This window comes from Hymenobacter profundi, from assembly GCF_019334315.1.
Lineage (GTDB): Bacteria > Bacteroidota > Bacteroidia > Cytophagales > Hymenobacteraceae > Hymenobacter > Hymenobacter profundi.
Window position 1 is genome coordinate 1 of sequence record NZ_JAHWGL010000017.1, and the last position, 56,780, is coordinate 56,780.

The following is a 56,780-nucleotide window of genomic DNA, read 5'->3' on the forward strand; positions in this document are numbered from 1 at the left end:
CTTCTCACGGTAGAACGACAGGCGTAACAACGACTCGTTCTAACCTGATAAGGTCCTTCGCAAGCGCAGGATGACAGACGGGTTACCATTCACAATCGCACCATTTCACCACTCCGTGAGTCGAATCAAATTAATCCGCTTTGCGGAAAATGCCAACCGTCCGGATATTGTAGAACCGGGTAAGGACACGTATCAGCAATTGGGCGGGCGTTGGCACGAGGCTTTTTTTCAGAATAATCATCCCATTACCCTAGAGGTAGGCTGCGGCAAGGGCGAGTACACGGTAGGGCTGGCCGAGCGCTACCCCGAACGCAATTTCCTGGGCCTCGACATCAAGGGTGACCGAATTTGGCGGGGGAGTACCCGTGCCGAGGCGTTAGGCCTCACGAATGTGGGCTTCGTGCGCACCCGCGCCCACGACCTGCTCACGCACTTTGCGCCCGGCGAGTTGGCCGAAATCTGGATTACCTTCCCCGACCCGCGCCCCCGCGACCGGGATATCAAGCGTCGTCTCACCTCACCGCGCTTCCTTGATTTGTACCAGCAAACCTTACAGCCCGGCGGCCTCATCCACCTCAAAACCGACAACGAAGGACTGTTCGAGTATACGCTGGAGGTACTGCAAGAACGCCCCGGCGCTACCATCCTGGCGCACACCAAAGACCTCTACGCCACGCCCGAGCTGCTACCCCACGCCGAGGACATCCAGACAACCTTCGAACGCAAATACCGCACGTTGGGCGTGCCGATTAAGTACGTACAGTTTACGCTGAGTTGAGAGAATAGGGATTATTGAGGTTGTGAATAGAAACAGTCTGTCATCCTGAGCGCAGCGAAGGACCTTATCATGGCAGAACGATTGACGTACCAACGACTCATGCTGACGTGAGAAGGTACTTCGCAAGCTCAGCATGACAAACGACTTTTTACTCTTTCCTCTCTCTACTCTTCTAACGCCTCAAACACTGCTTCCAACTCCGTAAAATCGCGCAGACCAGGTTTGATTTCGTCGCCGCCAGAGAGGAGGAAGCCGGCCGGCTGCACGGTATCGAGTAGGGAAAGCACGTTGTTGGGGGTAATAGCACCGCTGAGCCATAGCGGGAAACGGGCGGCGGCTTCTGCCAGCGCCTGCTGAGTGGTAATGTCTAGGTGAGTCGAATCGAGCGTGACGACTACCCCGAAACCAGCCGGGAAAACGGAGGTGTATTGCTGCGCCATTTCCTCGCGCTGGGCGCTGCTGATGGTATCGGCGAGATTCACGGTGAGCAAAGAGGCTACCGAAAGTGGCGTGGTAGGTAGCTGTCGTAGCAACACTTCCTGAAGGCCACATTCCTCCACCAGCCGATTAATCTCTGATACCGGCTGCGCGTCGAACTCGCCCAGCAGCTTCACGCCGGCCACCCAACCGGCCAGCTCACCCATGAGGGTAGGCGTCACGGCATCAGGCAGGGTAGGGTCGAGGGTGAAGATAAGGCCGTCGGCGCCCATGCCGGCGCAGTAGCGGGCGTCGGATAGGTTGTTGATGCCGCGAACGAGAACAGGAATACGGAGCATAGGGGGGTAGGGTCTTAGGGACTTGGGGAACTTGGGGCCGTGGTTTTATCAGACGCCCAGCCCGCAAGCACCGGCCGGTTGAAAGTGCAAAGATTGACAAAAGTATACTTGCCATTCCGCGCACGGCGAGGAATCTGTTGAATAATCGTTGTGTTGGTGTTTTTTAGATTTCTCGCTCTGCGCGGAATGACAACGACAATCAGCCTCAAAACGCAATTCCGTATCTTTGCCCAGCGGCCGGGAACTTTGGACTCCCGGGCGTTTTTCTACTCTCCATGAACACGACGAAAGGACGGGTGCTGGTCGCGATGAGCGGCGGCATCGACAGCTCGGTGGCGGCGGTACTGCTGCACGAGCAAGGCTACGAGGTGGTCGGTATGACCATGAAAACCTGGGACTACGCCTCGGCGGGTGGTTCCAAAAAGGAAACCGGCTGCTGCTCCCTCGACAGCATCAACGACGCCCGGCAGATTGCCGTGGAGCTGGGTTTTCCGCACTATATTATCGACATCCGCGACGAGTTCGGGGATTTTGTCATTAGTAACTTCACCGACGAGTACTTAGCGGGCCGCACGCCCAACCCTTGCGTGCTCTGCAACACCCACATCAAGTGGGATGCCTTGCTGCGCCGCGCCGATCAGCTTGGCTGCGAGTTTATCGCCACGGGTCACTACGCCCAGGTGCGCCACGAAGACGGCCGCTACGTGATTAGCAAAGGCGTGGACGAGAACAAGGACCAGTCGTACGCCCTGTGGGGTGTGTCGCAGGAAAGCCTGTCGCGCACGCTATTCCCCTTGGGCGCCATGCGCAAAACCGAGATTTACGACGAGGCACGCCGCCGTGGCTTCACAGAGCTGGTAAACAAGCCCGAGAGCTACGAAATCTGCTTCATTCCCGACAACGACTACCGCGGTTTTCTGCGTCGTCGGGTGCCGGGTCTGGAGGAACGCGTGGCCGGTGGCCAGTTTGTGCTGCGCGACGGTACGGTGGTGGGCACCCACGCGGGCTACCCGTTCTACACCATTGGGCAGCGCAAGGGCCTGGGCGTGGCGCTGGGTTTCCCGGTCTACGTCACGGCCATTCACCCCGAAACCAACCAGGTAGTGCTGGGCAATTACGACGACTTGGCCAGTACGGCCACCGTGGTTGGCAAGCTGAATATGGGCAAATTTGCCTCTCTGGAAGGCCGCGGTCTGGTTCCCAGTACCACCAAAGTGCGATACAACCACGATGGTGCCCCAGCGTTTCTGGAGCAGGTAGGCGATAAAGTTCGCGTGTACTTCGAGGAGCCCGTGCACGCCATCACGCCCGGTCAAGCCGCTGTGTTCTACGACGGCCAGGACGTGCTGGGCGGCGGTTGGATAGAACGGCACGTTATTGGCGAGCTACCGCTGCCGGCCGAGCTGGCTGCTCTTTAAGTGGCGGGTTGCCCGTAGCAAGTTGTATATGAAGACCGTCATTTCGAGCTTGTCGAGAAATCTTGCGTCCTCCTGGTAATTCCTAACGATTGGATTACTGTAGCACGCAAGATTTCTCGACAAGCTCAAAATGACGGTCTAACTAGCAACTGACAACTAGAAACTGAATTATGACGCAACGCTATACGCGGCCGCTAGGCCAGTTACTACTTATTGGCTCACTGGCGCTGGCCGCTGTGGCCTGCACAGAGAGCAATGAGGAAACGCCCGCACCCGAAAACGATTACTACCCTGTGACGGTAGGCACCTACCGTACCTACGCCGTGACTGACAGCCTCTGGCGCGACAACGTGCTGACGGTGCAGCAGTTTCAGTTCCGGGAGCGGGTGGCGGGTACCTTCACCGATGCCAGCGGGCAGACGGCTTACAACGTGATCCGCTCGCGCCGCGCTACCGCCACCGATGCCTGGCAGGACGACAGCACCCTGGTGCTGCTGCCCACTGACCGTACCCTACAACAGATTCGCAACAACCGCCGCACCGTGGAGCTGGTGTTTCCTACCCGCACCGGCTACAGCTGGAACCGCGACGCGTACAACGCCTTGGATACCGTGACGGCCCAGAACCGGCAGTACCAGCAAGTAGGGGAGTCCTATACGGTGAACGGCCGCACTTACGAACGCACCGTAACCACCACCGATACCGAACTCAATACTGCCACCGGCACAACCCTCGACGACGGCCTCTACAACGTGGCCAAGTACCGGCAGGTGTATGCCCAGGGCGTAGGTCCGGTAGCACGCGTGCGGAGGCGGTTTGTGTACTGCGGTACCGGCAATTGTGTTCCCTCCAAAACCAATATATATCGTGGGCAGGTGCGCCGGGAAACGCTGTTGGAAACCGGTAATCTATAAGCGGTAGGATAGTTCTTAGTTTGCTAAAAATATGAGAAACGGCCTGTGGAAACACGGGCCGTTTCTCCTTTGTATTGCAAAGGAATATTGGGATAGAGAGAGGGTATTAAAATACGTAGAAGCCGCAAAAAAGCTGTATCTTGGAAGCTAATAAGTAGCGCCATCCTCATGCGGATTCTCATTTTATTAGTAATGGCCTGTTGGTCATTTACAAACCGGGCGGCAGCCGCGCTGCGGCCCCCAGGCGTGCCCACTGTGCGCAAGCACCTGGTCTATCTGCGCGACAAAGCCAACACCCCGTACAGCCTCAGCGCCCCCCAACGCTTTCTAACCGCCCGCGCCCTGGAGCGCCGTACCCGCCAAGGCATCGCCCTACAACCCCGCGACCTACCTGTAGATCCTGTCTACGTAGAGCAGGTGCAGTCCGTAAGCGGTGCCAAGGTATGGTACACCTCGCGGTGGTTCAATGCGGTGGTAGTGGAGTGCGACTCTGCTACCCTGGCCGTGGTGCAGGCGCTGCCGTGCGTGCGAAGTGCGCGTACGCTCAATCGGAGTGGGGTAGGGGTTGTCGTTTCGCCGGTCGGCGAGGGTAGCGCGCCTACTGTCGCCCGCCCCGCCGGTACCCGCGCCGACTACGGCAGGGCCTACGCCCAAACCCACCAGATTGGGGCCGACGTGATGCACGATGCTGGTTTTCGGGGCGAAGGCATGCAGATTGCCGTATTTGATGGTGGCTTTCCGGGAGTGAATACGGGGGCAGTTTTCGCCTCGCTCTATCAGGAAAACCGCTTAGCTAGCGTGTACAACTTCGTTGGACGCGACCAGAATGTATATCAGTATGACAACCACGGTACGCTGGTGCTCTCCACGATGGCCGGTAACCAACCCGGCGTCTTTATCGGTACGGCTCCGCAGGCAACCTACCATCTGTTTGTTACGGAGGATGTCGCCTCGGAGCAACCGGTTGAGGAAGTCAACTGGTTGATTGCCGCCGAGCGCGCCGATTCGCTGGGCATCGACATCATCAACTCTTCGTTGGGCTATAACACCTTCGACGCACCTTCTGTCGACTACACCTACGCCGAGCTAGATGGCCGCACCGCACTCAGCACGCGGGCGGCTACCGTGGCGGCGCGGGTAGGAATGCTGGTAGTCAGCAGTGCCGGCAACGAGGGCAACAACCGCTGGCGCTACCTCACGGCCCCCGCCGACGCTGATTCCATCCTGACGGTAGGCGCTGTGGATTCGCTGGGCGCTCGGGCTAACTTCAGTTCTATTGGTCCTACGGCCGATAACCGCCTGAAGCCCAATGTGAGTGCTATGGGCCGGCAGGCGGCCTTTGTGTATCCCAGCGGAGCCATAGGGCGCGGCAATGGTACCTCCTTTTCCAGCCCTATCACGGCGGGACTGGCCGCCGGTTTTTGGCAGGCACACCCCACGCTCACGGCGCAGCAGGTAATTGAGTATCTGCAACGCTCGGCTTCGCAAGCCACCACGCCGGATACTCTCTTAGGCTACGGCATCCCCAACTTTGGGCGGGCGCAGCAAGCGGTGGCGGGTATCCCCCTACCCACGGCGCCCACCGTGGGGGTCGGGAATCGGGTACAATTGTATCCGAATCCTGTGCCGGCCGGCACGGCCGCGTGCACCCTGCAGCTCCCCGCCGAGCTACGCAGTCAGCCGCTGGAAGTGCGCCTCTACGATGTGCGGGGGGCGCTGGTAACAACGCTGCTGTTGCCCGCATCTAACGCCGCCATCGTGCAGCTGCCTACTACCGCGTTGCGGCCGGGTGTATATAGCTGCCGATTGGGTAGGAGCGGCGGCCCCCCCTACACGTTGCGCCTGATTCGATTGTAGCGCAGCCGCTGGCCCGGTTCACGGCTGGCTTTCTCTTGTTTTTTTAATTCCTTACTTTTTTTCGATGTTACAATTAATGGTGACCAAGCGCATTGGTCGACGACAGTTTCACTTCACCGTGCAAGGCCCCAACTTCCACGAGGTAGTAGCCGAATACGACCGGCTGAGCTTCCCCGACGTGCCCGCCTGCGGCCTGTGCGGCTCCGATAACCTGGACCTCACCTCCCGCGTGGCCCAGGACAAGTTCAAATATACCAGCGTGAAATGCCTCGATTGCCGGGGCGACGTGACGTTCGGTAAAACCCAGAAAGACGACCAAACCTACTTCCTGCGCAAGCGCGAAAACGGCGAAATCGACTGGCAAGCCTGGAAAAAGTAATGAAATGGTGAGTGGTGAGAGGGTGAGGTTGATGTTCTGCTGGCGCAGTTTGCGCACATGGCGCTATTAGAACATCAACCTCACCCTCTCACCACTCACCGTTTCACTACTATCTTCGCCCTATGAATGCTACCCGTCCGAAACCTCAGCTGGCGCCTTCGCTGCTGGCCAGTGATTTTGCCAACCTGCAAGCCGAAGTGGAGCGCTTGGCCGATAGCGCCGCCGACTGGCTGCATTGCGACGTGATGGACGGCCGTTTCGTGCCTAATATTTCCTTTGGTGTGCCCGTGCTGGAAGCCATTGCCCGCTACGCCAAGCAGCCCCTCGACGTGCACCTGATGATCGAAAGTCCGCAGGACTACCTGCAGGCCATTCGCGATGCGGGCGCTAGTAGCATCACGGTGCATTACGAGGCTTGTCCGCACCTGCATCGGGTGGTGCAGCAAATCAAGAAGCTGGGCTGCAAAGCCTGCGTGGCTCTGAATCCGGCTACCCCCGTGAGTTTGCTCGAAGATATTGCCCCCGATCTGGATATGGTATTGGTGATGTCCGTGAATCCCGGCTTCGGCGGCCAAACGTTCATCCCGAACACCCTGCGTAAAGTAGCTGCCCTGAAAGAATTGCTGGTAGACTGTGGCTCCGCGGCTCTTATTGAAATCGATGGGGGCGTGAGCAGCGACAATGCCGCCGCCCTGGTGCAGGCCGGCGCCGATGTGCTGGTGGCTGGTAGCTTTGTGTTCAGCGGCGGCGACCCGGTGGGCACGTTGTCCAAGTTGCGCCAACAGGTGGACGAGGTGGCGTATTGATTGCTAATGCGCTAATGCGCTGATGAGTTGATGGAGTTATATGATAGGTGTTATAGAATGGTTGTCAGTGAGGTCGTAGTGTTGCATTATATCATCAGCATATCAACCAATTAGCATATCAGATAATCAATATATGACGCACTCGGACCGTTCGGGTTGTTTTTTTTGGGGAATTGTAGCGGTGTTGCTGTTGGGCGGAATGCCCGCCGCCGTGGCGCAACAAGTAGCTTCGCAGTTGGTGAGTGGCACTGTCCGCGATGCGGCCGGCGAGCCATTGCCCCAGGTAGGGGTAGGCGTGGAAGGCCAGCCCGGCGGCACTACGACAAACGAGCAAGGCTATTTTCGGCTGCGGGTGTTATTTCCGGCGGGTGAACCCGCGCCGGTGCTGGTGGTGCGCAGCCTAGGATTTCAGGCTCTGCGTGTGCCTCTGGCGACCACTATACCTCAGCCATTGCAGCTCACCTTGCAGGCCGATTCCCGCGCCATCGGCAACGTAACCGTACGCGGCCGCCGCGACCAAGCCGATACCCGCGAGCAGGTCAGCCTCACGCCCCTCGACCCGCGGGCGGTGAAGGAATTGCCCTCCACCTTTGGCGATTTCAACAAGATCTTGACCACCCTACCTGGCGTGGTAGCCAACAACGAGCTAACCAGCACCTACTCGGTGCGGGGCGGTAACTACGAGGAAAACCTCGTGTATGTGAACGGCTTCGAGGTATACCGGCCGTTTCTGGTGACGGCCGCCCAACAGGAGGGCCTCAGCTTCATCAACCCCGATTTGGTGGAGAACGTGGAGTTTTCGACCGGTGGCTGGCAGCCGAAATACGGTGATAAGCTATCCTCGGTGCTGAGCGCGCAGTACAAAACGCCCCGCCGTTTTGCTGCTTCGGGCTCGGCTAGTCTGGTAGGTGGCACGGCCCACGTGGAAGCCACTTCACCCAATAAGCGCGTGAGCTACCTGGCCGGCGTGCGCTACAAAAACGCCCGCTACGTGTTGCAGTCGCTGCGCCAGCAGCAGGGCGGCTACAACCCTACCTTCTACGACGGCCAGTTCTACGTGAATGCTAACCTGGGCCGTGCGGGTGACGAAACCCGCACCTCGTTGGGAATACTAGCCACAACGGCCCACAACGATTTTCGTTTCACGCCGGAGAGCGGGCAGAGCACCTTCAACGCAGCGGGCAACCAACTCACGCGCCTCACCATCTTCTACGACGGCCGCGAGCGGATGCAGTACGACACCTACCAGGGCGGCCTGAACCTGCGCCACCGCTTCACCGACCGCCTGCAAGGCGAGCTGCTGGCCGGCGCGTTTATATCGCGGGAGCTGGAGTACCGCGACGTGGAGGCCAGCTACCGTTTCTCGGAGGTGAACCGCACCCCTGGCCCCGATTTCAACCGCGAGGTGCGCGTGCGCGACGTAGGCTCCCGCTTCGACCACTCCCGCAACACGCTGCTGGCCAAAGTCTTTACGCTGGAAGCCCGCGGCCAGTGGACACCTGCCGCCCGCCACCTAGTACGCTTCGGGGTGAAGACGGGTAGGGAGCAGATTGACGATCAGCTGGACGAATACAGTTTTGTAGACTCGGCCGATTACGTGCTCGAGTACCGTCGCACCCGCCTGGTGTCAGACCTGAATCTGGACAGCTACCGCACCCAGGGCTACGTGCAGAATACCGTTGACATAGATTCCTTGAAAACGCTCACGCTGGGCGTGCGGGCGCATTATTGGTCTGTCAATCAGCAGCTAATCGTGAGCCCGCGGGTGCAGTATGCGCAGGTGTCGCGCCGCCATCCTAATGTATCGTATAAGGCGGCCGTGGGCCTGTATGCTCAGCCGCCCTTTTACCGCGAGTTGCGCAACCAGACCGGCACGCAGGCTACTCCGCAAGATGCGCTGCTCATTCAAGCTCAACTCAATCCCGAGTTGCGGGCGCAGAAGTCGCTGCACGCCATTGCCGGCACCGAAATCCGTTTTCAGCAGTTCGACCGGCCCTTCCGTTTTTCGGGCGAGGTATATTATAAGTACCTGACCGACGTAGTGCCGTACGACGTGGACAACCTGCGCCTGCGCTACTTTGCCAAGAACAATGCCCGTGCCTACGCCGCCGGGGTGGATGCGCGCATAAGCGGCGAGTTTGTGCGCGGCGCCGAATCGTGGTTCAGCTTGGGCGTGCTCACCACGCGCGAGAACCTGGATGGCGACTCGATGAATGTCTACAACGCCCAGGGCCAGGTAACGGGTAGGGAAGCCAAAGGCTACATCCGCCGCCCCAGCGACCAGCGCCTGAACGCGGGCATTTTCTTCCAGGACCACCTTCCCGACAATCCTTCGGTGCGGGGCTACGTGAACCTAGTTTTCGGCACGGGCCTACCCTTCAGCCCCCCCAATGACCCCGACGCCCGCGGCACCAGCACGCTAGTGCGCTCCTACAAGCGCGTAGACCTGGGCTTCTCCAAAGTGCTAACGGTGCGCGCCGAGTCCGAGAATAGCCGCCACCCCGGCCAGTTGCAAAGCCTGTGGCTCGGATTAGAAATCCTCAACGTGCTGCAAGCCAATAACGTAGCCGGCTATAGCTACGTGCAGGACATCAATGGCCGGACGTACGCCGTGGCCAATTACCTCTCGCAACGGGTCGTAAACCTGCGCCTGATCGGGCGGTTTTAGAACTTAAGTCAATAACAGCAGCGCCTCCCTACCATCGGAGGGTAGGGAGGCGCTGCTGTTGTCAAGTACATTACGTGCGTTACTGACCAACTTCACCGGCAACGGGAGGCTGCTGACGACGCTGCTGCTCCTGTTCGTAAAAGGCTAGTTCCAGCTTGTAGGGTTGCACGTTCCAGGTAGGCTGCACCTTGTGAATATTCTGGATGAGCGTGCGGGCAAAATCCGGAGTCAGGCAAATGGTTTTCTCCTCCGGCCGGGCATAGGCTTGCTGGCAGGAAGTCAGAAACGATTCCAGCGTTTGGATATCCTCTTTGGCTTTGCCTTGTACCTGGTTAGGCGGCGTCCGCTTCTGCGGAATAGACTGCGAGCCAGCCTTAAAATGCGTGGTAGTAGCGGCGGCCTTGTCCGCTTTGTGCGCCGCCTTCGACTTGGTTCGCGTGGCCAACACAACACCGCTCCCAATCAAGCGTCCAATAGCCACGGCTGACTGCGCCTTTGTTACGAAAGGTAGGAATGCAAGGGTAAGAAAGAGTAAAGGTTTCTTCATATATGTGTAAAAAGAATAAACAAGAGAAAATCGATCTGCAAGTATAGTATAGCTGTTTTAAAGCTGCGTGGCTTAACTAAGTTTTTATAGGATAAATTATACATTATATAAGGCCTGTGCCAAGGTGACGGACGTCTTTTGAATACAGTTTCAGTAGTAAAACTAGAAGGGGTATGTAGCTCAGCTACATACCCCTTCTAGTTGAATTCTTGCTCTTGGAATACTACTTAGTAGGCCTTGGCCTGCCACTCCGTGAGGGCGACACGCATGGTGGCCTGCTGATTTTTAAAGTCGTCATCATCTTTAGAGCCTAGCTTTAGAGCCTTGCGGGTGTAGATGAGAGCTGTAGTATAGTCCTGCTGGGAGGCTAACAGTTGGGCCTTAATCCAGTTATTGGCGTACGCATCGTTGAGGCGCAGCGACTCATTGATGTAGCGTAGGGCCAGTTCCGGTTGCAGGTTGTTCTGCACCAGATAGTCGGCGGCTTGGGCCAGCAGCTGCCAGTTGCCGGGATGTTGCGTAAGCGTTTGGGCAATACCAGCCAGCACTTGCGTCTGCACGTCGGTTTCAATGAGCATACTTAGCGTGCGTCGTTCCCACGTAAGATTAAGACGGCCGCTGGCGGGCTTCACTTCCGAAAACCAATAGAGCAGGGTTTCCTGAAAATTAGCTTTTTCGGGCAATACGGGCACGTGCACCACATCGTCTTTGGGGTCGTAGTTCTCCGTGCCCCAGTGCGTAGTCACACGGTTCAGAATGAAGTCCCACTCCGAATCGGCCCGCGGATAGACGTACAGCGAGTACTGGCCCGCTGCCACGTCCTTGCCGTTCAGCTTCACGGGGCGTGAAAACGTAATCAGCGTGTTTTCGTTGGCACCCGCCCGCCACACTTGGTTATAGGGCACCAGCGCACCCCATACGGCCCGGCTCCGAACGGCGGGCGAGTGGTAGTCCACCGTCACGTCTGTCAGCCCCAAGGTTTGCGCAATCACAGCGTGCGGGCTGGCTTGGGGCAGGGGAAGCTGGGGTTGCCCGGTGGTGGCAGAGGCCAGGGCAGCCGGAGCCTGCGCTGGGGTTCCAATGGATTTTTGCCTGGTAGTGTCGGCAGCGGGTGCCTGTTGTGCGTAGGTAGCGGTGCTACTAAAAAGAGCAGAGCCGGCCCATAAACCAAAACAAGCCAGCAACAGGCGACGAGAGCGAAAATTCATGCAACAATAAAAAAGTAGGCGAAGCAGATCAGAAACAATTAAACTCGAAACAATTAAACTCGAAACAATTGTGCCAAAACGAGAGTTTTTTGCACAATTGAGGTGCAAAGATCTGGCGTTGCTGAATTTTTTCGGTAAAAAATTTTCATCCTACCGTCGGGCGTGTACTTTTGTGCCACTAGTTGCTTTTTCTATGTTCGTTGTTGCCTCCTCGCTAATCTGCCTTTGCCCCGCCGCCCCTGTGGCCGCCGGCCGGCTGCGCGTGGCGCATCATCATGCACACGAACATCATTCCTCTTTCTAGAGGAATCCACGAATCATATTGCCCCGTTGGGAGGCTGCATTACCAGCTCCCCGGCCGTTCCCGCAGGACGGCCCTACCCGTTGTGGGCGATTTTCGCCGGGGCGCCTTCCCAATTTGTCCTTCCCACCGGCGTAAAAATTAAGCGCTACCTACTCGGAGCTTCTTAATTTTTAATTCTTACTTTTTAATAACCAACATGATTCGTCTGGCCATTCAGAAGTCGGGCCGCCTGAGCGAAGATTCCCTGAATCTAATTCGTGAGTGCGGTATTTCCTTCCTCAGCAGTACCTATAAGCTCAAAACCGAAGCCACCAACTTCCCCCTCGAAATCCTGTTTCTGCGCGACGACGACATTCCCGGCTACGTGCAGGATGGCGTAGCCGACCTGGGTATTGTGGGGCAGAACGTGCTCATCGAAGCCGGGCTGCCGGCGCTGGAAGTGGAAACCTTGGGCTTCAGCAAGTGCCGCCTGAGCCTGGCCGTGCCCCGCGGTGCTGAGTACAACGGGGTAGGCGATTTGGCAGGGAAGAATATTGCCACATCCTACCCCGAAATCCTGGGCCGCTACCTGGCCGGGGAAGGCGTGAAAGCCCAACTGCACACCATCAGCGGCTCAGTGGAAATTGCTCCCAGCATTGGCCTGGCCGACGCTATTTGCGACATCGTGAGCAGCGGCTCTACCTTGCTGGGCAACGGCCTGCGCGAAGTGGAAACCGTGTTTCGCTCCGAGGCGGTGCTGATTGCCAACCAAAACCTGTCGGCCGAAAAGCAGGAGCTGCTCGACCAGCTGCGCTTCCGGATGCAGGCCGTGCGCCGCGCTCGCCGCAACAAATATATTATCCTGAACGCCCCTGTGGCGGCGCTCGACCAGGTGAAGGCCTTGTTGCCCGGCATCAAGTCGCCTACCGTAACCAAGCTGGCCGAGGAAGGCTGGGTGTCGGTACAGTCGGTGGTGAACGAGGACGACTTTTGGCACGTCACCGACCAGCTCAAAGCCGTTGGGGCCGAGGGCCTGCTCGTGCTGCCGATTGAAAAGATGATAGCCTAGTTTTTGAGCTGTTAGCTGTTGGCTGATGGCTGTTAGCTTCTCTTGAGTGGAAGAAAAACAGCTATCAGCCAACAGCTAATAGCTATCAGCTCCTAAAAAATGCAAACCTTTCAATACCCCGTGCCGGCCGAGTGGCCGGCGTTGCAACAGCGGGCCGCCGCCGCCGAGGCCGCTGAAGTAGAGGCGCGCGTGGCACAGATTTTTGCCGATGTGCGCCAGCGTGGCGACGAGGCCCTGCGCCATTACGCGGCTACCTTCGATGGCGTGCAGCTCACCGACCTGCGCGTGAGCGGGGCCGAACTGGAAGCCGCCGCTGCGCAAGTACCCGCCGAGTTGCAGCAGGCCATCCGGCAGGCTCGCGCCAACGTGGAGAAATTTCACACCACCCAATTCCACACGGAAGAACCGGTAGAAACCATGCCGGGCGTGACGTGCTGGCGCAAATCGGTGCCGGTGCAGCGGGTAGGACTCTACATTCCGGGCGGCACGGCGCCGCTGTTCAGCACCTTGCTGATGCTGGGAGTGCCGGCTCGGTTGGCCGGGTGCCCGGAGGTGGTGCTGTGCACGCCCCCGCAGAAAGACGGCTCCGTGCATCCGGTGATTCTGTTCACGGCCCAGCTGCTGGGCATCACTACCATTATTAAGGCGGGTGGTGCGCAGGCCGTGGCGGCCTTCACCGGCGGCACCGAGAGCGTACCGGCCGTTGATAAAATCTTCGGCCCCGGCAACCGCTACGTAACGGCCGCCAAGCAGCTGGCTACCCGCCACGGCGTGGCCATCGACATGCCCGCCGGGCCGTCGGAGGTGCTGGTTATTGCCGATAGCACCGCCAACCCCGCCTTCGTGGCGGCCGACTTGCTGAGCCAGGCCGAGCACGGCCCCGACTCGCAGGTGCTGTTGCTCACCGATTCGGTGGAGCTGCTACCCCAGGTAACGGCCGAAGTAGCGCGCCAACTGGCCGAGCTACCCCGTCGCGAGGTAGCGTCCCAGGCCTTAGAAGAGAGTCGCGCTATTCTGCTGCGCACGCCGGAAGAGATGCTGTTTTTCTCGAACCAGTACGCGCCCGAGCACTTGATTCTGTCGGTGGAAAATGCCGAGCAGCTGGCCGAAGGCGTCACCAGCGCCGGCTCGGTGTTCCTGGGGCACCTCACGCCCGAAGCCGCCGGCGACTACGCTTCGGGCACCAACCATACGCTGCCCACCAACGGCTACGCCCGCAACTATAGCGGCGTGTCGCTGGATTCGTTCCTGAAGAAAATTACCTTCCAGCGCATCACCGCTCAGGGGCTACAACAGGTAGGGCCCGTTGTGGAAACGATGGCTGAAGCCGAAGGCCTCCGCGCCCACGCCCGCGCCGTGACATTGCGGCTGGAATCGTTGGCGAAAAAGTAAAACAAAAGAACGTCAAGCTGAGCGCAGCGCAACGGAGTCGAAGCATCTCGCCCGCTTCGTTGCTACCGATAGAAGTACTCATAAAAATGCTTCGACTCCGCTGCGCTGCGCTCAACTTGACAAATACCCTCAACCATGTTTGACTTAGAAAATCTGGTTCGCCCGAATATCCGCGCGATGAAACCCTACTCCTCGGCCCGCGACGAGTTTCAGGGCGAGGCGCAGGTGATGCTCGACGCCAACGAAAACAGCCTGGGCTCGGCTGGCCCCGCCAGCTTCAACCGCTACCCCGACCCCTTGCAGCGCCAGGTGAAAGCCGAGCTTGCCAAGCTGAAAGGCGTGGAGCCCGCGCAAATCTTCCTCGGCAACGGCTCCGATGAGGCCATCGACCTACTGGTGCGCCTCACCTGCACGCCAGGCCAGGACCGCATCCTCATCCTGCCGCCTACCTATGGTATGTACGAGGTAGCCGCGAACCTGAACGATGTGGCCTTGGAGCGCCACCCCCTCACGCTCGACTTCCAACTCTCGCCGGAGCTAATCGAAGGTATTGTGGCCTCCGACGCCAAGCTGGTGTTTCTGTGCTCTCCCAACAATCCCACCGGCAACCTGCTCCGCGCCGAGGATATCGAACAAGTGCTGCGCGGCTTCCGCGGTCTAGTAGTGGTAGATGAGGCCTACGCCGACTTCGCCGCCGCACCCAGTTGGACCACGCGTCTAGCAGAATTTCCAAACCTGGTGGTGTTGCAAACCTTCTCCAAAGCCTGGGGCCTGGCGGGCTTGCGCCTAGGCATGGCCTTCGCTTCGCCGGACATCATTGGGTACCTCAACAAAATCAAACCTCCTTATAATATATCGGAAGCCACGCAGCAGCATGCGCTGGCTGCCTTGCAGGATGCACCGCGCTTCGAGGCCATGAAGCAGGAGTTGCTACAAGGCCGTGACTGGCTGGCCCAACAGCTGCCTACCCTGGAAATCGTGGAATCAGTATTCCCCTCCGACGCTAATTTCCTGCTGGCCCGCTTCCGCCCCGATGCGACAGCCGTGTATGACTATCTGCTCGGCAAAGGCATTGTGGTGCGTAACCGCACGACGCAACCCGGCTGCGCCGGCACGCTGCGCCTCACGGTGGGCACGCCCCAGGAAAACGAGGCGCTGTTAGCGGCGTTGCAGGAATATCCTAAATAGAAATTGCCCGGCCGCCTATACTCCTGTCAGATCTCCAAGCCCTGACAGGGGTAGCTGCTGCTGCAATCGACGGCTTATTTTGTTCTACCACACGCGAAGCGTTGGCTTTGCTTTCGCTTTCTCTATAGCTTCTTCTACTACGCGAACTTCTTGACTCGCGCTACCTCATGAAAAAAGTTCTCTTCATCGACCGCGACGGCACCATTCTCATCGAGCCGCAGCCGAGCCAGCAGATTGATGCTCTCACGCCGGATAAGTTTCAGTTTGTGCCCGGCGCTGTTTCGGGACTGTCCCGCATTGCCCGCGAGCTAGACTACGAGCTGGTGCTGGTAAGCAACCAGGATGGCCTGGGCACCGACAGCTTCCCGGAAGAAACCTTCTGGCCGGCGCATACGCTCATGCTCGACATTCTGCGCGGGGAAGGCGTGGAGTTTGTGCGCGAGCACATCGACCGCAGCTTCCCCCACCAGAACCTCGAGACCCGCAAGCCCGGTATCGGGATGTTGGCGCGCTACCTCGATGCCCAGCACGGTTACGACCTGCCGAACTCCTACGTCATCGGCGACCGGCCTACCGATGTGCAGCTGGCCGAGAACCTAGGGTGCCAAGCTATACTGATAGGGGAGGAGTCCGACGAGCGCGCCGCTCTGACGACTACCAGCTGGGAAGAAATTTATCAACGCCTGCGCCTACCTGCTCGCACGGCCGTGGTGCAGCGCGACACCAACGAAACCAAAATCCGGGTGGAGCTGAATCTCGACGGCGCCGGGCGGCCGCAGATGCACACCGGCCTCGGCTTTTTCGACCACATGCTCGACCAGCTCAGCAAGCACTCAGGTGTCGACATGAAAATAGAAGTACAAGGCGACCTGCATATCGACGAGCATCATACCATTGAGGACGCAGCCATTGCGTTGGGCGAAGCCTTCACGCAAGCTCTCGGCGACAAGCGCGGCTTGGCCCGCTACGGTTTTTTACTACCCATGGACGACGTGTTGGCCCAAGCCGCCATTGACTTTTCTGGTCGCCCTTGGCTAGTGTGGGAAGCGGAGTTCAAACGCGAAAAAATCGGCGATATGCCTACCGAAATGTTTTACCATTTCTTTAAAAGCTTCGCTGACGCAGCTCGCTGTAACCTTAATATTAAAGCCGAAGGGCAGAACGAACACCACAAAATCGAAGCCATCTTTAAGGCAGTTGCGAAGTCGATGAAGATGGCGTTGATGCGTGATGCTGGCAAGATGGAAATACCCAGCACGAAGGGTATTTTATAGTTTATTCATTTGTTTAAACAAATGAATAAAGGAACTTAATGGATTGGTGTACTGCGTATTATGTATAAGTAGGCGAAACCAGGTTAGCTAATAGTATGTGGAGTAAACGATTGGGTACACTCATATAGAAAGGTAGGGAAGACATAAGAAATTGATTTTTATTCAAATGGTAAAACAAATGAAAATAGAGTTGTATGGCTTTATTTTACTCAAATGAACATAGCAGTAATTGATTACAAAGGAGGCAACGTGCAGTCGGTGCTGTTTGCGCTGGAGCGGCTGGGCGTACACGCCACGTTGACGGCCGACCCCGAGCAGATTCGTAGCGCCGATAAGATCTTGTTTCCGGGCGAGGGCGAGGCGTCTACAGCCATGCAGGAACTGCGCAGCAAAGGCCTCGACCAAGTGCTGCCTACCTGCCGGCAACCCTTCCTGGGTATTTGCTTGGGCATGCAACTTCTGGGCACGCACAGCGAGGAAAACAACGCCGACATGCTAGGCATCCTACCCTTCGAGGTGAAGCGCTTTGTGGCCGACGCCCAGCATAAAGTGCCGCACATGGGATGGAATAATCTGCACCGTCTCCGCTCACCCTTGTTCGAGGGAGTGCGCGAGCAGGACTACGTGTACTTTGTGCATAGCTACCACGCGCCGGTAGGCAGCTACACCATTGCCGAGGGCGAGTACCCAACGCCATTCAGCGCCGCCGTGCAGCACGAGAATTTTTATGCTGTGCAGTTCCACACCGAAAAAAGCGGCCCGGTAGGCACGCGTATTCTGGAGAATTTTTTAAAGCTGTAACTGTCATTCCGAGTGCAGGGAGGAGTCTGAATAAGCATCTTCAATGGTTCAGATTCCTCCCTGCACTCGGATGACATGCATACCCCTAACCCATGGACATGATCCCCGCTATCGACCTCATCAACGGCCAGTGCGTACGCCTGACGGAGGGCGACTTTTCCCAACAAACCACCTACGATTCGGACCCGCTGGCCGTGGCCCAGCGCTTCGAGCAGGCCGGCGTACGCCGCCTCCACCTGGTCGATCTGGATGGAGCCCGCGCCAAGCAGCCCGTCAACCTGCCCGTGCTGGAGCGCATTGCCCGGCATACCAACTTGACTATCGACTTCGGTGGGGGCTTGCAGAGCGAGGCCGCCGTGCGGCAGGCTTTCGATGCAGGGGCGCGGCAGATTACGGCCGGCAGCATTGCCGTGCGTGAGCCGGCGCTGGTAGGGGAGTGGCTGCGCACCTTCGGGGCCGAGCGCATCATCATCGGGGCTGATTTCCGCGACAACCATATCTCCATCAATGCCTGGGCCGAGCAGAGCGAACGGACGCTCGCGGAGTTCATCGAAGACTACCTAGCGGCCGGCGCCACCACCTTTATCTGCACCGACGTGAGCAAGGACGGCAAGCTGCAAGGCCCCGCCCTGGCCACCTACCAGCAGTTGCGGCAGCAGCTCCCGCAGGCGCAGCTGGTCGCTTCGGGCGGCGTGACCACGCTGGCTGATGTAGAGGCACTGGCCGCTGTGGGGATGCACGGCGCCATTATCGGCAAGGCGATTTATGAAGGTACCATCACGCTGGATGAGCTACGGCCGATGTTATAAACCGTATGTCATTCTGAATGACGGGAGGAATTTGAGCAAACGATGACAACGGTTTCACTCAGATTCCTCCCGCTGTTCGAAATGACAAGAACTATGTAAACTCAATCCTCATGCTAACCAAACGCATCATTCCCTGCCTCGACGTGAAGGACGGCCGCACCGTGAAGGGTGTGCGCTTTGAGGGCTTGCGCGATGCCGGCGACCCAGTGGCGCTAGCCGAACAATACGCCAAGCAGGGCGCCGACGAACTGGTGTTTCTTGACATCACGGCCACCAACCAGAAGCGCCAGACGCTGGTGCAACTGGTGCGCGACGTGGCCGCTACCCTGGATATTCCCTTCACCGTAGGCGGCGGCATTGGCTCGGTGGCCGATGTGGAAATGCTCCTGCTCAACGGTACCGATAAAGCCAGCATCAATTCGGCCGCCCTGCACCGGCCAGAGCTGATAGACGAACTAGCCCGGCGCTTCGGCTCCCAGTGCATTGTGGTGGCCGTAGATGCCCGCTACACGCCTGAAAACGGCTGGCAGGTGTACACCCGCGCTGGCACCCATAATACCGGCCGCGACGCCGTGCAGTGGTGTCGCGAAGTCGCTGACCGTGGCTGCGGGGAAATCCTGCTGACCTCTATGAGCAACGACGGCACCAAGGACGGCTTCGCGCTGGACCTCACCGGCGACGTGAGCCGGGCCGTATCTGTGCCGGTGGTGGCCTCGGGCGGGGCTGGCAGCATCCAACACTTTACCGACGTATTCCAGCAGGCGCAAGCCGACGCGGGCCTGGCGGCGAGCATTTTTCACTTCGGTGAAATTGGTATTCAGGAATTGAAGCAAACCCTGCGCGCAGAAGGCATTCCGGTACGACTGTAGGATTAGTTTGTCGGTTATGTTTATAGTTACGGGTCATGCTGATCTTGTCGAAGCATCTCTACTGCTTCGTTGCGAACAAAGAATACGCATGGTAGAGATGCTTCGACAAGCTCAGCATGACAGATAAAATCAACAAAAATGAACTTAGATTTCGATAAAATGGGCGGCTTGCTTCCCGCCGTGGTGCAGGACGCCGATACCGGCCAGGTGCTGATGCTGGGCTACGTGAACGAGGAAGCCTGGCAGAAAACCCGGCAGGAGGGACGCGTGACGTTCTTTTCCCGTTCCAAAAACCGCCTCTGGACTAAGGGGGAAACCTCCGGCAACTACCTCACCGTGGTCAGCCTGCATGAGGATTGCGACGGCGACGCCCTGCTCATTCGCGCCCGCCCCGACGGCCCTACCTGCCACCGTGGCACCGTCAGCTGCTTCGAGCAGCCCGCGCAAACTTCCCTACCCACTGCCCCAGTGGGCTTCCTGGCCGAGCTGGAGCGCCTAGTGCAGCGCCGCCGCGACTTTCCCGACGAGGACCCCAAGTCGTACACCGCCTCGCTGTTCCGCAAAGGCATGCCCAAAATCGCCCAGAAAGTAGGCGAGGAAGCCGTCGAAACGGTGATTGATGCGGTAGGCGGCAACACGGAAGGGCTGAAAGGCGAAGCGGCCGATTTGCTCTACCACCTGCTGGTGCTGCTGGCGGGCTCGGGTCTCACGCTGGAAGACATCGTTTCCGTGCTGCGCCAGCGCCATAGCACCATTGCAGCAGGCGTGCGCCGGGAGTAGAGTAGGAAAAACGTATTCAGCTTATAGGGACCACTTGTTCTTTTTGTGAGAAATGGTATCGTCAAAACAGCATCTATTATTTTGTTAATAAAATAATAGATGCTGTTTATTTTTATGATACATACAAGGAGTTTGGCAATAAATATGAGAAGTGTGTAATCAGATGCTCGGTTGGTAGGGATTTTAATAAAAGCCGGTTTGAAAAGTTGATTGTGATTATATTGCCTTACCTGAACCGTAGCTACTAGCTCTTTTCTCTTCATTTCGCTTTTACACTCTTTATGATTCCTTCTCCTATTGCACACGCGACGCGGTTTTGGCAAGATATGCTGGGGCAGCAGCACGAAACTCCCCGGTCTTTCCTATGGCAGAATGTAGAGGACATGGAGCCGGACGAGGCCGGCCCGATTGCCTGGAAAAACGAGCAAGCCAAAACGCGCATCTACCTCAAGGGCGACAAAGTAATCTGCGTGCTGGGTGAGTACGCCTACTGGCGCCGGCAGTGGCAGACTTATGCCACTTGGTACTCTGTCTCCTTGAGTCAGCTTGGGATGAACTGATATATGCAGGCTACCTACCTTACTTCTTCCACAGGGTAGGTAGGCCCTGGGTGGAGCCTAGCAGCGGATCCGTCGTCGGGATGGGTAGGGCCGCAATGTTCTGATCGGCCTGGGGCCGCTCGCCGGGTAAGCCGCGGTTTACGTCCCAGTGGCGTCCCTCAGGGTAGGCGCCTACGATGCCCAACTGCTCGCTACCCAGGTTTTTGTGCCCTACGCCGGCTGGTAGCACCAGAATGTCGCCGGCCTGCACGCGCACCTGTTGGCCTTGCTCGCCGCCGAGTTGTAGAAGGGCCGTGCCCGCATACACGCCCAGTACCTCGTGTGAGGTGCTGTGGTAGTGATGGTAGGCATACACGCCATTGCGCCAGGAGTTGGTCCAGTTATTCGCGGCAAAGCGTTTTTCAAGCCACGCGGCACCTTCCATGTCGCGGGCCGGGAAGGCATTGCGGTAGAGCAGGACGGGAAAGCGGCTGTTGGGAATCTGGCCGTCGTCGTGAAAAAGGAACTGTTCAGGTTGCATCAGACGCAGATTGGGGGAGAGGACCGCCAGCGCCCGGCGCAGGGGGGTAGTCGCGGCGGTGCCCAGCAGGCTCAGGAAGGTGTAACGGTTCATTGGCTCTGCACATTTACAACACTACCATTTGGCCAGTGCGCACGGCCTCATCGGCGGCCAGCACAATGCGTAGGCTGGTGACGGCCGAGCGTAGGTGGTCGGTCAGGTCGTGGTTGTGGGTAATGGCATCGAGTAGAAACTGCTGTTCGAGTAGGCACAGCGCGTCGTGGTCGGGCTCGGTGGGGGTAGGCAGCACCTCGTCTGGGCGGGCAAACTGGCCATCGGCATCCAGGGCCGCGTGGTGAATGCGCAGGCCGCCGGTGTGGGTGTGGCCGGCAATGTCCTGCGACCCGTTTTTCACTTCGTCGATAATGGAAACGGCCCCCTTTGGCCCAATCACGTCTTTAATAAACACGGCTGTTTCACTCATCATCGGTCCCCAGCCGGCCTCGTACCAGCCCACGGAGCCATCTTGAAAGCGCACTTGCAACTGCCCGTAGGTGTACATAGCGGAGTCAACTTCCGCCGATAGATTCACCCCAATGGCGCTGATGCTGTGCGGGGCGGCCCCCGTCATGGCGCACATCACGTCCACGTAGTGCACCCCGCAATCGACCAGCGGGGAGGCCGAGCGCAGGAGCTGGCGGTGCGTGTACCAGTGGCGTCCGGCGCTCTGCTGATTCAGGTTCATGCGCATCACCAAGGGCTTTCCTAAGGTTTGCGCCAGGGCTACAAACTGGTTCCAGGTAGGATGCACGCGCAGAATATAGCCCACCACCAGCTTACGTTGCTGCTGTTGGGCCAACTCTACCAATGCCTCGGCCTCGGCTACGGTGGTGGCCAGGGGCTTCTCCACGAACACGTGGGCACCGGCGAGCAGACTTTGCCGCACCAAGGCAAAATGCGTGTCGGGGTAGGTATTAATGGACACCACATCGGGGGTAGTGGCGTGCAGGGCCTGTTCGGTGGTGGCGTAGGTGGGCACGCCGCCCAGTTCCCGCGACAGTTTTTCCCGGCTTTCCGGGCCGCGGCTGACTAGCCCCACCAGCTCGAAGGCGGACAGTTGGTGGTAAGCGCGGGCGTGAGAAGCACCCATGTTGCCACACCCAATGACCAGGACTTTATACGTTTTCATAGGCGTTACGATTCGATGGGTACGCGCCGCGCACCGGGGAAGTTGAACCGCTCCGGCGCGCGGCTACGTGTTCGATATACAAAAAAAGGTGGTATCTAGGAGTGTTTTCCTACCTGTCCCCGTCGTCTATGTCCACTTCCCGCCGCGAATTCTTGCAGAAAACGTCCGTCTTGGTTACCGCCGCGCTGGCTGCACCGCAACTACTGACTGCTAATAGGCCAGCCCCGACGTTCGGGGAAATTTCCCTGGCGCAGTGGTCGTTGCACAAAGCCCTTTTCAAGCAAGAGTTAACCAACCTGGATTTTCCCGGCGTGGCCCGGCAGAAATTTGGCATCACGACCGTGGAGTACGTGAACCAGTTTTTCAAGGACAAAGCGAAAGACCAAACCTATTTGCGGGCGTTGCAGCAACGCTGCCGCGACAACGGCATTACCAACCACCTGATTATGGTGGATGGGGAAGGCGACCTGGGCTCACCCGATGAGCGGCAGCGGCAGCAGGCCGTGGAAAACCACCGTCCCTGGTTGGAGGCGGCGGCCTACCTAGGGTGCCGGAGCGTGCGTGTGAATGCCTTTGGCAAGGGTACTGCCGAAGAGGTGCAGCGGGCGGCGATGGCGGGATTGGGGCAGTTGAGTGCCTACGCAAAGCCGTTGGGCCTGAACGTGCTGGTAGAAAACCATGGTAGCTACACCTCCAACGGACAGTGGCTGCTGCACACCATACAGGGGGTAGGCAAACCCAACGTGGGCGTTCTTCCGGACTTCGGCAATTTCTGCGTGCGCCGGGAGACGGGCGACTTGTACAAGGGCCAGTGCGTGGAGGAGTATGACCGGTACAAGGCCGTGGCCGAATGGCTGCCCGTTATCAAAACCGGCGTAAGCGCCAAAACGTTGGAATTTGATGCAACGGGCAACTGCGTGGAAACGGATTACTACAAGATGCTGGGACTGCTGAAAAAGGCGAAGTTTCAGGGCTATCTGGGCATCGAGTACGAGGGCGAAAAGCTGAGCGAGGAAGCCGGTATTCGCCGCACCAAAGAGCTGATCGAAAAAGTAGTGCGCTCAATTGGGTAGGGGTAGGCCGTGGGTAGCGTACACTGAGGATTGCTGGGTTTCTGCCTACCTTGCGTTTCTAATGCTATTTTAGCCAATGCCCGCCGATTCCAACGCCGCCTACCTGGCCACCCAAACCCTGACGGTGCTCGTGCCCGTTTACGATGAAGAAGAAAGCCTGCCGCAGTTTGTGGTAGAGATGAATAAGTTTCTGGAACAAACGCCGGTACAGACCACGGTGCTGTTCGTGAACGACGGCTCGCGCGACGGTTCGCTGGCTATTCTGCGCGACATCTGCGCGAAAGACAACTGCTACGAATTTATCAGCCTCAGCCAGAACCGCGGCCTGAGCACGGCCATCAAAGCCGGCGTGGACCACTGCCGCACCACGCTGGTGGGCTACATAGATTCCGACATTCAGACCACGCCGCTGGATTTTCTGGAGTTTTTCCGGTTTTTTCCGGAGTTCGATATGGTGAATGGCATCCGGGCCAAACGCCAGGATACGCTCACCAAGAAAATGTCCTCCAAGATTGCCAACACCGTGCGCCGCACGCTCATCAACGACGGCATTCAGGACACGGGCTGCCCGCTCAAGATCATGAAGATCGACTACGCCCGGCGTCTACCCCTGTTCCACGGCATGCACCGCTTCCTGGGGGCGTTGGTGCAGCTGCAAGGTGGTAAGGTGAAGCAAATTCCCGTGCGCCACTTCCCGCGCTTTGCCGGCACGGCCAAATATAACCTCTGGAACCGCGCCTGGAAGCCCCTGGTGGATACGTTCGGCTTTCGCTGGATTCGCTCGCGCTGGAAAAACTACGAGATTGGCGAGCAGCAGCGCGGCACCGTCTAACTAACGCGGCATTGAGGTGAGTATGAGTACAACCCTGCTGGCGACGCTCGAACGGTGGTTTTCGGTGCAGAACGTGGCCCTAGTGATTGGCCTGGTATCGCAGCTACTGTTTTCGAGCCGAATTGTCTTACAGTGGATTCAGAGCGAGCGGGCCCGGCGGGTGCTGGTGCCCGCGCTGTTCTGGCAGATCAGCCTGATATCGTCGTTTCTGATGATTATCTACGGCATCCTGCGCCACGACCCAGTGATTCTGGGTGCCCAGCTCATTAGCTACGTCATCTACATCCGCAACTTGCAACTGCTGGGACAGTGGCAGAAGCTGAACAGCTGGTTTCGGGTGGCGGCCTACGTGTTTCCGCTGGCCACGCTGGTGCGCTTTATCGTCGGCGAGGCGCACTTCAGCCTGCAAGCCATGCTCAGCAGCCGTATTCCGCGCGGGGTGCTGGTGCTGGGTGCGGTGGGCCAAACCATCTTCCTCCTACGTTTTGTGTACCAATGGCTGTACTCCGAGCGCAAGGGCGAGTCGGTGCTACCCTTGGGCTTTTGGGTGGTGAGCTTGCTGGGCTCCGTGCTGATTCTGGTATACGCCGTGCTGCGCTGGGACGTGGTACTGCTGCTGGGGAATCTGTCGGGCACGGTGGTGTACGCCCGCAACATCGTGCTGCTGCGCCGGGAAATCAAGGCGTTGAAAATTGTGGAAGTGAAAGTGCCGGTCGAAGAGTGAGTGGAAGTAGGTGGGGTACTACCGTTCAATCCGTGCTTCGTTTTCAGGAATTCTGACGACGAATTAGTAGCGAATCTCGATGCGCGCGGTGTCCGCTCCCGCCACGGTATAGGGGATGCGCGTTTCGGCATTCGAGACGGTTGGGCTCCCGTTTAGGCTCCACACTACTACGTTTTTACTACCAGACGGCACGGGCCGGTAGAAGATGGTGTCCAGTGGCGGACGAATAGTCACCGAGGTAAGAAAGCCACCTACCGTAATATTCAGTGCATCAGCGCGCGGTGGTACATCGCGTAAGTGCACCTGCATCCAGGCGATAGACGTCAGAGGGACGCGCACATCCTTGTTTTTGCGGCCGGCTTTGATTTTGGGCGCCGACAGGTACTGCGTGCTCCCTCGGGGGGCGTCGGCGCGTAGCACGTAGTCGGTCTCGCCATTGGCTTCGAAGGCAAACGAGAAGCGGCCTTGCGCGTCGGTGGGGTGCCAGTCGCCCACTTGCGAGAAGGCGGAGGAGGAGCTGCTGTGCTTGTTGGCCAGTACGGCCACGTCAGCCAACCCGATGGGCTGCCCGGTCACGTCGTCCACGACGACGCCCTCGACGGTGGTTTGTCCACCTTGCTCAAATAAGGAGCAACCCGCCAAGGCCAGCCCGATGCTCAGAAGGCCAGCGGATTTCAATAAACAAGAGCTTAACATATTGAAAAGGAATATAATAAAAAATGGATCGAGGCTGTAGCTTCCTAACCAGCGTCAACGAGCCAGAATAAGACAATAGGTAGCGCAATAGAAAATGAAATATACTTAGTTACAACCATATAAAATTAGGTGCAGAGAATAATGATGCCTACAAATACTTGCGGTAGCATTTGACGCTGGAAAGACTGATGCCGCTCGACTCCACCGCTTCGGGTACGGACAACCCCTTTACTCCACCTGTGCCTGCTGCCAGGCCACGAACTGCCGTAGGCCATCGGCCAAACTGGTTTTGGGCTGGTAGCCAAGCAGGTGTTGGGCCTTGGTGATATCGGCGTAGGTCACGTCCACGTCACCGGCCTGCATGGGATGGAACTCCAGGCGAGGCGTTACGCCCACAGCGTCCCCCACGGCCTCAATTAGCTCCAGTAGCGGCACCGGGCGGTTGTTGCCTAGGTTAATGGTTTCGTACACGCCGGCGTGGGCTAGCAGGTAGGCCACGCCCCGGGCTATGCCATCTACAGTGTCCAATACGAAAGTATAGTCGCGGGCCGTGCTGCCGTTGCCGAACACTGGAATGGCCTGACCGGCGTGCAGCAGGCGTACAAACTTATGAATGGCTAAATCGGGCCGCTGGCGGGGGCCATACACCGTAAAAAAGCGGGCGTTCAGTACGTCCAGCTCATACAAGTGATGGTAGGTGTAGGTAAGTTGCTCGCCGGCCAGTTTAGAGGCAGCGTAGGGCGATATGACCGCGCTGAGCAGGTTCATGTCCTCCCGAAAGGGACGTTCCGGTGTGTTGCCGTACACCGAGGAAGAAGAGGCGAAGAATAGTTTATGGATTTCTCGTCCGCGCATCCACTCCAGCAAGTGAGTGGTTGCCATCACGTTGTTGTCGAGGTAGGCGATAGGCTCGCGTACGGAAGGACCCACGCCGGCCTTGGCGGCCAGGTGTACCACTATGTCGATGGGGTCGGCGGGAAAAGCATCTGCCAGGGCCTCGCTTCCGCGGCGCAGTTCCACTTCGTGAAAGCTGAACTGGGGATGGGGGAGTAAGGCGGTCAGGTTGGCCTGCTTCAGCGACCGATCGTAAAACGGATCGAAGTTGTCGAGGCCCAGCACCCGGTATCCGTCGGCCAGCAGCCGCTCGCAGAGGTGGGAGCCAATAAAGCCGGCGCACCCGGTAACGAGAACAGAAGGCATACGATTGGGAAACGCAAACGGAGAAATTTCCCCGGGGGCGGGGAGGGGGGCAAAGGTAGCGCGATTTATGAAATAGGACCGCTGGCGGCATACTCATCCGGTTTTTTCGTTTTTTGCGAAATACCTTTAGCACGTGTTAAGCAGAAAAAAGAAATTAAGTTGGGGTCTGGGGCTGCTAGTAGTCCTCAGCCTGGTAGTCGCCTGGCAGTGGCTGTCAGCAGGAGAGAAAGTACCGCCGGTGGAGCGTCAGGTGTTGGTTGTTGGCCACGCCGGGTCGGGATTTTTTACGCCTATTAATCCTTTCAACCCGCTACCTCCCAGTAGTCTGCGCGGCATTGCGCACGCGTTGGATCAGGGCGTTGATGGGGTAGAAATTGACGTGCAGCTCAGTCAGGACAGTATACCGATCCTCTACCACGACCCGCGGTTCGACTCCATGACCGACGGGCACGGGTGCGTGAGTGAGCTGCCCGCGGCGGCCATTACGGGCCTACACTACCACGGGGGCTGGCCCTACGACTGGTTTCAGCAAGAGCAGCCCGCTACCTTCGAAACCTTGCTGAGCCAGTTGCAACGCCGGGCCCGACGTACGGGGCGCTACCCCTTGCTGCACCTGGATTTGCACGAGCACGATGACTGTGCGCCGGAGGGCCAGGCATACCGCCGCTCGCCGGCTTTGGCGCGGGCCTTAGGACGCGTGCTGCGCCGTTTCCGTGTACCTGCTGACCGCCTCCTGATTCTCACCGACCATCCCCAAACGCTACCCCTGTTACGCGCCGCCGTGCCCGGGGCGCCGCTGGCCGTAGAAATTGCCAAGGACGATGAGTTTGCGAAAGGCGTGCAGGCTGCCCGGGAGCAGGAGGTGGAAGCCATTGTGGTGCATAAGGACGTGATTACGCCGGCCCGCTCGGCTGCCGCCCGGGCCGCAGGCTTGGAGGTGGTGGTCTTCGGCGGGCGGTCCTCGGCTTCCATCCGCCGGATCTTGGCGTGCCGTCCGGATGCGATAGAAGTAGATAATGTTCCCCAACTCCTGACGTTGTTAGGCCGCTAGGCAATTATTGCCGCACCCTGTTGCATAGTTCCTTTATGTTGTTCTGCCAGCCTGCATTGCGCGTGGGTCGGCACTCTCACTACTTCAGTATGTTGCCTACCTCTATTCTGCGTGCTGGCTGGTTCCGTACACTAACGGTGCTGGTCGTTTGCTTCTTCAGCTTTTTTCCCTACCTGGGTACGCCCAACGTGAGTCTGATGGAAGCCCGCAACTTTGTAGCTGCCCGCGAAATGGTAAACGGTGGCTCCTGGCTAATTCCTACCATGAATCTGGAACTGCGGCTGGCAAAGCCCCCACTGCCTACCTGGGCCGTGGCAACGGCCATGAAGCTTGCCGGTACAACCTCCAATCTGTTTGTGCTGCGCCTGCCAGCGGCCCTGATGGCTACGCTGTTGATACTCTTTTTCTGGGGGCTGGCCCGCGAGCTAACCCGGCGTCTACCCACCGAGACCGACGAGCCTGGGCGCACTGCTTGGTTGGGGGCCTTGGTGCTGGCTAGCAGTCTGCTTATCATTACCAGTGGGCGGGAAGGGCAGTGGGACATCTTCTCGAATAGCTTTATGGTAGGCACGCTCTGGCTGCTTACGCGGGGGTGGAACAGTGCCGGGCGGGGGTATGGGTGGTTTGCTGCGGCTGGGGTTACCCTGGGTGCCAGTATGCTCAGCAAGGGACCCGTAGCTCCCTACGCAATGTTGTTGCCCTACGTAGCATGTTACCTGTCGCGCCTGAACCCGTGGCGGGCTACCGTGCGGGCACATTGGCAGGGAACTGCGCTAGCGGCTGTGCTGGGGCTGGGTATTGGGTTGTCATGGCCGTTGTATGTATACAGTCATGTGCCGGCGGCCGTGCTGGCCGTGGCGCAAGTCGAAACCACCTCCTGGGGCGAGCGGCACGTACAGCCCCCGTGGTACTACCTCAACTTTCCGGTGTTTTCGGGTATCTGGACCCTCGTGGCCTTGGTAGCGCTGTATGTGCCCTATGCCCGACATCGGGCTGGTGCCTACGTGCCGTATCTGCTGTTGCTGGGGTGGCTGGTGACCAGCCTGGTGCTGCTGAGCCTAGTACCTGAGAAAAAAGAACGCTACATGCTACCCCTGTTGCCGCCCATAGCATTATTGATAGCAGGAATGCTGCGCTATCTGGAAACTGCTTTTCAAAGGCCTACAACCGTATTGCCTACCGAGCGCCGGTTGGTGCGGGCGTGGACCGTGGTATTGGTGGTCGTGTGCGCACTAGCTCCGCTCGCCATGATGGTGGTACGCCTACCCGGCTTCGGTCCGAATACCCTACGTTTTGTGGCAGTAGTGGTCGTATTAGGTAGCGTTGCTCTTGTCGCTATCCGGCAGGGGTGGCAGCACCTGCGCCCGACAGCGCTCATGGCTACCTCCCTCACGGCCATGGCGGCACTGTTGGCCTTATTGCTGCCGGCGTATCCGCGATGGGAGGGGCGGCGGGATGAGCAGGGTCTACGCCATTTAGTTGACGTGCGGCGGCAGCCTACCCTTCGAAAGCTACCCTGGTATAGTATGGGGGAGGTGCCAGTCAAGCAAATATGGATGATTGGTGAGCCCATGCCCGATATCTCCGACGATACGTTGCATACCCTGTCCCGTCTGCCGGTAGTGGTTCTCTCCGACGAACCGTACGACGACGAAGATCTGCCCCAGGCCTGGCAGGCGTCCGTCGATGCGATGCCTTCCGATAGTTTCTACTTGGGTCGGGACCGGGGCGCCGGTATCTGGTATTACACAGTACTGCGCCGAAAATAAACCCAACGCGACTAGGTAGCACACTCCGCTACCTAGTCGCGTTGGGTAATGGGTTTACAATGTAGTTGAGCTAAGCAGAAAGTTGCTTGCGTATCTTCTCCAAAAGGATAGATACGATTGCTAGATCCTGCGCATCCTGAATAAGCAGTTGAGTTTCAATTCCCGGCCCGCTAATATGGATGGAGTAGCTCGTGCTGCTACTACTAACGGCCGGGGCCGGTGGAGGGGTAGTCGCCTTTGTAGCGGTGGGGGTGGCCACGGGTGGTGGCGTTACAGGAATAGGGGAAACACGCTGCGCAATCGGTGGGTTTTCTAAGGTCTCAGTTGCTGGAGTATCATCTTGCTCTGATTCGTCATGATCTAAATCATCGGTGTCTAAGCCAAAGAGGGCCGAGACAGCATCGCCGCCTCGTAAGGGGGGAGCCGGTGGCACAAAAGCAGGAGTGGGGGATATACCATTGGTATAAGTGGTAGGAGTAGAGGTAGACTCGGCCTCCGGTAGACTTGCAGTGTTGGTAGTAGGAGTAGCAAATAGATTAGTGGGCATCTCCGTGCTGGCTAGCTGCCGACGTGGAGTCTGTTGATTTGCTAATTGATCTACGTCGGCGATTACATTGCGCTCATCCAGGATGTCTACCATACGTGCTCCCTCCACAAAGGCTTTGGCCACGTTCTGCGCGTTGATCTCCTCTACGCCGAACTCCCGAATCAGCATAACGTCGAACATATGCACCGGTAATTCCCTGTTACGGAATTTGCGACATATCTGCATGAACAACGGTGGATGCAGAAATGCTTCCCTATGATAGATCTTCTCCTCGTATTTATCATAAGCATGCTTAATACGGCGGTATAGATTGGTTGTGGTGAGAATCTCCCGCTTACTAGTAAGCAAACCAAACTTTACGGCAGAGCCAATAATGGCTTTATAAGAACCACTGACTTTACGATCCAGCTTCTTTGCACTTGTTTCAATAGCGCACTTGCCACCAGTATCATCTACAACTTCAGCTACTTCCCAAGCACTAGCATAGGTAGTGCGAGGATAGTCTATGGTCTTTGGCATAAAAGGGGAAGATTATGGAGGTCGGTTTTCTGTAGCAAGTATATACAATAAAAGCATATAAAAGTAGTATAAAGCATAAAATAGCTATACCAAATTATATTATTTTATACTTTTTATTACTTTATAGTACATGTATTGGCATTATTAATACTCTTATTTAATCTACTACCTATTGTCATTGTCTCTCTTTTAATTACTATCTATATAACCCCGGGGCCGGGGGCTAGGGCAGGGAGCTGTTCTTATAAAGCTACTTTACCTTGTTCCAATCACTCAACAATCGTGAGACGATAGTATGAAGGCTAGATTAAAGCTTCGTCTAGAACGAAGGAAAAGCGTCTTTAAACCATCTTAAGAAATATCGCTTAACACAGAAGAGTAACACGTAATAGGAGAGAGGTTCAAATTCATTTTCCAATTGCGCTACCTACGCTTTTTTAATCGCGTAGCTTATCTGCTCCTTATCTAATAATCAACTTATAAAATCGAGTCCACGAATAAACCTTTTGCTCTTAAAGCGAATAACAAAACAAATACTGCTCTTTTATAAGGTTATGGGAACTGTAGACGGCGTGCCGAATACTGCAAATACCAACTAGAGTTTTACAGTTATTCTCGATTATACTTAATGCTTACGCTGCCTCAACCGTACTTCACGGTTACCCGCATCAGTGGCACGTCAAACAGTGTGAACTTCACAAACTCTTAAGGCAGCCGGCCTATCAGATCTACAAGGGCGTTGATCTCTAACCGCTTTACTCGTCTCCCAAAAAAAGCAACTATCTATTTGTCTTATAATTTATATTATGTTAAGTAGAGTTTTCAAAAAACTACCCGAAGCGTATAAATGGCTTCGGGTAGCATCCCCTATCCTTTTGGATAAGGAGATTATTCCTCATACTCTATTTGCCTTCCAGCTTGGCGTTCAAACGGTCAGCATCTGCGTTGCGTCCCAACCGAACGTATACTTTTTGCAAGGGTACAATTACAGCCTTCTCTTCTGGCTGTAGTTCTAGCGCTTTCTCAAAGTATGGCAACGACTGCTGGAAGTACTTCTTGCCGTTTGCTTCTAAAGCCTTACCTGACTTCTGGTACGCTGCCAAATCCATTTTGCTGGCTTTGGTATACAACTCGGCTGCTTTGTTGTAGTAGTACACTCCCAAGTTGTACTGCGCATCGAAGTTGTTTGCGTCTAGTTCAATGGCCTTCTTATAAGCCGCTTCCGCCTGCTCAGGCTGCTTTAGCTTGTCGTATACCGAGCCAAGCACACTTTGTAGGTTGGAATTTTTTGGATCCAGTTCAATAGCGTGCTGTAGTTTGCTGATGGCTTCTTTATCCTTGCCAGCGGTAATCAACTGGTTCAGATCTTCCAGCACAAAGGTTTTGTTGTTCGGATACGCCTGCAAGCCGCTTTGTAGAAGCTTGTTGTACTCATTGGTATTGTTTTCTTGCCGGGCAATCTGCATCAACTGGCTGTACATGGTAGGCGATTTGTAGTTCATCGCCATCAGCTTGCCATAATTTTCCTTAGCGCCAGCCGTGTTCTCGTTGGCCAACGATGCATAAGCGGCATACAGATACGCCGTCGTATCCTGGGGGTTCATCTGCTGCGCCATCTTATACGACTTGATCGCCTCGTCGTAATTTTTGGCATTGTAGCTTTCTACACCAGCATTCAACGCCAAGCCATACAGACCCTGCATCTTCGCAGCCGCTTGTTTGCCATACTCACCGTCTTTGCCATCTAGCTCAATAGCTTTCTGGTACGACTCGTAAGCTATGTTCATACCCTCTCCAGCCTTTAGCGCTTTGCCGTAGATCGGGTTGCTGGTCATGGCGTCGTAAATCTCGCCGCGGGTGAACCAGGTTTTGGCTTTGTCTTTGGTTTTATCGTGGGCAATAGCCTTGTCTATTTCGGTGCGGGCCTTATCCAGCGTGCCTTGCTTTTGGTAGAGCAACGCGTTATTGACAGCCGAATTTTGAGCCGACGCAGTAGTTAGCGCAGCCGCAGCCACGAGGGTTAACACAAGTTTCTTCATGGTGTTCTTTGCGAAGAATAGGTAGAGAATGGGTGAATTCAGAATGTAAACTAACGCAAAACGGCAGAACCCATTGCCAGGTTCCGCCGTTTTAGCTCAGCTTTTTAGTTTGCGCTAAGCGCATCCGGATCGGTTAGCGAGGTTAGATCCGTTGTCGTAGAGTCCTCCGTTAGGCCCTCCCCGCCCCCATTATCCGGGGTGCCATTCGGCTCGGGTAGGCCGTCAGCGGCCTCCTCATCTTTATCCTCGGCGGCCACTTTGGCTACAGACGAAATCTCGTCACGCTCGTTGATTTTCAACAGACGCACCCCCTGCGTAGCCCGACCAATGGTCCGCAAGTCGGCCATCCGCAGGCGGATAGTAATCCCCGATTTGTTGATAATCATCAGATCATCGGTATCCGTCACGGCCTTGATGGCTACCAGCGCCCCGGTTTTGTCGGTAATCTTCATGGCGCGTACACCTTTACCGCCACGGTTGGTCGTGCGGTATTCCTCCAGCTCCGAGCGTTTTCCGTAACCATTTTCGGAAACCACTAGCAGTTCCTGGGTCTGATCGGAGAGGCAAACCATGCCTACCACCTTGTCATTACCATCCTCAGCTAGCGAGATGCCGCGCACCCCAGCCGCGTTCCGGCCCATCGAGCGCACTTTCTCCTCGTCGAAACGCACGGCCCGGCCAGCGCTGGAGGCCAGAATCACCTGGCTGTTGCCGGTGGTGAGCTGCACATCCAGCAGTCGGTCGCCCTCATTGATGCTAATGGCGTTGATACCGGCGGTGCGAGGACGCGAGTAGGCTTCTAACGGCGTTTTCTTCACGGTGCCCTGCTCGGTGCAGAACATCAGGAAGGTATTTTCCAGGTAGTCGGGGTCGCGTAGGCCGCGCACGTTCAGCACAGAGCGCACGTTATCTTCACGCGGAATCTCAATTAGGTTTTGAATCGGACGGCCTTTGGCACCCTTCCCTCCTTCTGGTACTTCGTACACTTTTAGCCAGAACACGCGGCCGGCTTCGGTGAAGAACAGCAGGTATTCGTGAGTAGTCGCCACAAACAGGTGCTCCGTAAAGTCGTCCTGCTTGGTGGCAGCGCCGCGGGCGCCTACCCCTCCCCGCCCCTGCGAGCGGTATTCGTCCAGGGCAGTACGCTTGATGTAGCCTTCGCGGGAGATGGTAATTACCATGCTCTCATCGGCAATCATATCCTCCATCGAGAAGTCGCCGCCAGCGTATTCGATTTCCGTGCGGCGCTTGTCGCCGTACCGCTCCCGAATATCGGTCAGCTCATCTTTAATGATTTGCCGCTGCAAGGCAGGTGAAGCCAATACCGATTTCAGGTAGTCGATCTGCTGCATCAGCTCCTCATACTCCTGCACAATCTTGTCACGCTCCAGCCCCGTCAGGCGCTGCAAGCGCATATCCAGAATGGCACGAGCCTGCACCTCACTCAGCTTGAAACGTTCGATGAGTTGGCCACGGGCTACCTCACCGTCACGGGAGCTACGAATCAGGGCAATCACCTCGTCGAGGTGGTCTAAGGCAATCAGCAGGCCTTCCAGGATATGGGCACGCTTCTCGGCCTCCGCCAACTCATAGCGGGTGCGACGCACCACCACTTCCTCGCGGTGCTCGATGAAGTACACAATCAGATCCTTCAGGTTCAGCGTCATGGGCCGGCCTTTCACCAGCGCCACGTTGTTGACCCCAAACGAGCTTTGCAGTTGGGTGTACTTATAGAGCTGATTCAGTACCACGTTGGGCATAGCATCGCGCTTCACTTCGTACACCACCCGCATCCCCTCGCGGTTCGACTCGTCGCGAATGGCCGAAATGCCCTCGATTTTCTTGTCGTCAACCAGCGCCGCAGTTTTCTCCAGCATAGCGGCCTTATTCACCATGTAGGGAATCTCGGTCACCACAATCTGCTCGCGCCCCGAGGGTAGCGTTTCGATGTGCGCCTTGGCACGCATCACTACCCTACCCCGGCCAGTTTCGAAGGCCTGCTTGACGCCCTCGTAGCCGTAGATGATACCACCCGTTGGAAAGTCCGGGGCGATGATGTGCTCCATCAGCTCAGCAATGGTCACGTCCTCGTTGTCGAGGTAGGCTACAATGCCGTTCACTACCTCCGTGAGGTTGTGAGGAGCCATGTTAGTAGCCATACCCACGGCAATGCCCGAGGTGCCGTTCACCAACAGGTTCGGAAACTTGGCCGGCATCACCGACGGCTCCTCCAGGGAGTCGTCGAAGTTGGGCTGAAAGTCTACCGTGTCCTTGTCCAGGTCGCCCAGCAGCTCGTCGGAGAGGCGCTTGAGGCGGGCCTCGGTGTAACGCATAGCCGCTGCCGAGTCGCCGTCCACGGAACCGAAGTTCCCCTGGCCGTCTACCAGCGGGTAACGCAGGCTCCAATCCTGGGCCATGCGCACCATGGTATCGTACACGGAGGAGTCGCCGTGCGGGTGGTACTTACCCAGCACCTCGCCCACAATACGGGCGGATTTCTTGTAGGATTTGTTGTAGGAAACGCCCAGCTCCGACATGCCGTAGAGCACGCGGCGGTGCACGGGCTTCAGGCCGTCGCGCACGTCGGGCAGGGCCCGGGAGATGATAACCGACATCGAGTAATCGATGTAGGCACCACGCATCTCGTCTTCAATGTTAATCGGAATGATCTTTTCGCCTTCCGCCATAAGAGAACAAAGTCGGCCAGCGCAGGCCCTTACAGGGTCGCGCCGGCACCGGTGAATGTGTACTGCGTTAAGCTGGCAAGATACGAAAAAAAGGCCATTTTTTTCGGCTTGGCGGGCTTTCGGCAGCCTACTTCAACGGCTTGCTCTTATCGGCTTTGCGCTTGCCTGTCGTCTGCCGGTGCCACTTGATTTTCTCACCGATGGCAGGGTTCTGTTTCTTCCACAACGGCTGCCCGCGATACTTGGCGCCATCGTGCATGTGCACCTTGCGGGTGTGACAGGAAGCAATTGGGCAAGTACGGCAGCCAGCGGCCAGTAGCACCACAAGTAGAGGTAGGTAGAAGCGCGAGAAAAGATAGCGGAGCGTCATGCGGCAAAGGTAGGCAGGTTGTGCGGGGCGTGCGCAAAAGCCGGGCCGGGTCTTACTTTATATAGCGGCGATACAGAGGGTACTACTATCCTGCCACTTTTCAATTAGCATATCAATGAGCAACTTGGCTCGCGTCATAAACTTGGTATGGAGACCGTGAGCGGGTTGCCCCCTATTTTGCCCACTGGCCTTCTATACAGCAAGATATCCTGGCTGGCACTGTACTGTAACCTTTAAGAATTTGCCAGAGTGCATACGTCGTACGCGCTAAAGCCTAGCAAACCTACCCCACATCCTCCCCTTCCCACTCCCGTAGGAACTGCGTCAGGAACTCTTCCATAAACCGCTGCCTACCCTCAGCCACGCGCTTCGCGGCGGGTGTGTTCAACCGCTCCCGCAGGTGCAGCAGCTTCTCGTAGAAGTGGTTGATGGTAGGACTGTCATTTTTCTTGTAGCTCTCGAAGGACTCGTGCTGCACGGGCGGCACGGCAGGGTCGTGGAGTAGGCGACCTTTGTGTCCGCCGTAGGCAAAAGCCCGCGCCACGCCAATGGCCCCAATCGCGTCGAGGCGGTCGGCATCCTGCACCAAGGCTCCTTCCAGAGTGCTCATGGGGGTAGGCACACCCAACCCCTTGAAGCTGATTTCGCGGATGATGGTTTCTACAGGTTGGATAACCTCCTCGCCTACCCCCTGGTCAAGCAGCCACGTGCGGGCAGCACGGGGACCGGCCTCTTCATCGCCCCCATGAAATTTCCAGTCTGCTATGTCGTGTAGCAAGGCGCCTAGTTCGGCAATAGTGGTATCGGCACCGGGTGTTTGGCGGGCCAGTGCCTGCGTGGTGCGCCACACGCGCTCAATGTGTGCCCAATCGTGGCCCGACCCCTCATGCAGAAATTTTTCTCGAACAAATGCGGTAGTATGGGAAATCAGAGTAGGTGCGGATGGTATGGACATAGCGTACGAGTGGTACTGGATGATACAGGCGGCAAAAGTACAGGACTCCTTAATAGAGTGCGTATCAAAACGACAATCAAAGGGTATTTCAATTCATAGTATAGAGTATCGTGCAATAAACCATTGTGAAAATACAAAATATTTATTTTCACATATATTATCTCCATAATATCCCATTATACCGCTATTTATTCTCAAATATGGAAATATTCACCTCATAGCTTTGACCCATTATCTCATAACTAGTTGATAGATAGAGACTGGAAGACACAGCAGGTAGGTGGCACAACAGTTGGCTTAGTACAGCACACTAGCAGTGACTTTGTTGTGTATCGGGTTACTTTACCAGGAATAGCTATGATTTCTCCCACCCATGTTAAAGAGTTTTTAGTTAGTCATTTTCCGGAATTAGCGCCCGAATTGAACGTACCGGAAAACCAGCATTCACTTCCTCGTCAACTCCGAATCTTTGCTGTTTTCACCCAGCAGGCAGCAGAAGAAGGCAGCTTAACAACGTTGAAGGAATGCCTCGTAGTAGCGGATCTGCTGCGGGCGGAAGACGAGCAACTGGCTCATGCCATTCAGAACACATACCTGCGCGGACTGCATTTCAAGCAAAATGCGTATTCAGCTCAACTGGCGCGACTGCTGATGCCCACTCAACTCTACGCCGTTTTCGCCCGCAATTAAGCTCATTACCAACTTTGCCAATTGCTATTCGTTAGCTGCAGGAACTCCTACGTCTTCAGCGATGAAACCAAGCGAAATAGAACCACGCCAGAATCGGGTTTTGTATATTCTGATGAGTGCTGTAGCACTCGCAGCTTTAGTATATGCTATTTGGCACCATTTACAGTAGATAATACACTATAATTACCTTGATATAGTTATATAAATAACCATTTGCCATATATTGTATTTCAAATTTATGTTCTACGCCTGATTGAGCAGCAGATCGGCATACCATTTGACCATCGGAGTATTCTACTAACTGTTTACTCTATGGCTCACTCCTACTTTACTACCCTACCACCAGATTTACCGGTGGCTGAAATTACTGCCCGCCGCCGCCGCCAACGCCACGCCGAGTGGGGCGTTGCCGTTGCCCGTATGGGTGGTGCCCCCCTTGATGATACCATTATTGCCGGCTTACAAGCCTACATCAATGGCGTACTTTCTATCGAAGAGCTGGCCCGGATAGAATCTGAGCAGCAGCCTTCTCCTGCCTACCTGGCTACACTCACCCGCCACCGCCTGAGTGGGAGCTGAATGGATAGACAAGCTACCGGCATCGCATTTACCAGGGGGTCAACTTCATCGTGAAGTTGGCCCCCTGGCGTTTTTATGGATACTACAACCCGTCGTGCATCCTCACACTCTAGTATAGACCCACGACGGGAAAACATGTACTTTGTTGGGAAGAGCTTGTCTTATGCAAATAGTATTAGCAGCTTTAGTTCGATTCTCTTACAGATATGAATCTGCTTACTTCGCATCGTACGGTACGCTCAGATGAGTTTACACAATGCGCGCACACAAATATTTACCTCCTATGAATATTTTTTGTCGCCACCACGTCTGTTCTTATGGTGCTGGACCACGCCCGATTGTGTTTTCGCACGGGTTCGGAACTGATCAGCAGGTATGGCATTATGTAGCGCCTGCTTTCGCTGCACACTACCAGGTCGTACTGTTTGACCTAATGGGGGCTGGCGACTCCAATAAAGCAGCCTATGATTTCACTCGGTATCAGACCCTAGACGGCTACGTATCTGATCTACTGGAACTGATCCGTGCTTTGCAGATCCCTAAAGTGGTCTATGTAGGGCATTCCGTTAGTGGCATTATTGGGGTACTCGCGGCCATTCGGGAACCCGCTTTGTTTGAGCGACTGATCTTACTGGCTGCTTCCCCTTGTTATCTTAATGACGGCGAGTACGCAGGCGGCTACGACCCAGCGGACATGGAAGAGCTTCTCGGGTTTCTGGACCGAGATTATCACGCTTGGAGCAGTAATGTGGTCCCAAACCTGGTAGGCGGCGATTTACGCCCGGATTTGGTGGACGAAGTATTGCAAAGTTTTTCCCGCGTAGACCCAGCTATTGCCCGGCAGTTTGCCCGCGCCACGTTTCTGTCTGATTACCGAAATATATTATCTCAGTTGCAAGTACCGGCGCTCATTCTTCAGTGCGCAGAGGATATTATAGCTCCCCCCAGTGTGGGCCACTACCTGCACCAGCATCTGCAAGGCAGCACCTTACAGATTCTGGACACCACGGGGCATTATCCTCATTTGAATGCACCTGTTGCTACTATTGCTCACATGGAACATTATTTAGCCTCTCTTCCTACCGCTTTCGCTTCTGCATAAAAAACGCGGCTTTTTCTATACCCTGAGGTAAGCCCAAATGATGTGCCCGTGCAGACCTCACCATTTAACTGGCCAGTAACACTACAGAACTGTCTCTTTCCAGCAGTGCTACCCCAGAAAAGCTTCTATGGCAGCAAGTGTCTCTAGTGGAGCGCTTAAATGGGGGCAGTGTCCCGTTGCCTGCATAATCACGAGGGTGCCTTGGGGTAAGTGCCGTGATAAATAAGCGCCTACCTCCTCGGGAGCAGCTACATCTTGCTGACACTGCAAAATGAGCGTAGGCATACGCACATTGGGCACAACAGGACGAACATCCGTATAGAACGTTAAGCGCGCGAGGTTTTTCGTGATAAGATGGTCGGCCTGACAAAAGAAACCATTCAGTTGTTCGCCCAGCGTAGCGGGGTTTTGCGACCCGATTAGCAACGAAGCCAATAACGAAGCCCAACCATCATAATCCTGTTCCATTAGCGATAGGAGTTGGTCTACGTCTACCCGCTCGAACCCTCCGTAATAGCCTGGCTCATTGAGGTAACAAGGAGATGGCGCCAGCAATACCACCGACGACACTAAAGTAGGCGCGTACGCAGCTGTTACCAGCGCAATGCTAGCCCCCACTGAGTGCCCAACGAGAATGATGCGCTGTAGTTGCAGTGCTTGGCAAATAGCTATAATATCTTCTACGTATCCTTGCAGAGTGCTATGACGCTGCGCGTCATATGCATCTGGCTGTGCATTTCCAGTACCCGGATAATCAAATAATACTAACTGGTAGCGGGTTCTGAGGCGAGGCGTGAGATACTGCCAGATTTCCTGGCTGCAACCCAAACCATTGCAGAACAACAGAGTTTCCTCTCCTTCTCCCTGTACGTGCACATTATAACGCCGTAGTAATTGCTCAGTAGCAGTGGAGGTAAGCCCCCTGTCATTCTCTGGGTTATTGGCGGGTATCGTCATAATCGAAAAAAGAACTTATCGTCATTTCACTACTCTTAACATATCCCAAAAGTACAATTAGATAAGTAAGTATCATGAAGAACCTCATTTTTTTGGGTGTAATTCCTATCGTTGGTTCGTGAAAACCCTGATGCACAATCCTACTCTATTCCAATAGTATTCCCACTCTGAAACTATTCACCTCCTGCCCACCTATCAAAAACAAGTAGAAGTACTATCGGCAGGTATACAAGCAGATCTATACTAGAAGAAGTACTCTATATGATGGCCTGTTTAGCTACCATCGAGCAGAATAAAAAAACGCCTTGCAAATCAAGATTTGCAAGGCGTTTTAGGAACCGTGAGCCCCCAGCCGGGATCGAACCAGCGACCTACTGATTACAAGTCAGTTGCTCTACCAGCTGAGCTATGGAGGCGTGTTGGTGGTGCAAAAGTAGCCATGCGGAACTATTTTGCAAATAGTAGACGAATAATTTTACACTGCATACCTGTATCCTTCTCCATATCAACACCTTAAATTTTACAATAAAAATGGCCTGCTAGTATAGCAGGCCATTTTTATTGTCTTTCTGTCAGCGGGAGACTAGCTGCGCACTACCTTCAGTTGCTTTTTCAACTGCTCGATGCGAACTTTTGCCTCATCGATACGGCCTTGGTACTCCCCGCGCAACTGATCGGCATTCTTTGAGCGGGCAAAGAAGTCGAGGTTGGTTTGCAGGGTAGCAATATCGTTTTCCAACTCGTTGATTTCGCGGCGAAGCGTCTGCTCTTGCTTGTGTAGGGCCTGTTGCGAGTCGGGGCTAGCCTTCAGGCGCTCTACCTGCAATTGGAATAATAAGTTGGCACGCTCCGAATAGCTCACCCCGGGTACGGCATCCAGGTATTGCCCCATCAGCGACTGAAATTTCTCCTCGGCGCGGTCGGCACCACGGCCACCGCTGGCTCCGGCCTGCGTGCGCCATTCAGCAGCTTGCTGGCGGAAGCCTTCGAGCGTACCCGGTGCTTCGGGAGTGAGCAGTGCAATGCTTTCCTCCAACTGATCGAGGTAGGCCGACTGCTCCTGCGACACTTGCTGCTGCTGTTGCTGACGCTGGCGGCTTTCCTCGTGCTTGCGCTCGAAGAATGCGTCGCAGGCAGTGCGGAAGCGGTTCCAGATTTTGTCCGACTGTTTCTCGGGCACACGACCCACCGTCTTCCACTCCTTTTGAAGTCGGATTACGATTTCCCTACCCTCTTCCCAGTTAGGATTAGCCAGAGCGGCTTCGGCCTGCTCGCACATTTCCTGCTTGCGCTTCAGGTTGGCGTTCTTCTCCTCGTCCATAGCCTTGAAGAACTGATTCTTGCGCTGGAAGAAGCCCTTATAGCCCGCCCAAAATTGCTTGTTGATGGTCTCCGCCTGCTGTCGGGGTACCAGCCCAGTGGCGTCCCATTCTTCCTTGAGCTTTTGCAGCTCATCGGTTTTGGCGCGCCATTCATTTACTCGCTCCGTCTGGAAATCGGCCAGCGGTTGCAGGCGCTCCAGCAGGGCTTGCTTACGGGTCAGGTTTTCTCTTTCCTGCGTGCCGCGGGCGTCCAGAAGTTCCTGCTTACGGGCGTGTACTTGCTCTGAGGCCGTTAGGAAACGAGCCCATAGTGGCTCGCGCTGCTCATTGGGCACGGGCCCAATGTTTTTCCACTCCTCGTGCAGCAGCCGTAGCTCTTGTAGGGCTTTGTTGACGTTGGACTGTGCGCTTAGGCCTTCGGCCCGCACAATCAGGGCTTCTTTGGCCTCTTGGTTGCGGCGACGGTCCAGCTCCTTCATCTCGAAGAAAAGGCCGCGGTTGTTGTAGTAAATATCAAGCAGCGCGTGGTAGTTGTTCCACAGTTCCTGCGAGTCTTGCTGGGGCACCGGGCCAATAGCCTTCCAATCGTTTTGCAACGCCTTCAGACGAGCCGAGCTGTCTTTGGTTTCAGCCGATTCTACCAACTGCCGTAGCTGGGCCAGTAGGTGTTGCTTGTGCGTGAGGTTACGGGCGCGCTCCTCATCTTCGGCCTTGGCATCACGGGCGCGGCTTTCGCGGAAATCTTGCACGGCTTTGCCCACTTCTGCATATCCCTCGGGGCCCAGGTAGGCGAAGGCGTCGGCGGGGTTGCCTTCGTCCACGAAGCGCTGTTGGGCAGCGGTGCGGTCGGCAGCCACGGCAGTTTCGTACTGGCGGTTGAAGTCGAAAATGCGCTTGCGGTTCTTGCGGGCGCCCTTGTCACGCAACAGGCCTAGCAAATAGGTACCTTGTTCGGGTAGGCTCAGGGAACTAAAATCGGGACCAGCGGCAGAAGAATCCTCGGATTCACTTGTTTCATCCGTAGTAGTATCAGCTTCCTCGGCTACAACGGATTCGCCACTCATGGGCGTTTCGGCGGAGGTAGAGAGCATCGCCACGCCTTCGGGAGCCTGCTCGATGGCCTCAGCCGAAGACAGCGACACGTGCGGCACGTGCTCTTCTATCTCCTTGATATCGGCAATGCCGTGCGGGGTAGTGGGTTCTTCGGTGGCAACAGACGCAGCGGGCGTGGATATGGTGTCTGCCAGCGCTTCGTTATTCTGAGCACCTTCGTGCGCCTGGGCCCGCTGCTGCGAAGCCGAAATATCAGAAGCAGGCGGTGTGGTTTCCGGCTCTACATCGGCCGGCGACTCGGCGCTGCCAGGTGCGGGGGCCGGGGTGGCGTCGGGCTCTGGTTCGGCGGTGCCGGCACCAGGCGGCGTACCCTCGGGCAGCGCAGGCGTACCTTGGGCGGGTCGCTCCTGAATCTGCTCGGTTTCCGAGTCGGCATCAGGTGTGGTGGTGGGCTGCTTCTGGGCGCTGATTTCGGCCAGGCGGCGCTCCAGAATGCTCTGCGGGGTTTCTGCGGCATTCTCGGGGCTCTGAGGGGCGGTGTTGGGGTTCTCGGGTTGCATACGATTCAAACAAAAAGTCGGCGGCTTGGGTGGGCGCCGGCGCGGCACATGACCAACTGATTTAGTTCAGGCGAGGATCGACGGGGTAATTGGACAGCATCCGGTAGCGGCCCCCTTTCTCCCGCAAAATAGCTTGCCAGAAGGCATCATTATTCAAAGTAAATACTTTCCCGGCAGCATTAGGGTGCACGATCCAAACATTTTCCCGCACCTCCTCGCGCAACTGCCCTGCTGTCCAGCCCGAATAGCCGGCGTAGAGCCGAATATCTGTGGGCGGCAGCACGCCGGTTTCCACCAGCCCAAGCAGTTGGCGGAAGTCGCCGCCCCAGTATACGCCGTCCCCCAAGGGTAGGGCATCGGGCAGGTCGGGCTGGCGGTGCAGGTAGTGCAGAGTATCGGGCTCTACGGGGCCACCCAGGTAGAGCGGCAGGGTAGCCACCACCGAGTCGTCGGGGCCGGGTAGCTCTAGCACATCACCCAGGCGCAAGTTCGATAAGCGGTTGATGGTGAGTCCGAAAGAGCCTTCTTCCTCATCGTGACGGCAGAGCAAAACTACGGAACGATCAAAGTTTGGGTCACCTAGAAAAGGCTGGGAAATCAGGAGGCTGCTGGTGCGTAGCTGAGGCATAGGACAATGAGTGAAAAGGGTAGCCGATAGGATAGTTAGGGAAATAGAAGGTCAATAAAGTACTTTTACTGGAAGTAAGACCGGAGGTTCGGCTGCTTCGCTCCGCCGCCTAGTGGCTGCCGGAAGTGGAGTAGTCCTTTTTCTTCGTTACGCATTCCTTTTTATTTCGCTGCCATGACCGACCAGGAACTTGCCGACCTGCGCCAGAGCTACTCCCAACGCACCCTTTCTGAAGCCGACGTACAACCCACGCCCGTTCCTCAATTTCGGGCCTGGCTGGACGAGGCCCTGGCCGCCCACCTCGACGAGCCCACGGCCATGACGGTATCAACCGTCGGCCCAGACGGTCAGCCCTCGGCCCGCGTGGTGTTACTGAAAGGCCTACCCGACGACGCCACTTTTTTATTCTACACCAACTACGACTCACGCAAGGGCCAGGAGTTAGCCGCGCAGCCGCGGGCAGCGCTTACATTTTTCTGGCCAGGCCTGGAACGCCAGGTGCGCGTGGAAGGCTGCATTGAAAAAGCGCCGGAAACTATGTCAACGGAGTATTTCCAGAGCCGGCCGCGCGGCAGCCAGGTAGGCGCCTGGGCCTCGCCCCAAAGCCAGCCCATTGCCAACCGGGAGACGCTGGAGGCCCGGGAGCACGAGGTAGAGGCGCAGTTTGCTGGGCAAGATCCCCTACCCCGCCCCCCGCACTGGGGAGGCTATCTGCTCCGTCCTACGCGGGTGGAATTCTGGCAGGGCCGCCCCTCCCGCCTCCACGACCGGATTGTGTATGAGCAGGCCGGCGACACCTGGCGTTTGAGCCGTTTGGCACCGTAAGAATCGTCTGGCAGCTTTGCTTTGTCATCCTAAGCTTGCGAAGGAACCTCTCACGTAGGAACGACAAGCGTAACAACGACTCGTTCAACTGGCAGAAGGTCCTTCGCAAGCGCAGGATGACAGGCTTTTTCTAACTTCCCACCTCACCCCCATGGCTCCCATCGGTCACGATCCGCCAGTGCCCCATCTCTCCATTGTCAGCCCGGTGTATCGGGCCGAGGCGATGCTGGTGGAACTGGTGGAACGCATTGTGGCCAGCGTGCAGCCGATTACGGAGAGTTTCGAAATTATCTTGGTGGATGACCGAAGCCCGGACAACTCCTGGCCAGTGATTGAGCAACTCATGCGCCAGGACCACCGCGTGCGCGGGGTGCGCTTGAGCCGCAACTTTGGGCAGCACCGCGCCATCACAGCCGGCCTCGACTACAGCCGCGGCGAGTGGGTGGTGGTACTCGACTGCGACTTGCAGGACCGCCCCGAGGAAATCCCTACCCTCTACGGCCAGGCGCAACAAGGATATGAACTGGTGCTGGCCCGGCGCCACCAACGGCAGGATAGTTGGATGCAAAAAGCCTTATCGCGGCTGTTCTACGCCACGCTGGCCTACCTCACCGACACGCCTCAGGACCGTACGCTGGCGAATTTTGGCCTCTACCACCGCAAAGTGGTGGACGCCATCGGGCAGATGCGCGAGAGTGCGCGCTACCTGCCTACCATGGCCCGCTGGGTAGGGTTTCGGGCCGCTACGGTGAATGTCATGCACGCCGAGCGAACCAGCGGCGCCACCGGCTACAGCTTCCGCAAGCGGCTGCATTTAGCCCTGGACGTGATGCTGGCCTATTCCGATAAACCCCTGCGCCTGACCGTGCAGCTGGGCCTGCTGATTTCGAGCACGGCGTTTCTGGCGGTGCTCTACACGCTGGTGCGCTACTGGCTGGGACAAATTACGGTACTCGGCTACGCCAGCCTGATTATTTCCATCTGGTTTTTTTCGGGTCTACTACTCAGCGTGTTGGGCATAGTAGGGCTGTACGTGGGCAAAACGTTTGAGGGCGTGAAGAACCGCCCGCTCTATATCGTCGATGAGGCCCCTGCTACCCCACCGCGCGCGTAATCCCTGCGGGCTGTACCTTTGCCGAAGTTCCTGCCGCGCATGTCCGTTTCGCCTATCCCGTTCAGCAAGCCTTATTTATCCGGTCGCGAGTTCCAGTATATGGAGCAGGCCGTGCGCTCGGGCAAGATTTCCGGCGACGGACTATTCACCCGAAAATGCCACGCTTTTTTTGAGCAGGAACTAGGTTTTCAGAAAGCCTTGCTGACCTCCTCTGCCACCGACGCGTTGGAAATGGCGGCGCTGCTGCTCGATATTCAGCCCGGCGACGAGGTGCTGGTACCCTCCTACACGTTCGTGTCGACGGCCAACGCGTTTGTGCTGCGGGGGGCGCGCATCGTGTTCGTAGACAGCACCCCAGAGAATCCTAACCTCGACGTTACACAGCTAGAGACGCTCATTACGCCCCGCACCCGCGCCATTGTACCGGTGCACTACGCCGGTATTGCCTGCGACATGGACGTGCTGCTGGCCGTAGCCGCCCGGCACAACTTGGCCGTGGTGGAAGACGCCGCCCAGGCCATCGACAGCTTTCACCGGGGTAGGCCGCTCGGCACGCTCGGTACGCTGGGGGCTTTCTCCTTTCACGAAGCCAAGAATATTATAGCTGGCGAGGGCGGTTTGCTGACCGTAAACGACCCGCAGTTGGTGCGGAGGGCTGAAATAATCCGGGAAAAGGGCACTGACCGAGCAGCGTTTTTTCGGGGCGAAGTGGACAAGTACACGTGGCTGGAGCCAGGCTCGTCGTTCTTACCCTCCGACCTCACGGCTGCCTTCCTGTGGGCGCAACTGGAGAGCATGACACGCATCCAGCAACGGCGCCACGTGCTATGGCAGCGCTACGATGACGTCCTCCGTGGCCCGCTGGCGGCCCGGCAAGTGGGCCTACCCGTCATCCCCGGATATGCGACCAATAACGCCCACATGTACTACCTCACGTGCCGCTCCCTGGCCGAGCGCACGGCCCTGATCGAGCACCTGGCCCGGCAACAGGTGCTACTGGTGTTTCACTACCTTTCCCTGCACCGCAGCCCCTACTATGCGCCCTACCACGACGGCCGCGCCCTCCCCTGGGCCGACTATTATACCGACCACCTGGTGCGCCTACCCCTCTACTATGAGTTGGCCGAAGCGGACCAGGACCGGATTATAGATGCTATTCTGGAATTTTATGCTGTATGGGATAAGAGCTAAAGCTAGCTCCCCTCCTTTTTCAAGGAGGGGAGCTAATTCTACTAACTCTAGCTCTACTAACTTTTCTTTCACTTACAACCTCACCTACTTGGCTGAAATTCAACCCGTACGCGGCTGGCGCTATGCGCCCGCTTTGAGTCAGCAGATTGACGACTACGTATCGCCGCTGTTTGATGTGGTGTCGGCGCGACAGCGCGAAGCGCTGTACCGCAATCCGCTCAACAGCCTGCACCTCACCGTACCCCGCGGCGACGATCCGGCTGCTGAGGCCCTGGTGCGCCTGCGGGAGTGGCAGCAGCAGGGCGTGCTGACTCAGGATGTGCTGCCGGGCATCTACGTATACTACCAGTATTTTCGGCTGCCAGGCAACCCCGGCTACGAGTATTGCCGCAAGGGCTTTATGTGCCACATTCGGGCCTACAACTGGGCCGATAACGTGGTATTGCGGCACGAGAACACCCTACCCTCTTCGGTGAACGACCGCGCCGAGCTGCTCAGCCGCTTGCAGCTGCAAACCAGCGCCACCCACGGCCTTTACCGCGACGAGGAGCACGAGCTGGAACACTACCTCGACGAGGCCATCCAGGCCCCGCTCTACCAGACCGAGGAGGACTACCAAGGCGCCCGCGACGTGCTGGCCGTAATTCAGGACCGCCGCGTGATTCAGCGTTTTCAGCAACTACTGGCCGACAAGCAGGTGATTCTGGCCGATGGCCACCACCGCTACGAAGGCTCCCTGGCCTACCGCCAGGCCCGCCGCGCCGCCGCCGGCGACGCCTACACCGGCCAGGAACCGTGGAACTACCACTTGATGTACCTGACCAACGCCGCTGCCGATGACCTGCGCATCCTGCCTACCCATCGCCTGCTGCTGGAGTTACCCGGCAACCTGACGGCGGAGGAATTTCTAGCCCGCCTGACGCCCTACTTTACGGTACTACCCCAGGACGACCCCTACTGCCTGCCCGAGCTGATTGCCGGCAAGCCATGGGCCTTCGGGTTATACCTCGATGGGCAGTCCTACAAAATCCGGCTGCGACCCGAGGTGCACGCCCAGCTCGACTGGCCCACCACTCCCGAGGTGAAAGCCCTGGACCTCACCGTGTTGCACTACTTTGTATTGGGTAGGGCGCTGGGCCTAGGCAATATGGACGCCCAGCGTACCTGGCCGGGCGTGGCCTACGTGCGCAACTTCCCCGAGTGCCTTACCCGCGTAGACCGGGGCGAAGCCCGCGCCGCCCTCATCACCAACGAGGTGACCATGCAGGCCGTGGAGCGCGTGTGCCACTCCGGGGCCGTGATGCCGCCCAAATCAACGTTTTTCTACCCCAAAACCATCGGAGGCTTCTTGTTCTCCTCCATTCGTGACGACGATGCCCATCACCCGTTTGCTGCTTGCTTCTAACTCGCCCCGCCGCCGTCAGCTCCTCACCGAGTTGGGCCTACCCTACGAAATCCGCCTAAAGGAGGTAGACGAGGAGTTTCCGCCCCACCTGCAACGCGCCGCAGTAGCCGAGTTTCTGGCCGCCCGCAAGGCCGCCGCCTACCGCGAGGAGCTGGCCGAGAATGAAGTAATTCTCACCGCCGACACCATCGTCTGCCTCGACGAAGACGTGCTCAATAAGCCCGCCGACACGGCCGAAGCCATCCAAATGCTAACGCGCCTGCAAGGCCGCACCCACGACGTGTTTACCGGCGTGTGCCTGCTCACCGGAGACGGCCGCCAGGTGGTGTTCTCCGACCAGACTCGCGTGACGTTCCGCCCGCTGTCTTCGGCTGAAATTGAGTTTTACGTGCAACGCTATCAACCCCTCGACAAAGCCGGCGCTTACGGTGCCCAGGACTGGATAGGCATGGTAGGCGTAACGCGCCTGGAGGGCTCCTACTTCAACGTGATGGGGTTACCCGTGCATCGGGTGTGGGCGGAGTTGGAAAAGCTAGGATTGGTCCGTTTTTAGCGAAAAATAGTTCCATGACTTATGTAGTAACTGGAATATTTATTTTGCTATTTCTCTGGAGCAGCTGGCGCATTATTCATCTCTATATGCGCGGATTGCGCACAACAGGTGTCATCATCAATTTTATTGAAGATAATTCAGGTGACAACAGCACATTTAAACCAGTAGTCTCTTTTGAAACCCAGGATCATATATCTGTCACTGCAACAAGTTGGTATGGCACTGAGGAAGCAGCAAGCTTCTTTCATAAAGGGGAAAAGGTGGATATTCTCTATCTTCCTCTTAAACCACAGACTATACTGATTGTGGGGTATGACACGGGTGGTCTGTTGATGCAGTTCTTTTTTTTCTTCTTACCTGCCTTGTGCATCCTACTGCTGCATTTTTATAACAGCTAAGTTCTACTCCACCGGCTCTGCCTTCAGCCTACCCAGCAAATCTTGCTGAGCAGCTTCCCAGGCAGCCAATTCGCTACCCTCAGCCCATTGCTCCTGCATTTCCGATTCTTTTAGCACCGACTCCACGGCGCGTAGCGCCAAGTCGGTTAGCTCGTCCTCGTCGCTTACGTCGAGGTGCTGGACTTTGGGGAGTAGGCCGGGCAGGAAGTCGGATCCGGGGTGGCCGCGCCACGCTGCTACGATTTCGGCGGCTACTAGGGCCGCGGCGGCGGCGTCTACCTCTAGGTACTCATCCGCTTCGGCGGCGGGTACTAGGGCTTCTAGTAGCGTCACTTCGCTGCCTGTGTCCATAAATTCGCCGGCAAAATCTACGGCGTCGTCGTTGTCAAAGTTGAAATGGCCCCAGGCGCCCATAATGGTGAGTGGTGAAATTGTGAGTGGTGAATAAGGTACGGCTGCTTGGTACGAATCGTTTTTTCAATTCCAGTACTCACAACTTCACCTTTCACAACTTCACAATTGCTTAGCCCTCGTGGCGGCCCACGTTACGCACAGCCCCATTACGGCAATGAGCGAGTAGGACACGCGCAGGCTGGTGGCGCCGGCGACCAACCCAATCATAGGAGGCCCAATTAGAAAGCCCAGAAACCCGATGGTGGAAACGGACGCCAGTGCCATACCCGGCGACATCACCTTGGACTTACCGGCCGCACTATACACCAGCGGCACCACCGCCGACACTCCAAAGCCAACCATCATAAACCCTACCAGAGCCGTGACAAGGGTAGGAAACCCGACGGCTACTAGCAGCCCCGCCGCCGTCAGCAGGCCGCTGAGCTGGATCATGCGGCGTGCACCCAGGCGGCCGGTCAGCCAGTCGGCGCCGAAGCGACCCAGCGCCATAGTGCTCATAAAGGCCGTGTAGCCGGCCCCTACCCACGCGCCCGGTGCCTGCACCACTTTCTTGAAATACACCCCGCTCCAGTCGAACATGGCGCCCTCGCAGATCATGGCGCAGAAGGCAATCAGGCCCAGGCCCAGCAGCGGCCCATCGGGGCGCACGAAGATGGGCTGGTCGGTAGCCGTGTGCGTATCGCGTAGCAGCAGCTTGCCCTGGCTAAAGGCCCCTACGATGGCAATGAGGCCCACAATCACCAGAAAATGCCACACCGGCACCACGCCTTGCCCGCTCATAAACGTGCCAATGGCCGCGCCCACGAAGCCCGCCGTGCTCCAGATACCGTGAAACGAGGCCATGATGTGCTGCCCTTCGTACAGACTTTCCACGCCCACGGCCTGGGTGTTCACGGCAATATTCATCAGGTTGCTGGCAAAGCCAAACAGCACCAGGCACGGCACCAGCAGCGCCGGCGTGGGCGCCCAGCCCAGTCCCAGCAACGCCAGGCAGTAGCCTACCACGCCTAGCAGCAGCGTGCGCCGGCTACCCTGCTTGGCAATCAGCCAGCCCGAAAACGGCAGCGAAGGCAGCTGCCCCAGCGGAATAGCCAGCAGCACCAACCCCAGCGCCGTTTCGCTGAAGCCCATGCGCTGTTGCACAAACGGAATGCGCGAAGCCCAGCTGGCAAACACCAGCCCCGGCAAGAAAAACCACGTGGCCACGGCCGCCCGGTACACCCGGCGCGCCCGCGCCGCCGGAAAAGACGGAATACTCAACTCCATAACAAAACCCTCCTGAGCAGGGAACTATGTATTTCCCTGGCCGCAAAGGTAGGAACTCGCCTCGCATTGCAGCGGCCGTGTGCTTTCAGAAAAGCCGTTTTCAGAGTTCTAAAAGGGAATTTGCGCGGCCTCACTCCCCGACTTTTGCCGCAACGGGCGCAAACGTTTCGGTTTGATTTTACGGGAATGAGAAGCTATTTAGATAGCCCCACAGCCTCCCTACTTGCCCCTCTCGGCATCGTTTTCCCCTACCCCCGCAAAACCGCCAAAAAACCCAAATGGCTGCTACCTACCGCAGCTTTTCCTTAAGTATTTCCAGCTCCACGACCGGGGCAATCTTCTCGTAGAGCACGTGGTACGCGGCCGAGGTGATGGGCATCGTCACCTTCAGCTCCCGGTTCAGCTCGTAGATGCTTTTCACGGCGTAGTAACCTTCGGCAATCATGTTCATCTCCAGCTGCGCCGATTTCACGGAGTAGCCCCTACCCACCATGCTGCCAAAGGTGCGGTTGCGCGAAAACTGCGAGTAGGCTGTCACCAGCAAATCGCCCAGGTAGGCCGAGGCCGACAGGTCGCGGGGCTCGGGGCTGAGCGCATGCAGAAACCGCCGGATTTCCTGTACCGCGTTGCTCACCAGCACCGCCTGAAAATTATCGCCGTAGCCCAGGCCGTGGGCAATGCCGCAGGTCAGGGCGATGATGTTCTTCATCACGGCGCAATACTCAATGCCGTCGAGGTCGGCGGCGGCGTGGGCACGCACGTAGCGGTTGCGCAACAGCTGGCAAAACTGCTCAGCCAGGGCTACGTCGGGCGAGCCGATGGTGAGGTAGCTTTGCTTTTCCAGGGCTACCTCCTCGGCATGGCACGGGCCGGCCACCACGCCCATACACCCTTCCTTCAGCCGAAACCGCTCCATGGCGTAGTCCGTCACCAGCTCGTTGCGCCCCGGAATCATGCCCTTGATGGCCGAAATAATGCGCTTGCCTTTCAGCGCGTCGCGGTCGAGCTTGTCGAGGGCCTCTTTCACGAAGGCGGCGGGCACGGCCAGCACCACCCATTCGGCATCCTTCACTACCTCTGCAATATCCGTGGAAGGGAACACGCGCGTCAGATCAAAGGCCACCGACGACAGGTAGCGCGGGTTGTGGCGGGTGGTGCGCAGGTGCTGCACGTCGTCTTTGCCGCGCAGCCACCAACTCACGCGGGCACCGTTTTCGGACAGGATTTTGGTGAGTGCCGTGGCCCAGGAGCCGCCGCCCAACATGGCTATTTTTTCCAACGTATTGGTTTCCTTTATCGGTTATAAATCAATGTCATCCTGACGAAGGAAGGACCTTATCACGCGTCGAGCAACTGCCCCGGCGTGATAAGGTCCTTCCTTCGTCAGGATGACACGGAGGGTAGGGCCGCGCGCTACTTCGCGGCTACGTCTTCCTTCATCTCCGCTTTGTTGATGGTATTGGCATCTTTAATGGTCACCAAATCCCCGTTTTTCAGGGTTTTCGACACGGCCCGGAAAGGACCGCTCACCACCTGCTCACCCGCTTGCAGGCCACTCTTTATTTCAATGTTGGCAAAGTCGCTTACACCGGTTTTCACGGGTGTCATCACGGCTTTTCCGCCCCGTACCACAAATACCACTTCTTGGACATCCACTTTCGGAGCGCCTTTGTCGGCCTCGGCATTGTTGGCGCTGTTGCCGCCGCGTTGGGCCATGGCGGCCTTGTAGGCGGTAGAGTCGGAGCGGGTGGCCACGGCGGCCAGCGGCACGCTCAGCACGTTGCTTTTGCGGTTGGTAATGATGTTAACGGAGGCCGTCATGCCAGGCCGGAACGGAATGCGCGTGCGCCCGTTCACGGTCGTAATCAGGTCCTGGTACGAGGCAGGCAACAGGCGAATCCGCACCTCAAACTCGGTCACGGCTTCGGCCGTTACTGCGTCTTTGGCCGTGTTGGCAATGCTGGTCACCAGGCCCCGGAAGGTTTTGTCCTGGGCGGCGTAGCTATCTACTTCCACATCCACCGAGTCGCCCAGGTGCACGTTGATGATGTCGTTTTCGTTCACGTTCACGCGCACCTCCATCGAGTTCAGGTTGGCAATGCGCATGATTTCAGTACCGGCCATCTGTGAAGTACCTACCACCCGTTCGCCCTTTTCGACGCTGAGCTTGCTCACGGTACCGCTCACAGGGGCATAAATGGTGGTTTTATCCAGGGTACGACGGGCTTCTTCCAACGAGGCCTGCGCGCTGGCTACGTTGCTCTGCGCCGCCTTAATGCTGGCACGGGCGCTGTTCAGCTCTTCCTGCGAGGCATTGTAGGCCGCCTGCGAGGCTTCGTAGTCCGACTGCGAAATCACCTTCTGCTTGTAGAGCGACGCATTGCGGCGGTAGGTCAGCTCGGTTTGCTTGGCATTGGCAATGAGTTGCTGCAAGCGGGCCTGGTTCTGGGCCACGTTGGCGCGCTGGGTGTTCACTACCGCCGACTGCTGGCTGACAATGGCCTGGTAGTTATCGGGGCGGATGCGCAGCAGCAGCTGGCCCTGCTTTACGGAGTCGCCTTCCTGCACGTACAGCTCCGTGATTTCCCCCGATACGTCGGGCGAAATCTTCACTTCTACCACCGGCTGTACCTTGCCCGAGGCACTCACCTTTTCCACGATGTTGCTCGGGCCAGCTTTGGCTACCAGCACTTCCGTGCCCACCGGCTGCCCGATCCAGCCCTGTTTCTTCCCGACTATCACGACGAGTACGACCACCACGACCAGGCCCAGCAGAATATAGAGTAAGCGGTTATTTTTCATAGGTTTTTTTGAGTCTTGAGTAGAAGCTTAAGGCTTAGTTGACGTTCTGCCAGCCAGCCCCAAAGCTCTCTTACAATTCAATCGATTTACCCTGGTAGAAGTCCAGCACCTTGCGGCGGAAGATGAAGCTGTACTTCGCCTGAATCATGCTCGACTCAGCAGCCGTGAGGTTGTTCTTGGCAATATTGAACTCCGTACCGTTCAGCAGACCGTTGTTGAAGCGGATTTCCGCGTTACGGTAGGCCAACGTCAGAGATTCTACCTGCTCTTTTGAAGCTATATACTGGCGTTGAGCAGCTAGGGCATCAGCGTAAGCCTGCTCAATGTTCTGCCGCAGTAGCAGGCGCTCTTGCTCAGCGCGTAGTTCTGCCTGACTCACCGCAATCTTCGAGCGTTGCACGTTGGTGCGCGCCTGCAAGCCATTCAGAATCGGAACCTGTAGACTGAACTGCAATGAGCGACCCAGGTTATTATCCAGTTGGTCCCAGTAGCGTTGCGGCAGCGTCGAGACGTCGCGCTGGTAGGTCGTCACGCTTAGCGGAGTAATCCCGCCTCCGTTCGGGTTCTCAACGTAAAATGTTGTGCGTCTGGCGGTTGAGTCATTCCCAATAACCGTTAGGTTACGGGCAGAGGAGTAACCCGTGAAAATACCAGCCCCAAAGAATAAGCGTGGGTAGTACGCGCCACGCGCCACCTCCACGTTGCGCAAGGCACTCTGCACGCGCAAATCAGCGGCTTTTATTTCGGGTTGGATGGCCTGGGCCGTTTGGTAAGTAGCCGAAGGATTCACATCGGCCAAAGACAACTCGTCTGGGTCGGGCAGCGGGGGGGTAGTAATTTCCAGCGCCTGCGTGGCGGCTTCGTTCAGGTTCATGAACTGAGCCAGTTGCAGACGAGCCAGCGTTTCCTGATTTTGCGCCGTAATGACGTTAAGTTGATCCGTAGCCAGTTGCGCCCGACTATCAATAAGGTTGCTTTCGGCCACGCTACCTGCTTTCAAGAGCACCTGTGTGCGCTCCACCTGCTGTTGCGTGCTGTTTACGCGAGTTTGGTTGGTACGCACCAGTTCCTGCGCCAGCAGGGTCTGCAGGAACGCTGAGGCTACGTTCAGGGACAGATCATTACGAGCTTTTTCAATATCACCCAGAGCTGCTTCGTAGTCCAGCACGTTGCGTTTCACCGTATTGCGCAACTGAAATCCCGAAAACAGCGTCACCTGCGTGTTGGCGGAAAAGTTATTGGAGCGCGTAGTCTGGCTCTGGAAGTCGTTGGTTAGGGGGTTGATGCTGGTACCGTAGTTCCAGGTCTGAGAGCCGTTCAGGTTGGCGGTAGGCCATAGCGCTGCTCGGCTCTGCAGCAGTGTCACGTCTGCCAACTGCGCTGACAGCCGAGACTGACGCACGTTCAGGTTATTGGCTAGGGCATAGTCTACGGCAGCTTGTAGGGTCCAGGGGCCGCTGGGGGTTGGGGCCTGCATGCTACCGGCAGGCGGCTGCGCGGGCGGAGTCCGTTGCTGGGCGTGCGCCTCGGGCACGTTCCCTACCAGTAGCAAGAGGCCCAGGCCAGCCACCAGCGGCCGCCGAAACAAGGTAAACGTTGTTTTCATAAGCACAAGCGAAAGAAACAGGAAGCAATTTCTTTAAGCAATATTCGGAATATAAATAACGCGGTGTATCCAGCGCAACTGACGCAGGTACTCCAGGGTAATGGGTTTCAGATCGGAGTCCATCTCGATAAAATGCCGCGCCCGGTCGTTGCGACCCTTGCGCGACACCGACATGGTCGCAATATTACACTCATCGTGCGCAATAACAGAGGCAATAAAGGCAATGGAGCCCGTGCGGTCGTCGGCATCCAGAATTAGCGTATGCAGCGCCGCCGAGAAATCAGCCGGAAAGCCGTCTACCTCCACGATGCGAATGACGCCCCCGCCCCGACTCTGCCCCACTACCTCTACCTGGTGGCCAGTGCGCTCGTCGCGCAGTTGCAGCTTAATGGTGTTGGGGTGCATGGTAGAGGCGTTGCCTACGCTCTGAAACGTGTACTGCAAGCCCGCCTCCTTGGCGTGGTCGAACGCGTCGCGGATACGCACGTCGTCGGTGGCGTAGCCCAGCAGACCGCCAATAATGGCGCGGTCGGAGCCGTGGCCCTCGTAGGTGCGGGCAAACGAATTGTAGAAGGTGACGGTAGCGTGGGTAGGCAAGCTGCCCAGAATGCGGATGGCCGCGCTGGCAATGCGCACCACGCCCGCCGTGTGTGAGGAGCTCGGCCCGATCATCACCGGCCCGATCATATCGAAAATACTGCTCTTCTCTGCCATAACGGGCTAAAGGTATCAGATTCGCGGGGAACGGCCATACCCGGTAGCTGCCATTGCCTACTAGATACCAATAAGTAGGTAGGCGTTGCCTGAGTCGCTTTACAGTATTTAACAGGTATGCAATATATTAGTCAGCTTAACACACAATCAGGCCAGCCCATTAACAGCTCCTTACGCGTAGCCTTCTTGACCTATTTACACGTCGCACAAAAGACGGATCCTTTCGCAGAGCCCCTATCGGGAGTACTATCCTGTAAGATTTTTCACTGCGTTTGACATACCGTTCTAATCGTCAGTGTAGAGCTGGTTGATGGGGTTTGTCGTTCTTTGCGCAGTAGTCCGTCTGGCTTTAAAATTTATACCGGTCTACCTTGTTGCTGACACGCGCTTGCTCCTGCTTATGCCTACCCCCACTTCCGAAGAATTCTCCCCCGCCGTGCTGGCCCAGCTACGCCGCCTGCAAGAGAAATACGCCGCCGATGGCCAGGACCTGGCCGCCTACCTCGAAGGCCTCTACTATGCCGACTACGTCAATTACTGGGACTACATTGAGTTGGACACGCTGCTGAGCCTGCAACGCCCACTCACGCAGATTCCCGACGAGCGAATTTTCATCATGTACCACCAGATCACAGAGCTGTATTTCAAGCTCTGCCTCTGCGAGTACGAGCAAATCGGCGACCTGCAAGCGCCTACCCTCCAAGAAGTGGTGCTACGGGTAGGGCGCATCAACCGCTACTTCGAAAACCTGATCGACTCGTTTGATGTGATGGTGGACGGCATGGACAAGCAGCAGTTCCTGCAATTCCGGATGGCGCTGATGCCAGCCTCGGGTTTTCAGAGCGTGCAGTACCGCATGATTGAGCTGGCCTCTACCTCCCTCGACAACTTGGTAGACAAGGAAAAGCGCCGCCTCCTGGGCGAATCGGCCGACGCGACGGAGCTGATGGGCTGCATTTACTGGAAAGCCGGGGCTACTGTGGAAGAAACCGGGGCCAAGGCGCTTACGCTCACGCAGTTTGAAGAGAAATACACCAAGCAGCTGCACCAGCACGCCGCCGAGTACCAGCACCGC

General features: G+C 57.0%; 52 protein-coding genes and 1 tRNA gene (1 of these 53 running past the window's edge). 31 read left to right on the forward strand and 22 right to left on the reverse strand.

Going from position 1 to position 56,780, the window contains the following annotated elements; translation table 11 throughout:
- The first annotated feature begins 115 nt into the window (after positions 1–115).
- Positions 116–778, forward strand: a complete 663-nt coding sequence (trmB, locus tag KYK14_RS06470; RefSeq protein ID WP_219157931.1) for a tRNA (guanosine(46)-N7)-methyltransferase TrmB — start codon at positions 116–118, stop codon at positions 776–778.
- Between the two features lie 164 nt (positions 779–942).
- Here trmB and KYK14_RS06475 read toward each other — a convergent pair whose 3' ends face one another.
- Positions 943–1,554 (reverse strand): beta/alpha barrel domain-containing protein, encoded by a 612-nt coding sequence (locus KYK14_RS06475; protein WP_219157933.1) that lies wholly within the window; start codon positions 1,552–1,554, stop codon positions 943–945.
- A 275-nt stretch (positions 1,555–1,829) separates the two neighbouring features.
- Between KYK14_RS06475 and mnmA the strand changes: the two genes are divergently transcribed.
- The 6 genes from mnmA to KYK14_RS06505 all read left to right on the forward strand — a co-directional run bounded on the left by mnmA (position 1,830) and on the right by KYK14_RS06505 (position 9,596).
- Complete coding sequence (gene mnmA, locus KYK14_RS06480; RefSeq protein WP_219157936.1) at positions 1,830–2,972, forward strand: tRNA 2-thiouridine(34) synthase MnmA; 1,143 nt, start codon at positions 1,830–1,832, stop codon at positions 2,970–2,972.
- Positions 2,973–3,142: 170 nt separating this feature from the next.
- Positions 3,143–3,886, forward strand: a complete 744-nt coding sequence (locus KYK14_RS06485) for a hypothetical protein (protein ID WP_219157937.1) — start codon at positions 3,143–3,145, stop codon at positions 3,884–3,886.
- Between the two features lie 168 nt (positions 3,887–4,054).
- A complete protein-coding gene (locus KYK14_RS06490; RefSeq protein WP_219157938.1) occupies positions 4,055–5,743 on the forward strand; it encodes a S8 family peptidase in 1,689 nt (562 codons plus the stop codon).
- A 64-nt stretch (positions 5,744–5,807) separates the two neighbouring features.
- Positions 5,808–6,122, forward strand: coding sequence for a hypothetical protein (locus KYK14_RS06495; protein WP_185283651.1), 315 nt, complete (start codon positions 5,808–5,810; stop codon positions 6,120–6,122).
- Between the two features lie 122 nt (positions 6,123–6,244).
- A complete protein-coding gene (rpe, locus tag KYK14_RS06500; RefSeq protein ID WP_219157939.1) occupies positions 6,245–6,928 on the forward strand; it encodes a ribulose-phosphate 3-epimerase in 684 nt (227 codons plus the stop codon).
- A gap of 133 nt (positions 6,929–7,061) precedes the next feature.
- Entirely contained in the window at positions 7,062–9,596 is a 2,535-nt protein-coding gene (locus KYK14_RS06505) for a TonB-dependent receptor (protein ID WP_219157940.1), read from the forward strand.
- 79 nt (positions 9,597–9,675) lie between these two features.
- Here the strand turns inward: KYK14_RS06505 and KYK14_RS06510 are convergent, their stop codons facing one another.
- On the reverse strand, positions 9,676–10,143 hold the full coding sequence (locus tag KYK14_RS06510) for a hypothetical protein (protein WP_185283654.1): 468 nt from the start codon (positions 10,141–10,143) through the stop codon (positions 9,676–9,678).
- 227 nt (positions 10,144–10,370) lie between these two features.
- On the reverse strand, positions 10,371–11,351 hold the full coding sequence (locus tag KYK14_RS06515) for a DUF2911 domain-containing protein (RefSeq protein ID WP_219157941.1): 981 nt from the start codon (positions 11,349–11,351) through the stop codon (positions 10,371–10,373).
- Between the two features lie 500 nt (positions 11,352–11,851).
- Between KYK14_RS06515 and hisG the strand changes: the two genes are divergently transcribed.
- The 9 genes from hisG (at position 11,852) to KYK14_RS06560 (ending at position 20,376) form a co-directional block, all read left to right on the forward strand.
- Positions 11,852–12,703 carry an ATP phosphoribosyltransferase gene (hisG, locus tag KYK14_RS06520; protein WP_243900103.1) on the forward strand — a complete coding sequence of 284 codons (852 nt, stop codon included), beginning with the start codon at positions 11,852–11,854 and terminating at the stop codon, positions 12,701–12,703.
- A 99-nt stretch (positions 12,704–12,802) separates the two neighbouring features.
- Positions 12,803–14,095, forward strand: a complete 1,293-nt coding sequence (hisD, locus tag KYK14_RS06525) for a histidinol dehydrogenase (protein ID WP_219157942.1) — start codon at positions 12,803–12,805, stop codon at positions 14,093–14,095.
- 135 nt (positions 14,096–14,230) lie between these two features.
- Positions 14,231–15,283, forward strand: coding sequence for a histidinol-phosphate transaminase (gene hisC, locus KYK14_RS06530; RefSeq protein WP_219157944.1), 1,053 nt, complete (start codon positions 14,231–14,233; stop codon positions 15,281–15,283).
- Between the two features lie 167 nt (positions 15,284–15,450).
- Positions 15,451–16,557 (forward strand): bifunctional histidinol-phosphatase/imidazoleglycerol-phosphate dehydratase HisB, encoded by a 1,107-nt coding sequence (gene hisB / locus KYK14_RS06535; RefSeq protein WP_219157946.1) that lies wholly within the window; start codon positions 15,451–15,453, stop codon positions 16,555–16,557.
- 213 nt (positions 16,558–16,770) lie between these two features.
- Positions 16,771–17,358, forward strand: a complete 588-nt coding sequence (hisH, locus tag KYK14_RS06540) for an imidazole glycerol phosphate synthase subunit HisH (protein WP_208306366.1) — start codon at positions 16,771–16,773, stop codon at positions 17,356–17,358.
- Positions 17,359–17,450: 92 nt separating this feature from the next.
- The gene (hisA, locus tag KYK14_RS06545; protein WP_185283659.1) at positions 17,451–18,167 is read left to right on the forward strand and encodes a 1-(5-phosphoribosyl)-5-[(5-phosphoribosylamino)methylideneamino]imidazole-4-carboxamide isomerase; all 717 of its coding nucleotides are present in this window, start codon (positions 17,451–17,453) and stop codon (positions 18,165–18,167) included.
- Between the two features lie 110 nt (positions 18,168–18,277).
- Positions 18,278–19,036 carry an imidazole glycerol phosphate synthase subunit HisF gene (hisF, locus tag KYK14_RS06550; protein ID WP_185283661.1) on the forward strand — a complete coding sequence of 253 codons (759 nt, stop codon included), beginning with the start codon at positions 18,278–18,280 and terminating at the stop codon, positions 19,034–19,036.
- Positions 19,037–19,174: 138 nt separating this feature from the next.
- A complete protein-coding gene (gene hisIE, locus KYK14_RS06555) occupies positions 19,175–19,816 on the forward strand; it encodes a bifunctional phosphoribosyl-AMP cyclohydrolase/phosphoribosyl-ATP diphosphatase HisIE (RefSeq protein ID WP_219157948.1) in 642 nt (213 codons plus the stop codon).
- 281 nt (positions 19,817–20,097) lie between these two features.
- Positions 20,098–20,376 (forward strand): hypothetical protein, encoded by a 279-nt coding sequence (locus KYK14_RS06560; protein WP_185283663.1) that lies wholly within the window; start codon positions 20,098–20,100, stop codon positions 20,374–20,376.
- Positions 20,377–20,395: 19 nt separating this feature from the next.
- On the opposite strand, the gene KYK14_RS06565 is transcribed toward KYK14_RS06560, so the two are convergent.
- Positions 20,396–20,989, reverse strand: coding sequence for a cupin domain-containing protein (locus tag KYK14_RS06565; protein WP_246601713.1), 594 nt, complete (start codon positions 20,987–20,989; stop codon positions 20,396–20,398).
- 13 nt (positions 20,990–21,002) lie between these two features.
- On the reverse strand, positions 21,003–22,064 hold the full coding sequence (locus tag KYK14_RS06570) for a Gfo/Idh/MocA family protein (RefSeq protein WP_219157950.1): 1,062 nt from the start codon (positions 22,062–22,064) through the stop codon (positions 21,003–21,005).
- A 128-nt stretch (positions 22,065–22,192) separates the two neighbouring features.
- On the opposite strand from KYK14_RS06570, the gene KYK14_RS06575 reads away from it, so the two are divergent.
- The 3 genes from KYK14_RS06575 to KYK14_RS06585 all read left to right on the forward strand — a co-directional run bounded on the left by KYK14_RS06575 (position 22,193) and on the right by KYK14_RS06585 (position 24,693).
- Positions 22,193–23,137 (forward strand): sugar phosphate isomerase/epimerase family protein, encoded by a 945-nt coding sequence (locus tag KYK14_RS06575; protein WP_219157952.1) that lies wholly within the window; start codon positions 22,193–22,195, stop codon positions 23,135–23,137.
- Positions 23,138–23,213: 76 nt separating this feature from the next.
- Entirely contained in the window at positions 23,214–23,969 is a 756-nt protein-coding gene (locus KYK14_RS06580; RefSeq protein WP_219157954.1) for a glycosyltransferase, read from the forward strand.
- 22 nt (positions 23,970–23,991) lie between these two features.
- Entirely contained in the window at positions 23,992–24,693 is a 702-nt protein-coding gene (locus tag KYK14_RS06585; RefSeq protein ID WP_219157956.1) for a lipid-A-disaccharide synthase N-terminal domain-containing protein, read from the forward strand.
- 63 nt (positions 24,694–24,756) lie between these two features.
- On the opposite strand, the gene KYK14_RS06590 is transcribed toward KYK14_RS06585, so the two are convergent.
- Together KYK14_RS06590 and KYK14_RS06595 are read right to left on the reverse strand one after the other, a co-directional pair.
- Entirely contained in the window at positions 24,757–25,371 is a 615-nt protein-coding gene (locus tag KYK14_RS06590) for a carboxypeptidase-like regulatory domain-containing protein (RefSeq protein ID WP_219157957.1), read from the reverse strand.
- Between the two features lie 246 nt (positions 25,372–25,617).
- Positions 25,618–26,589 carry a GDP-mannose 4,6-dehydratase gene (locus tag KYK14_RS06595; protein WP_219157959.1) on the reverse strand — a complete coding sequence of 324 codons (972 nt, stop codon included), beginning with the start codon at positions 26,587–26,589 and terminating at the stop codon, positions 25,618–25,620.
- 133 nt (positions 26,590–26,722) lie between these two features.
- Between KYK14_RS06595 and KYK14_RS06600 the strand changes: the two genes are divergently transcribed.
- Positions 26,723–27,640 (forward strand): glycerophosphodiester phosphodiesterase, encoded by a 918-nt coding sequence (locus tag KYK14_RS06600; RefSeq protein WP_219157961.1) that lies wholly within the window; start codon positions 26,723–26,725, stop codon positions 27,638–27,640.
- An 89-nt stretch (positions 27,641–27,729) separates the two neighbouring features.
- Complete coding sequence (locus tag KYK14_RS06605; RefSeq protein ID WP_219157963.1) at positions 27,730–29,409, forward strand: ArnT family glycosyltransferase; 1,680 nt, start codon at positions 27,730–27,732, stop codon at positions 29,407–29,409.
- 70 nt (positions 29,410–29,479) lie between these two features.
- Here KYK14_RS06605 and KYK14_RS06610 read toward each other — a convergent pair whose 3' ends face one another.
- The 5 genes from KYK14_RS06610 to KYK14_RS06630 form a co-directional block, all read right to left on the reverse strand.
- Positions 29,480–30,475, reverse strand: a complete 996-nt coding sequence (locus KYK14_RS06610; protein WP_185283672.1) for a hypothetical protein — start codon at positions 30,473–30,475, stop codon at positions 29,480–29,482.
- A 902-nt stretch (positions 30,476–31,377) separates the two neighbouring features.
- The gene (locus KYK14_RS06615) at positions 31,378–32,514 is read right to left on the reverse strand and encodes a tetratricopeptide repeat protein (RefSeq protein WP_219157965.1); all 1,137 of its coding nucleotides are present in this window, start codon (positions 32,512–32,514) and stop codon (positions 31,378–31,380) included.
- Between the two features lie 104 nt (positions 32,515–32,618).
- Entirely contained in the window at positions 32,619–35,201 is a 2,583-nt protein-coding gene (gene gyrA / locus KYK14_RS06620; RefSeq protein ID WP_219157966.1) for a DNA gyrase subunit A, read from the reverse strand.
- A 127-nt stretch (positions 35,202–35,328) separates the two neighbouring features.
- The gene (locus KYK14_RS06625) at positions 35,329–35,571 is read right to left on the reverse strand and encodes a hypothetical protein (RefSeq protein ID WP_208306377.1); all 243 of its coding nucleotides are present in this window, start codon (positions 35,569–35,571) and stop codon (positions 35,329–35,331) included.
- Between the two features lie 283 nt (positions 35,572–35,854).
- Positions 35,855–36,526 (reverse strand): HD domain-containing protein, encoded by a 672-nt coding sequence (locus tag KYK14_RS06630; RefSeq protein ID WP_219157968.1) that lies wholly within the window; start codon positions 36,524–36,526, stop codon positions 35,855–35,857.
- 357 nt (positions 36,527–36,883) lie between these two features.
- Between KYK14_RS06630 and KYK14_RS06635 the strand changes: the two genes are divergently transcribed.
- From KYK14_RS06635 to KYK14_RS06645, 3 genes are all read left to right on the forward strand, one after another.
- Positions 36,884–37,216 (forward strand): DUF7674 family protein, encoded by a 333-nt coding sequence (locus tag KYK14_RS06635; protein ID WP_185283678.1) that lies wholly within the window; start codon positions 36,884–36,886, stop codon positions 37,214–37,216.
- 312 nt (positions 37,217–37,528) lie between these two features.
- Positions 37,529–37,795, forward strand: coding sequence for a hypothetical protein (locus KYK14_RS06640; protein WP_185283679.1), 267 nt, complete (start codon positions 37,529–37,531; stop codon positions 37,793–37,795).
- 283 nt (positions 37,796–38,078) lie between these two features.
- Positions 38,079–38,897: an alpha/beta fold hydrolase gene (locus KYK14_RS06645; protein WP_185284254.1), complete on the forward strand. Its 819-nt coding sequence runs from the start codon at positions 38,079–38,081 to the stop codon at positions 38,895–38,897.
- 108 nt (positions 38,898–39,005) lie between these two features.
- Here KYK14_RS06645 and KYK14_RS06650 read toward each other — a convergent pair whose 3' ends face one another.
- The 4 genes from KYK14_RS06650 to KYK14_RS06665 form a co-directional block, all read right to left on the reverse strand.
- Positions 39,006–39,854, reverse strand: a complete 849-nt coding sequence (locus tag KYK14_RS06650) for an alpha/beta fold hydrolase (RefSeq protein ID WP_219157970.1) — start codon at positions 39,852–39,854, stop codon at positions 39,006–39,008.
- Between the two features lie 343 nt (positions 39,855–40,197).
- Positions 40,198–40,270: transfer RNA gene (locus tag KYK14_RS06655), tRNA-Thr, on the reverse strand.
- A 167-nt stretch (positions 40,271–40,437) separates the two neighbouring features.
- Positions 40,438–42,789, reverse strand: coding sequence for a DUF349 domain-containing protein (locus KYK14_RS06660; RefSeq protein ID WP_219157972.1), 2,352 nt, complete (start codon positions 42,787–42,789; stop codon positions 40,438–40,440).
- 61 nt (positions 42,790–42,850) lie between these two features.
- On the reverse strand, positions 42,851–43,417 hold the full coding sequence (locus KYK14_RS06665) for a YqgE/AlgH family protein (protein ID WP_219157974.1): 567 nt from the start codon (positions 43,415–43,417) through the stop codon (positions 42,851–42,853).
- A gap of 174 nt (positions 43,418–43,591) precedes the next feature.
- On the opposite strand from KYK14_RS06665, the gene pdxH reads away from it, so the two are divergent.
- The 6 genes from pdxH (at position 43,592) to KYK14_RS06695 (ending at position 48,903) form a co-directional block, all read left to right on the forward strand.
- Complete coding sequence (gene pdxH, locus KYK14_RS06670; RefSeq protein ID WP_219157976.1) at positions 43,592–44,242, forward strand: pyridoxamine 5'-phosphate oxidase; 651 nt, start codon at positions 43,592–43,594, stop codon at positions 44,240–44,242.
- Positions 44,243–44,393: 151 nt separating this feature from the next.
- Positions 44,394–45,356 (forward strand): glycosyltransferase family 2 protein, encoded by a 963-nt coding sequence (locus KYK14_RS06675; protein ID WP_219157978.1) that lies wholly within the window; start codon positions 44,394–44,396, stop codon positions 45,354–45,356.
- Between the two features lie 39 nt (positions 45,357–45,395).
- A complete protein-coding gene (gene rffA, locus KYK14_RS06680; protein WP_219157979.1) occupies positions 45,396–46,547 on the forward strand; it encodes a dTDP-4-amino-4,6-dideoxygalactose transaminase in 1,152 nt (383 codons plus the stop codon).
- 88 nt (positions 46,548–46,635) lie between these two features.
- Positions 46,636–47,952, forward strand: a complete 1,317-nt coding sequence (locus tag KYK14_RS06685) for a DUF1015 domain-containing protein (RefSeq protein WP_219157981.1) — start codon at positions 46,636–46,638, stop codon at positions 47,950–47,952.
- The gene (locus KYK14_RS06690; protein WP_219157983.1) at positions 47,921–48,505 is read left to right on the forward strand and encodes a Maf family nucleotide pyrophosphatase; all 585 of its coding nucleotides are present in this window, start codon (positions 47,921–47,923) and stop codon (positions 48,503–48,505) included. Before KYK14_RS06685 ends, KYK14_RS06690 begins: the two co-directional genes overlap by 32 nt.
- Positions 48,506–48,591: 86 nt before the next feature.
- Complete coding sequence (locus KYK14_RS06695; RefSeq protein WP_219157985.1) at positions 48,592–48,903, forward strand: DUF3592 domain-containing protein; 312 nt, start codon at positions 48,592–48,594, stop codon at positions 48,901–48,903.
- Positions 48,904–48,906: 3 nt separating this feature from the next.
- Here KYK14_RS06695 and KYK14_RS06700 read toward each other — a convergent pair whose 3' ends face one another.
- The 6 genes from KYK14_RS06700 to sdaAB form a co-directional block, all read right to left on the reverse strand.
- On the reverse strand, positions 48,907–49,317 hold the full coding sequence (locus KYK14_RS06700; RefSeq protein WP_185283688.1) for a DUF4259 domain-containing protein: 411 nt from the start codon (positions 49,315–49,317) through the stop codon (positions 48,907–48,909).
- Between the two features lie 99 nt (positions 49,318–49,416).
- Positions 49,417–50,583 carry an MFS transporter gene (locus KYK14_RS06705; protein WP_219157987.1) on the reverse strand — a complete coding sequence of 389 codons (1,167 nt, stop codon included), beginning with the start codon at positions 50,581–50,583 and terminating at the stop codon, positions 49,417–49,419.
- A 289-nt stretch (positions 50,584–50,872) separates the two neighbouring features.
- Positions 50,873–51,862, reverse strand: a complete 990-nt coding sequence (locus KYK14_RS06710; RefSeq protein ID WP_246601714.1) for an NAD(P)H-dependent glycerol-3-phosphate dehydrogenase — start codon at positions 51,860–51,862, stop codon at positions 50,873–50,875.
- 134 nt (positions 51,863–51,996) lie between these two features.
- On the reverse strand, positions 51,997–53,385 hold the full coding sequence (locus KYK14_RS06715) for an efflux RND transporter periplasmic adaptor subunit (protein WP_208306388.1): 1,389 nt from the start codon (positions 53,383–53,385) through the stop codon (positions 51,997–51,999).
- Positions 53,386–53,455: 70 nt separating this feature from the next.
- Positions 53,456–54,991, reverse strand: a complete 1,536-nt coding sequence (locus KYK14_RS06720; protein ID WP_219157989.1) for a TolC family protein — start codon at positions 54,989–54,991, stop codon at positions 53,456–53,458.
- A 33-nt stretch (positions 54,992–55,024) separates the two neighbouring features.
- Positions 55,025–55,705, reverse strand: coding sequence for an L-serine ammonia-lyase, iron-sulfur-dependent subunit beta (gene sdaAB, locus KYK14_RS06725; protein ID WP_185283692.1), 681 nt, complete (start codon positions 55,703–55,705; stop codon positions 55,025–55,027).
- A gap of 400 nt (positions 55,706–56,105) precedes the next feature.
- Between sdaAB and KYK14_RS06730 the strand changes: the two genes are divergently transcribed.
- A protein-coding gene (locus KYK14_RS06730; protein ID WP_208306390.1) for a tryptophan 2,3-dioxygenase family protein crosses the window boundary here: on the forward strand, positions 56,106–56,780 show its 5' portion. It continues 303 nt past the right edge of the window; only the first 675 of its 978 coding nucleotides appear in the window; it begins with the start codon at positions 56,106–56,108; its stop codon lies beyond the right edge, outside the window.

Excerpts from the sequence above, each read along its gene's own strand:
- KYK14_RS06475 (WP_219157933.1), bottom strand. The coding sequence starts at position 1,554 with ATGCTCCGTATTCCTGTTCTCGTTCGCGGCATCAACAACCTATCCGAC.
- mnmA (WP_219157936.1), top strand. The coding sequence starts at position 1,830 with ATGAACACGACGAAAGGACGGGTGCTGGTCGCGATGAGCGGCGGCATC.
- KYK14_RS06485 (WP_219157937.1), top strand. The coding sequence starts at position 3,143 with ATGACGCAACGCTATACGCGGCCGCTAGGCCAGTTACTACTTATTGGC.
- KYK14_RS06490 (WP_219157938.1), top strand. The coding sequence starts at position 4,055 with ATGCGGATTCTCATTTTATTAGTAATGGCCTGTTGGTCATTTACAAAC.
- KYK14_RS06495 (WP_185283651.1), top strand. The coding sequence starts at position 5,808 with ATGTTACAATTAATGGTGACCAAGCGCATTGGTCGACGACAGTTTCAC.
- rpe (WP_219157939.1), top strand. The coding sequence starts at position 6,245 with ATGAATGCTACCCGTCCGAAACCTCAGCTGGCGCCTTCGCTGCTGGCC.
- KYK14_RS06505 (WP_219157940.1), top strand. The coding sequence starts at position 7,062 with ATGACGCACTCGGACCGTTCGGGTTGTTTTTTTTGGGGAATTGTAGCG.
- KYK14_RS06510 (WP_185283654.1), bottom strand. The coding sequence starts at position 10,143 with ATGAAGAAACCTTTACTCTTTCTTACCCTTGCATTCCTACCTTTCGTA.
- KYK14_RS06515 (WP_219157941.1), bottom strand. The coding sequence starts at position 11,351 with ATGAATTTTCGCTCTCGTCGCCTGTTGCTGGCTTGTTTTGGTTTATGG.
- hisG (WP_243900103.1), top strand. The coding sequence starts at position 11,852 with ATGATTCGTCTGGCCATTCAGAAGTCGGGCCGCCTGAGCGAAGATTCC.
- hisD (WP_219157942.1), top strand. The coding sequence starts at position 12,803 with ATGCAAACCTTTCAATACCCCGTGCCGGCCGAGTGGCCGGCGTTGCAA.
- hisC (WP_219157944.1), top strand. The coding sequence starts at position 14,231 with ATGTTTGACTTAGAAAATCTGGTTCGCCCGAATATCCGCGCGATGAAA.
- hisB (WP_219157946.1), top strand. The coding sequence starts at position 15,451 with ATGAAAAAAGTTCTCTTCATCGACCGCGACGGCACCATTCTCATCGAG.
- hisH (WP_208306366.1), top strand. The coding sequence starts at position 16,771 with ATGAACATAGCAGTAATTGATTACAAAGGAGGCAACGTGCAGTCGGTG.
- hisA (WP_185283659.1), top strand. The coding sequence starts at position 17,451 with ATGGACATGATCCCCGCTATCGACCTCATCAACGGCCAGTGCGTACGC.
- hisF (WP_185283661.1), top strand. The coding sequence starts at position 18,278 with ATGCTAACCAAACGCATCATTCCCTGCCTCGACGTGAAGGACGGCCGC.
- hisIE (WP_219157948.1), top strand. The coding sequence starts at position 19,175 with ATGAACTTAGATTTCGATAAAATGGGCGGCTTGCTTCCCGCCGTGGTG.
- KYK14_RS06560 (WP_185283663.1), top strand. The coding sequence starts at position 20,098 with ATGATTCCTTCTCCTATTGCACACGCGACGCGGTTTTGGCAAGATATG.
- KYK14_RS06565 (WP_246601713.1), bottom strand. The coding sequence starts at position 20,989 with ATGAACCGTTACACCTTCCTGAGCCTGCTGGGCACCGCCGCGACTACC.
- KYK14_RS06570 (WP_219157950.1), bottom strand. The coding sequence starts at position 22,064 with ATGAAAACGTATAAAGTCCTGGTCATTGGGTGTGGCAACATGGGTGCT.
- KYK14_RS06575 (WP_219157952.1), top strand. The coding sequence starts at position 22,193 with ATGTCCACTTCCCGCCGCGAATTCTTGCAGAAAACGTCCGTCTTGGTT.
- KYK14_RS06580 (WP_219157954.1), top strand. The coding sequence starts at position 23,214 with ATGCCCGCCGATTCCAACGCCGCCTACCTGGCCACCCAAACCCTGACG.
- KYK14_RS06585 (WP_219157956.1), top strand. The coding sequence starts at position 23,992 with ATGAGTACAACCCTGCTGGCGACGCTCGAACGGTGGTTTTCGGTGCAG.
- KYK14_RS06595 (WP_219157959.1), bottom strand. The coding sequence starts at position 26,589 with ATGCCTTCTGTTCTCGTTACCGGGTGCGCCGGCTTTATTGGCTCCCAC.
- KYK14_RS06605 (WP_219157963.1), top strand. The coding sequence starts at position 27,730 with ATGTTGCCTACCTCTATTCTGCGTGCTGGCTGGTTCCGTACACTAACG.
- KYK14_RS06610 (WP_185283672.1), bottom strand. The coding sequence starts at position 30,475 with ATGCCAAAGACCATAGACTATCCTCGCACTACCTATGCTAGTGCTTGG.
- KYK14_RS06615 (WP_219157965.1), bottom strand. The coding sequence starts at position 32,514 with ATGAAGAAACTTGTGTTAACCCTCGTGGCTGCGGCTGCGCTAACTACT.
- gyrA (WP_219157966.1), bottom strand. The coding sequence starts at position 35,201 with ATGGCGGAAGGCGAAAAGATCATTCCGATTAACATTGAAGACGAGATG.
- KYK14_RS06625 (WP_208306377.1), bottom strand. The coding sequence starts at position 35,571 with ATGACGCTCCGCTATCTTTTCTCGCGCTTCTACCTACCTCTACTTGTG.
- KYK14_RS06630 (WP_219157968.1), bottom strand. The coding sequence starts at position 36,526 with ATGTCCATACCATCCGCACCTACTCTGATTTCCCATACTACCGCATTT.
- KYK14_RS06635 (WP_185283678.1), top strand. The coding sequence starts at position 36,884 with ATGATTTCTCCCACCCATGTTAAAGAGTTTTTAGTTAGTCATTTTCCG.
- KYK14_RS06640 (WP_185283679.1), top strand. The coding sequence starts at position 37,529 with ATGGCTCACTCCTACTTTACTACCCTACCACCAGATTTACCGGTGGCT.
- KYK14_RS06645 (WP_185284254.1), top strand. The coding sequence starts at position 38,079 with ATGAATATTTTTTGTCGCCACCACGTCTGTTCTTATGGTGCTGGACCA.
- KYK14_RS06650 (WP_219157970.1), bottom strand. The coding sequence starts at position 39,854 with ATGACGATACCCGCCAATAACCCAGAGAATGACAGGGGGCTTACCTCC.
- KYK14_RS06660 (WP_219157972.1), bottom strand. The coding sequence starts at position 42,789 with ATGCAACCCGAGAACCCCAACACCGCCCCTCAGAGCCCCGAGAATGCC.
- KYK14_RS06665 (WP_219157974.1), bottom strand. The coding sequence starts at position 43,417 with ATGCCTCAGCTACGCACCAGCAGCCTCCTGATTTCCCAGCCTTTTCTA.
- pdxH (WP_219157976.1), top strand. The coding sequence starts at position 43,592 with ATGACCGACCAGGAACTTGCCGACCTGCGCCAGAGCTACTCCCAACGC.
- KYK14_RS06675 (WP_219157978.1), top strand. The coding sequence starts at position 44,394 with ATGGCTCCCATCGGTCACGATCCGCCAGTGCCCCATCTCTCCATTGTC.
- rffA (WP_219157979.1), top strand. The coding sequence starts at position 45,396 with ATGTCCGTTTCGCCTATCCCGTTCAGCAAGCCTTATTTATCCGGTCGC.
- KYK14_RS06690 (WP_219157983.1), top strand. The coding sequence starts at position 47,921 with ATGCCCATCACCCGTTTGCTGCTTGCTTCTAACTCGCCCCGCCGCCGT.
- KYK14_RS06695 (WP_219157985.1), top strand. The coding sequence starts at position 48,592 with ATGCGCGGATTGCGCACAACAGGTGTCATCATCAATTTTATTGAAGAT.
- KYK14_RS06700 (WP_185283688.1), bottom strand. The coding sequence starts at position 49,317 with ATGGGCGCCTGGGGCCATTTCAACTTTGACAACGACGACGCCGTAGAT.
- KYK14_RS06705 (WP_219157987.1), bottom strand. The coding sequence starts at position 50,583 with ATGGAGTTGAGTATTCCGTCTTTTCCGGCGGCGCGGGCGCGCCGGGTG.
- KYK14_RS06715 (WP_208306388.1), bottom strand. The coding sequence starts at position 53,385 with ATGAAAAATAACCGCTTACTCTATATTCTGCTGGGCCTGGTCGTGGTG.
- KYK14_RS06720 (WP_219157989.1), bottom strand. The coding sequence starts at position 54,991 with ATGAAAACAACGTTTACCTTGTTTCGGCGGCCGCTGGTGGCTGGCCTG.
- sdaAB (WP_185283692.1), bottom strand. The coding sequence starts at position 55,705 with ATGGCAGAGAAGAGCAGTATTTTCGATATGATCGGGCCGGTGATGATC.